This is a genomic window from uncultured Aggregatibacter sp., from assembly GCF_938046485.1.
GTDB lineage: Bacteria > Pseudomonadota > Gammaproteobacteria > Enterobacterales > Pasteurellaceae > Aggregatibacter.
Genome location: NZ_CALIWN010000067.1, coordinates 1 through 54,356, shown reverse-complemented (window position 1 = coordinate 54,356; position 54,356 = coordinate 1). Strand labels below are relative to the sequence as shown.

The 54,356-nt window shown below is 43.2% G+C and carries 44 protein-coding genes and 1 pseudogene; 33 read left to right on the top strand and 12 right to left on the bottom strand.

From position 1 onward, the window contains the following. The first annotated feature begins 75 nt into the window (after window positions 1–75). From Q0203_RS08615 to Q0203_RS08605, 3 genes are read left to right on the top strand one after another with little or no spacing between them, the layout of a single operon-like run. Window positions 76–2,976 carry a DNA methyltransferase gene (locus Q0203_RS08615; RefSeq protein WP_297931528.1) on the top strand — a complete coding sequence of 967 codons (2,901 nt, stop codon included), beginning with the start codon at window positions 76–78 and terminating at the stop codon, window positions 2,974–2,976. 5 nt (window positions 2,977–2,981) lie between these two features. After that, window positions 2,982–6,230: a DEAD/DEAH box helicase family protein gene (locus Q0203_RS08610; RefSeq protein WP_297931526.1), complete on the top strand. Its 3,249-nt coding sequence runs from the start codon at window positions 2,982–2,984 to the stop codon at window positions 6,228–6,230. A gap of 12 nt (window positions 6,231–6,242) precedes the next feature. Further along, window positions 6,243–9,110 carry an SNF2-related protein gene (locus Q0203_RS08605; protein WP_297931524.1) on the top strand — a complete coding sequence of 956 codons (2,868 nt, stop codon included), beginning with the start codon at window positions 6,243–6,245 and terminating at the stop codon, window positions 9,108–9,110. Between the two features lie 255 nt (window positions 9,111–9,365). Here the strand turns inward: Q0203_RS08605 and dusA are convergent, their stop codons facing one another. After that, complete coding sequence (dusA, locus tag Q0203_RS08600; RefSeq protein WP_297931521.1) at window positions 9,366–10,349, bottom strand: tRNA dihydrouridine(20/20a) synthase DusA; 984 nt, start codon at window positions 10,347–10,349, stop codon at window positions 9,366–9,368. Window positions 10,350–10,351: 2 nt separating this feature from the next. Continuing rightward, window positions 10,352–11,740, bottom strand: a complete 1,389-nt coding sequence (locus Q0203_RS08595; protein ID WP_297931518.1) for a chloride channel protein — start codon at window positions 11,738–11,740, stop codon at window positions 10,352–10,354. A 260-nt stretch (window positions 11,741–12,000) separates the two neighbouring features. On the opposite strand from Q0203_RS08595, the gene Q0203_RS08590 reads away from it, so the two are divergent. The 4 genes from Q0203_RS08590 to Q0203_RS08575 all read left to right on the top strand — a co-directional run bounded on the left by Q0203_RS08590 (window position 12,001) and on the right by Q0203_RS08575 (window position 16,166). Further along, entirely contained in the window at window positions 12,001–13,005 is a 1,005-nt protein-coding gene (locus tag Q0203_RS08590) for an ornithine carbamoyltransferase (protein WP_297931515.1), read from the top strand. Window positions 13,006–13,015: 10 nt separating this feature from the next. Next, window positions 13,016–13,948, top strand: coding sequence for a carbamate kinase (arcC, locus tag Q0203_RS08585; protein ID WP_297931512.1), 933 nt, complete (start codon window positions 13,016–13,018; stop codon window positions 13,946–13,948). 109 nt (window positions 13,949–14,057) lie between these two features. Further along, window positions 14,058–15,587 (top strand): YfcC family protein, encoded by a 1,530-nt coding sequence (locus Q0203_RS08580; RefSeq protein ID WP_297931510.1) that lies wholly within the window; start codon window positions 14,058–14,060, stop codon window positions 15,585–15,587. Window positions 15,588–15,698: 111 nt separating this feature from the next. Further along, window positions 15,699–16,166 (top strand): Lrp/AsnC family transcriptional regulator, encoded by a 468-nt coding sequence (locus Q0203_RS08575; protein WP_295974040.1) that lies wholly within the window; start codon window positions 15,699–15,701, stop codon window positions 16,164–16,166. A gap of 79 nt (window positions 16,167–16,245) precedes the next feature. On the opposite strand, the gene lysS is transcribed toward Q0203_RS08575, so the two are convergent. Next, complete coding sequence (gene lysS / locus Q0203_RS08570; RefSeq protein WP_297931507.1) at window positions 16,246–17,754, bottom strand: lysine--tRNA ligase; 1,509 nt, start codon at window positions 17,752–17,754, stop codon at window positions 16,246–16,248. Window positions 17,755–17,803: 49 nt separating this feature from the next. Continuing rightward, window positions 17,804–18,902, bottom strand: a protein-coding gene (prfB, locus tag Q0203_RS08565; RefSeq protein WP_297931504.1) for a peptide chain release factor 2 whose coding sequence is annotated in 2 segments (ribosomal slippage) — window positions 17,804–18,826 and window positions 18,828–18,902 — 1,098 coding nt in all. Because the reading frame shifts where the segments join, the coding sequence is not laid out codon by codon here. Between the two features lie 177 nt (window positions 18,903–19,079). Here prfB and dsbC point away from each other — a divergent pair. The 13 genes from dsbC to Q0203_RS08500 all read left to right on the top strand — a co-directional run bounded on the left by dsbC (window position 19,080) and on the right by Q0203_RS08500 (window position 29,728). Next, complete coding sequence (dsbC, locus tag Q0203_RS08560) at window positions 19,080–19,763, top strand: bifunctional protein-disulfide isomerase/oxidoreductase DsbC (RefSeq protein ID WP_297931502.1); 684 nt, start codon at window positions 19,080–19,082, stop codon at window positions 19,761–19,763. A 13-nt stretch (window positions 19,764–19,776) separates the two neighbouring features. Then, window positions 19,777–21,510: a single-stranded-DNA-specific exonuclease RecJ gene (recJ, locus tag Q0203_RS08555; RefSeq protein WP_297931499.1), complete on the top strand. Its 1,734-nt coding sequence runs from the start codon at window positions 19,777–19,779 to the stop codon at window positions 21,508–21,510. A gap of 7 nt (window positions 21,511–21,517) precedes the next feature. Beyond that, entirely contained in the window at window positions 21,518–22,177 is a 660-nt protein-coding gene (locus tag Q0203_RS08550) for a thiol:disulfide interchange protein DsbA/DsbL (RefSeq protein WP_295974052.1), read from the top strand. Window positions 22,178–22,199: 22 nt separating this feature from the next. Continuing rightward, window positions 22,200–22,892 (top strand): 5'-methylthioadenosine/adenosylhomocysteine nucleosidase, encoded by a 693-nt coding sequence (locus Q0203_RS08545; RefSeq protein WP_297931496.1) that lies wholly within the window; start codon window positions 22,200–22,202, stop codon window positions 22,890–22,892. 152 nt (window positions 22,893–23,044) lie between these two features. Continuing rightward, a complete protein-coding gene (locus Q0203_RS08540) occupies window positions 23,045–23,740 on the top strand; it encodes a DUF4198 domain-containing protein (RefSeq protein ID WP_297931494.1) in 696 nt (231 codons plus the stop codon). A gap of 4 nt (window positions 23,741–23,744) precedes the next feature. After that, window positions 23,745–24,245 carry a carboxypeptidase regulatory-like domain-containing protein gene (locus Q0203_RS08535; protein WP_297931491.1) on the top strand — a complete coding sequence of 167 codons (501 nt, stop codon included), beginning with the start codon at window positions 23,745–23,747 and terminating at the stop codon, window positions 24,243–24,245. 2 nt (window positions 24,246–24,247) lie between these two features. Continuing rightward, window positions 24,248–24,898, top strand: coding sequence for a cobalt transporter CbiM (gene cbiM / locus Q0203_RS08530; RefSeq protein WP_297931488.1), 651 nt, complete (start codon window positions 24,248–24,250; stop codon window positions 24,896–24,898). Further along, complete coding sequence (locus Q0203_RS08525; RefSeq protein ID WP_297931485.1) at window positions 24,895–25,560, top strand: energy-coupling factor transporter transmembrane protein EcfT; 666 nt, start codon at window positions 24,895–24,897, stop codon at window positions 25,558–25,560. Before cbiM ends, Q0203_RS08525 begins: the two co-directional genes overlap by 4 nt. Then, entirely contained in the window at window positions 25,557–26,180 is a 624-nt protein-coding gene (locus tag Q0203_RS08520) for an energy-coupling factor ABC transporter ATP-binding protein (RefSeq protein WP_297931482.1), read from the top strand. The genes Q0203_RS08525 and Q0203_RS08520 overlap by 4 nt, the downstream gene beginning before the upstream one ends. Before the next feature lie 78 nt (window positions 26,181–26,258). Then, window positions 26,259–27,065 (top strand): hydrogenase nickel incorporation protein HypB, encoded by an 807-nt coding sequence (gene hypB / locus Q0203_RS08515; protein WP_297931479.1) that lies wholly within the window; start codon window positions 26,259–26,261, stop codon window positions 27,063–27,065. Between the two features lie 15 nt (window positions 27,066–27,080). After that, window positions 27,081–28,193, top strand: a complete 1,113-nt coding sequence (gene hypD / locus Q0203_RS08510; RefSeq protein ID WP_297931477.1) for a hydrogenase formation protein HypD — start codon at window positions 27,081–27,083, stop codon at window positions 28,191–28,193. Then, window positions 28,193–29,206, top strand: a complete 1,014-nt coding sequence (gene hypE, locus Q0203_RS08505) for a hydrogenase expression/formation protein HypE (RefSeq protein WP_297931474.1) — start codon at window positions 28,193–28,195, stop codon at window positions 29,204–29,206. The genes hypD and hypE overlap by 1 nt, the downstream gene beginning before the upstream one ends. A gap of 222 nt (window positions 29,207–29,428) precedes the next feature. Next, complete coding sequence (locus tag Q0203_RS08500; RefSeq protein ID WP_230622357.1) at window positions 29,429–29,728, top strand: helix-hairpin-helix domain-containing protein; 300 nt, start codon at window positions 29,429–29,431, stop codon at window positions 29,726–29,728. A gap of 75 nt (window positions 29,729–29,803) precedes the next feature. Here Q0203_RS08500 and Q0203_RS08495 read toward each other — a convergent pair whose 3' ends face one another. The 3 genes from Q0203_RS08495 to Q0203_RS08485 all read right to left on the bottom strand — a co-directional run bounded on the left by Q0203_RS08495 (window position 29,804) and on the right by Q0203_RS08485 (window position 34,012). Then, window positions 29,804–30,406 (bottom strand): hypothetical protein, encoded by a 603-nt coding sequence (locus tag Q0203_RS08495; protein ID WP_297931469.1) that lies wholly within the window; start codon window positions 30,404–30,406, stop codon window positions 29,804–29,806. A 163-nt stretch (window positions 30,407–30,569) separates the two neighbouring features. After that, window positions 30,570–31,385 (bottom strand): shikimate 5-dehydrogenase, encoded by an 816-nt coding sequence (locus tag Q0203_RS08490; protein ID WP_297931466.1) that lies wholly within the window; start codon window positions 31,383–31,385, stop codon window positions 30,570–30,572. 260 nt (window positions 31,386–31,645) lie between these two features. Continuing rightward, a complete protein-coding gene (locus tag Q0203_RS08485) occupies window positions 31,646–34,012 on the bottom strand; it encodes a carbamoyltransferase HypF (protein WP_297931463.1) in 2,367 nt (788 codons plus the stop codon). Between the two features lie 253 nt (window positions 34,013–34,265). On the opposite strand from Q0203_RS08485, the gene queA reads away from it, so the two are divergent. The 4 genes from queA to Q0203_RS08465 all read left to right on the top strand — a co-directional run bounded on the left by queA (window position 34,266) and on the right by Q0203_RS08465 (window position 37,695). Further along, window positions 34,266–35,357, top strand: coding sequence for a tRNA preQ1(34) S-adenosylmethionine ribosyltransferase-isomerase QueA (gene queA, locus Q0203_RS08480; RefSeq protein ID WP_297931461.1), 1,092 nt, complete (start codon window positions 34,266–34,268; stop codon window positions 35,355–35,357). 343 nt (window positions 35,358–35,700) lie between these two features. Then, a complete protein-coding gene (gene tgt, locus Q0203_RS08475; RefSeq protein ID WP_297931459.1) occupies window positions 35,701–36,852 on the top strand; it encodes a tRNA guanosine(34) transglycosylase Tgt in 1,152 nt (383 codons plus the stop codon). An 83-nt stretch (window positions 36,853–36,935) separates the two neighbouring features. Continuing rightward, window positions 36,936–37,454 (top strand): hemerythrin domain-containing protein, encoded by a 519-nt coding sequence (locus Q0203_RS08470; protein ID WP_297931457.1) that lies wholly within the window; start codon window positions 36,936–36,938, stop codon window positions 37,452–37,454. A gap of 19 nt (window positions 37,455–37,473) precedes the next feature. Then, window positions 37,474–37,695 carry a sulfurtransferase TusA family protein gene (locus tag Q0203_RS08465; RefSeq protein WP_297931454.1) on the top strand — a complete coding sequence of 74 codons (222 nt, stop codon included), beginning with the start codon at window positions 37,474–37,476 and terminating at the stop codon, window positions 37,693–37,695. A 178-nt stretch (window positions 37,696–37,873) separates the two neighbouring features. Here Q0203_RS08465 and yegQ read toward each other — a convergent pair whose 3' ends face one another. After that, on the bottom strand, window positions 37,874–39,262 hold the full coding sequence (gene yegQ, locus Q0203_RS08460) for a tRNA 5-hydroxyuridine modification protein YegQ (protein WP_297931451.1): 1,389 nt from the start codon (window positions 39,260–39,262) through the stop codon (window positions 37,874–37,876). 227 nt (window positions 39,263–39,489) lie between these two features. Between yegQ and lrp the strand changes: the two genes are divergently transcribed. Both lrp and Q0203_RS08450 read left to right on the top strand, forming a co-directional pair. Further along, a complete protein-coding gene (gene lrp / locus Q0203_RS08455; RefSeq protein WP_033002642.1) occupies window positions 39,490–39,975 on the top strand; it encodes a leucine-responsive transcriptional regulator Lrp in 486 nt (161 codons plus the stop codon). Window positions 39,976–39,986: 11 nt separating this feature from the next. Further along, window positions 39,987–42,749 (top strand): DNA translocase FtsK, encoded by a 2,763-nt coding sequence (locus Q0203_RS08450; protein ID WP_297931449.1) that lies wholly within the window; start codon window positions 39,987–39,989, stop codon window positions 42,747–42,749. A gap of 450 nt (window positions 42,750–43,199) precedes the next feature. Here Q0203_RS08450 and Q0203_RS08445 read toward each other — a convergent pair whose 3' ends face one another. From Q0203_RS08445 to lptF, 3 genes are all read right to left on the bottom strand, one after another. Then, complete coding sequence (locus tag Q0203_RS08445) at window positions 43,200–44,996, bottom strand: TadE/TadG family type IV pilus assembly protein (RefSeq protein WP_297931445.1); 1,797 nt, start codon at window positions 44,994–44,996, stop codon at window positions 43,200–43,202. 177 nt (window positions 44,997–45,173) lie between these two features. Continuing rightward, window positions 45,174–46,241 carry an LPS export ABC transporter permease LptG gene (gene lptG / locus Q0203_RS08440; protein WP_297931534.1) on the bottom strand — a complete coding sequence of 356 codons (1,068 nt, stop codon included), beginning with the start codon at window positions 46,239–46,241 and terminating at the stop codon, window positions 45,174–45,176. A 5-nt stretch (window positions 46,242–46,246) separates the two neighbouring features. Further along, a complete protein-coding gene (lptF, locus tag Q0203_RS08435; protein WP_290521458.1) occupies window positions 46,247–47,350 on the bottom strand; it encodes an LPS export ABC transporter permease LptF in 1,104 nt (367 codons plus the stop codon). A 149-nt stretch (window positions 47,351–47,499) separates the two neighbouring features. On the opposite strand from lptF, the gene Q0203_RS08430 reads away from it, so the two are divergent. From Q0203_RS08430 to accC, 7 genes and pseudogenes are all read left to right on the top strand, one after another. Beyond that, window positions 47,500–48,993, top strand: coding sequence for a leucyl aminopeptidase (locus tag Q0203_RS08430; protein ID WP_297931443.1), 1,494 nt, complete (start codon window positions 47,500–47,502; stop codon window positions 48,991–48,993). A 46-nt stretch (window positions 48,994–49,039) separates the two neighbouring features. Then, entirely contained in the window at window positions 49,040–49,840 is an 801-nt protein-coding gene (locus Q0203_RS08425) for a class I SAM-dependent methyltransferase (RefSeq protein WP_297931440.1), read from the top strand. A gap of 62 nt (window positions 49,841–49,902) precedes the next feature. Then, window positions 49,903–50,193, top strand: a pseudogene (locus tag Q0203_RS08420) (nucleotidyltransferase domain-containing protein); the annotation flags it as partial. A 21-nt stretch (window positions 50,194–50,214) separates the two neighbouring features. Continuing rightward, the gene (menC, locus tag Q0203_RS08415) at window positions 50,215–51,216 is read left to right on the top strand and encodes an o-succinylbenzoate synthase (protein WP_297931531.1); all 1,002 of its coding nucleotides are present in this window, start codon (window positions 50,215–50,217) and stop codon (window positions 51,214–51,216) included. Between the two features lie 105 nt (window positions 51,217–51,321). After that, entirely contained in the window at window positions 51,322–51,771 is a 450-nt protein-coding gene (gene aroQ / locus Q0203_RS08410; protein WP_297931437.1) for a type II 3-dehydroquinate dehydratase, read from the top strand. Window positions 51,772–51,919: 148 nt separating this feature from the next. Continuing rightward, window positions 51,920–52,381, top strand: coding sequence for an acetyl-CoA carboxylase biotin carboxyl carrier protein (accB, locus tag Q0203_RS08405; RefSeq protein ID WP_297931434.1), 462 nt, complete (start codon window positions 51,920–51,922; stop codon window positions 52,379–52,381). Window positions 52,382–52,422: 41 nt separating this feature from the next. Further along, complete coding sequence (gene accC, locus Q0203_RS08400; RefSeq protein ID WP_297931431.1) at window positions 52,423–53,769, top strand: acetyl-CoA carboxylase biotin carboxylase subunit; 1,347 nt, start codon at window positions 52,423–52,425, stop codon at window positions 53,767–53,769. A 151-nt stretch (window positions 53,770–53,920) separates the two neighbouring features. Here the strand turns inward: accC and Q0203_RS08395 are convergent, their stop codons facing one another. Beyond that, entirely contained in the window at window positions 53,921–54,211 is a 291-nt protein-coding gene (locus Q0203_RS08395; RefSeq protein WP_297931428.1) for a YfcZ/YiiS family protein, read from the bottom strand. Between the last annotated feature and the right edge of the window lie 145 nt (window positions 54,212–54,356).

Here is a 54,356-nt window from a genome sequence, read left to right as displayed (position 1 = left end):
ACAGCACAGCACAGCACAGCACAGCACAGCACAGCACAGCACAGCACAGCACAGCTTGCTCAACTTATCGCTAAATTGCAAGAAATTTTTCAAATAAATCAGCCTGATTTAGATTTCGGTATTTATCGCATTCTTAATTCACGCCAAACGCAAATCAACGAATTCCTACAAAAAACGTTACCAAATAAAATTAATACCGCATTTAATGGCAATTTTGAACAAGCAAACAACGTTTACAACCATCTCTACACTTTCTTCTCACGCTATTACGATCAAGGCGATTTTATCAGCCAACGCCGCTATAAAGGCGATACTTATGCCATTCCCTATGCCGGCGAAGAAGTGATGTTGCACTGGGCAAATAAAGACCAGTATTACACCAAATCAGGCGAAAGTTTCAGTAATTATGCGTTTACATTAGAAAACGGCAAAAAAGTACAATTCCGCCTAGTGGAAGCGGACACCGCAAAAGATAACCGTAAAGATAACGATCAAGCTCGAGTATTTGCCTTAATTGAACCACAAATTAAAACCGAAACGGATGAAAACGGCGATGAAATCCAAACAGATATTTTGCCGTTTGATATCCAAGGCAATTTACTTACCCTTCGTTTTGAATACAAAGCGGTAAACGGAACAGAAAAACAAAGAACAAAATTACAAAAGGAATACATTTTACAAGCAGTAGAAAAAATAAAAACTTTTGCAATTTCAGATGATTTTCAAGAAATTTTTACATTAAAGCCAACTGATACGAATAAAACACGTACGCTGCTTGAAAAATATCTCACCGACTACACCGCTAAAAATACTGCCGATTATTTTATTCACAAAAACCTCGGTAAATTTTTAAATCAAGAGTTGGATTTTTATATCAAAAATGAAGTGATGAACTTGGATAATATTCAAGAAAGCACGGATTTTTCACATATTGAGCAAAACTTCCAGGCAATTAAAACGCTAAAAACAGTAGCAAAAGAAATTATCGCCTTTCTTGCTCAATTAGAAGATTTCCAAAAAAAATTGTGGCTGAAAAAGAAATTTGTCGCAGGCTGCCATTATTTGATTACGCTTGATCATTTAAATGAAGCTCAAGTGCAAGCTGCATTAGATAACCCAAAACAAACCGCCCAATGGCAAGCCTTATTTAATGTGAATACAAGCGGTCTAAATGCGGAAGAATTTTGCAAAAACTATCCGCACTTGGTGGTGGATACTGCGTTATTTAAACCGACATTCCAAGCCGATGTGTTAAATCATCTGCAAGATTTAGATAAGAAAACGAATGGCTTACTAATCCATTCCGATAATTTCCAAGCACTCAATTTATTGCAGGAAAGATATAAAGAACAGGTAAAATGTATTTATATTGATCCACCATATAACGCCAGCTCTTCAGAAATTTTGTATAAGAATACTTTCAAACATTCTGCTTGGTTATCACTTATGAGCAATAGGATGGAATTGGGCAAAACTCTCTTAGCAAGAGAATCGTCTCAAGCTGTTGCCATTGATGAAATTGAACAAGAATTATTAGGGCAACTATTAAGTCTAACTTTTACAGATTGGACAAAAGTTGCACTACCAATAGTTCATAACCCAAGAGGGCAGCAAGGCAAAAACATATCATATGTTCATGAGTATTTTTATTTAATGTATCCAACAGACAGTGAGAAATATATTAGTGATGTAAAAAGATCTGAAATTGATTCTAGAAATTTACGAGATAGTGGTACTGAATCAGATAGAACTGATGCAAAAAATTGTTTTTATCCGTTTTATATTAAAGATGGAAAAATTATTGAAATCGGTGATATCCCTGATGATGATTTTCACCCTGAAACCGCAAACATTCAATTAGATGATGGAGTAATAGCAGTTTATCCATTAAATGAAGATGGAATTGAAAAAAAATGGCGATATGCACGACAATCGGTTGAAAAAATTTTAGATAAATTGGAGGCAAAATCTGGTAGAAGTAGCATTCAAATTATTTTCAATAAAGATACTGGCGTAATGAGAAGCCTTTGGATTGACCCTAAATATGATGCAAGTGAATATGGAACAAAAGTTCTTCAAGCTATTTTAGGGGTTGAGAATGCAAAAAATTTCTCTTACCCAAAATCTATACATACAGTTAAAGAAATTATTTCTGCTCAATTAGGTAGCAATGAAGATAATTTTGTTCTTGACTACTTCGCAGGCTCTGGCACAACGGCCCACGCCGTAATCAATCTTAACCGAGAAGACAATGGTGAGCGCAAATATATCTTGGTGGAGCAAGGCGAGTATTTTGATACGGTATTAAAACCACGGGTGCAAAAAGTGATTTTCGCTAAAGAATGGAAAGATGGTAAACCGCAAGCCGATAACGGGGTGTTTGGTGGTGTGTCACAAATTGTCAAAGTACTAAAACTGGAAAGCTACGAAGACACGCTCAACAATTTGGAATTGCGTAAACCTGCACAAGATTTGGCGGATATGGGCTTATCGGAGACGGTGCAAAACGACTATTTATTGCACTATATGCTAGACGTAGAAAGTCGTGATTCTCTACTTAATACACAGCATTTTACCAAACCGTTTGACTATCAACTCAACATCGCCACCACTTCTTCGGGCGCATATGAGGCGAAAACCATTGATTTGGTAGAAACCTTTAACTATTTAATTGGTTTGCGAGTAAGTGAAATCAATGACAAGCGTGAAAATGGCTTAGTCATGGTGCAAGGCATAAATACTAGCGGTGAAAAAACGTTAGTGATTTGGCGTGATTGTGAAAAATATGATTACGACAGACTTAATGATTATTTAAACCGCCACAAAATCAATCCGCAAGAAAGCGAATTTGACGTAGTTTATATCAATGGTGACCATAATGTGGTAACCGCTTGGGAAGATTCTGATGGCGATCTTAAAACGTTAAAAGTGCGGTCGATTGAAAGCGAATTTTTAGCAAGAATGTTTGGGGAATAATTGTAATGGCGAAAAAAACAAAACCACAAATCAAAATTACGTTTCATGACCATTTAGTGCTGAACCGTTATTTTTTGTCGCTTTTTAATGCAGAGAAATTGCAAGAACTGAAAGCTCGTTTGGGTGATGATGGGCAGATTGAAAACGGTCAAACGCATTTTTTTGATGCATTAGTGCATAACCAATTATTCCATACAGACCACATTCGCGAAATTGATTTATTGCGTTATGACAGAAACATTGTTCGTCATTGGAAAAAAATTACTGAAAAGCGGAATAATGCGAGCGGGCATGTTCTACAGATGAAATATTTTCAGTATTTATCGTTATTGTTTACTGAAATTTATTTGGATTTTTATTTTAATCGCCAGGCAGAATTTCAATCAGCCTTAAATGAGCAGTTGGAAAAATACCAAACTGAATTTGGTGATAAAAATGCAGAAAAACGCGCGCCATACACCGCAAGTGATTTAAACACGATTGCCTTTTGGAATGCCACAGGCAGTGGAAAAACCTTACTGATGCACGTGAACATTCTGCAATATTTGGATTATTGCCCTGAAAAAATCGACAAAATTATCGTATTAACACCAAGAGAAGGTCTGAGTAATCAGCATATTATAGAGCTAGAAGAATCTGGTTTTTCGGCAAGTTTGTTTGATAAGAACCGTATTTCACCAAATTTAACCCTGAATTTTACTTCGTCTGATACGGTATCGGTAGAAGTGATCGATATAAATAAACTAGGAGAAAAATCAGGTGATAAAACTGTTGCTGTGGCAGAGTTATCTGGGCATAACCTTGTGTTAGTCGATGAAGGACATAGCGGTTCAAGTGCGGAAGATGGTGCGTGGCAAAAACGTCGTGAAGCCTTAATTTCAGACGGCTTCGCTTTTGAGTATTCTGCAACACTTGGTCAAGCGGTGAGCGATAAAAAGAATACTTTACGTGAAAAATACGCTAAATGTATTTTATTTGATTACTCTTACAAGTATTTTTATGCCGATGGTTATGGCAAAGAAAGTTTGATTTTGAATCTGAAAAATGACTATTTTGCCGAACATGAAAAGCTCTATTTTACCGCTTGTTTGTTGTCGTTTTATCAGCAAATGTATCTGTTTGAAAAATTTTCAGACAAATTGACCACTTGGAATATTGAAAAGCCATTGATGGTATTTGTTGGAAAAAGCGTTGCTGACAAAACAAGTTCAAGTGAAACAGCAGATCAAAAACAAGAAAAATCCGACGTACAGAAAATTTTGGACTTTTTAGCGTTTTTCCTTAATGAGGCTGAATTAGCAAAAAGTTATTTGGCGGATTTGGTCGCCGATAAAGCCCGCCTTTTAGATAATGCCGATAACAATATTTTCTTACAACGATTTACTGCATTAATGGACTTTGTCGGGCGTGAAGATGATTTGTATGCAGATATGCTCAAACGTTTATTTAATGCAGATAGCCAAGCTCGATTGCAGCTTAAATTGTTGAAAAAAGCATCTGGTGAATTATCGCTTGCAGTGGGGAGTTATCCTGCTTTTGGGGTAATCAATATCGGTAGTGCGGCAGATTTTGCTAAAAGTGCAGAAAATAACCCTGCATTTGATACGGAAAATGATGAATTTCGTGAAGGTTTATTTGAAACTATCAACCAAAAATCAAGTTCAATTAATGTACTGATTGGAGCAAAAAAATTTACTGAAGGTTGGTCTAGTTGGCGAGTTTCTACAATGGGATTGCTCAATATGGGCAAAAAAGAAGGTAGTCAAATCATTCAAATGTTTGGGCGCGGTGTGCGCTTAAAAGGACGTGATTTTTCTTTGAAACGTAGTGTGAGTGGAGAACGCCCTAAAGGTGTGCATTTAGAAAAATTAGAAACGCTCAATATTTTTGGCATCAATGCTAACTACATGGATCAATTCCGAAAATACTTGGCAGAAGAAGGCGTAAATCTTGATGAAATTATTACTATTGATTTTAAAGTGCAACCGAATTTACCTAAAGGGATAAAACTTAAGACACTTAAATTAGACGAAGAATATAAAGGTAATCGTCAAAAGAGCTTTAAACGTACAGAAAATGTTTATTTGTTTGAAATTCCTGAAAAATGGCAAGGTAAAGTAAAAGAACCGATAGCTATTCTTGACTGCTATCCTCGTTTGGAGGCTGTTGTAAGTAAAGAGAATCAAATCAAGCAAAGTTTAGATAAGCAAAAGAAAGAAGGTCTTTTAGACAGTCGGCTATTTAATTTATTTGATTGGGATAAAATTTATCTCACGTTACAAAAAAGTAAAATGTTGCAATCATTAAATAATCTGCGATTGGATAGAGAGCGATTAAAAAAATTTGCCTACCGAAATGATTGGTACAAGCTCTATATTCCACCAACAGAATTGGCAGTAACGGATTTTTCTTCAGTGCAGAAACAAGAAGGGTTGATGTTAGAACTGTTGACTGATTATCTAGAGGCATTCTACAAAGCGATGAAAGGGGCATATGAAGGGCAATTTTATCGTGAAATAGTTGTAGACGAAGAAAATGGTTCAATGGTAGAGAACTATGAATTTACTGTCAATTTGGAAGCAGATGGAAGAGATTATCAAGCCAAATTGGAAGATTTGAAAACACGAGTAGAATCGGGGGAACTAGCGAAAGTTTTGGGTTGGAAAGCACCAAACATAGAAGCGATTTGCTTTAATCCGCATTTGTTCTATCCACTTATGACCATAGAAAATCAAGCAGCTTTACCTTTTACAATGAAGCCACTTACAATGAAGGAAGAAAGTGAAATTCAGTTTGTAGAAGGTTTAAAAAATGCACATGCAGCTGGTTTACTTAGTGAGTGGACAGGTGGTAAAGAGTTGTATTTACTACGCAATGCAGCAAATAAAGCTAAAGGTTTAGGTTTTGCACTTGCGGGCAATTTCTATCCTGATTTTTTACTTTGGTTGGTGGATAAAGAAAACGGCAGACAATGGCTGACTTTTGTTGACCCCAAAGGCATTCGCAATATGACATGGGAACACCCTAAATTTAGCTTGTTTGAATCGGTTAAAACCTTGGAAAAAGAATTAAAACTCGGTTTAACACTTAATAGTTTTATCTTATCTATTACACCATATTCAAGCTTACTTGAGGAAGCTGCAGCTTTGTACGATAAAACCGAAGAAGAATTTACCGATAAGCATATTCTGTTTATGGATAAAGCTAATTATCTGCAACAAATGTTTACGATGATTTTGGCTGAGCCTGTTTAGAAAGAGGAAAATATGGTAACACCTTATCACGCTCGTTATTTTGCTAATGAAATCACGTGCCGCCGAACAGATGATAACCGTTTATCGCAATCATTATTTGATGCCAAGGTAGATTTAAATCCCCATCAAATTGATGCGGCATTGTTTGCACTTAAAAATCCGCTACAAGAAGGCGTGATGCTTGCCGATGAAGTCGGTTTAGGAAAAACCATTGAAGCGGGTTTAGTGCTTTGTCAAAAATGGGCAGAACGTAAGCGGAATTTGTTGATTGTTTGCCCTGCCATTTTGCGTAAACAATGGGCGACTGAGTTGACTGAAAAGTTTGGTTTGCCAACAATGGTGGTGGATAAAATGGTTGTCAATCAAGCAATGAAAAAGACAAACGGTGGAAAACTGTTTAATTTTTGCAAAAATCAAATTGGTAATAATGTGTTGATTGTTTCGCATCAATTTGCCAGCAAAGAACAAGCAACGTTTAAGCAATTTGATTGGGATTTGGTGGTTATTGATGAAGCCCACAAGATGCGTAATGCCCACAAAGCCGATAACAAAATGGGGCAAGCAATGCGCAATGCCTTTGGGGGCAAGAAAAAACTATTGCTCACGGCAACACCTTTGCAAAATTCGTTGATGGAACTGTATGGCTTATCTACTTTACTTGATGATCATATTTTTGGCGATCGTAAATTTTTCCAAAAAGAATTTGTTCGCCGTGGCAATGTAGCTGAGCTCAAAGAGCGAATGGCAAGTTTTGTTAAACGTACGCTACGCAAGAATGTGTTGGAATATGTGCGTTATACCGAACGTAAGACGATCACTCAAGAATTTATGCCAACGGCAGCAGAATTTGCCCTTTATGAGCAAATCTCAGAATTTTTACGTAAAGAAAGCAGCTACGCGTTGCCAAAGCGACATAAACATTTAACAGCTTTAATTCTGCGAAAATTATTAGCTTCAAGTCCGCAAGCCGTTTTGGGAACATTAAAAGCCATTTTGCTAAGGCTTCAAAATTTACAGCAGCTAGAACAGAATCAAGATGAACCATTAAGTGAAATTGAAGCATTATTTGATGGTGAAGAATTAACGACAGAAGATGTAGAAACCGATGAACTGGAGGCGGAAGAGATAGAAGTTTCTGTTAGCGATCAATTAAATCAAGCAGCATTACAGGCAGAAATCTCTGAAATTGAAGGCTTTATTCGTTTGGCAGAAGGCTTGCAACACGACAGCAAAATTCTCGCTTTATTGACCGCACTTCAAACCGGTTTTGCGGAAATGGCTAAACTGGGAGCAAATCAAAAAGCGATTATTTTTACCGAATCGGTACGCACACAGAAATACCTTTTTGATTTTTTAACGCAAAATGGTTATGCGGATAATGTGGTGCTATTTAGTGGCACGAATAACGATCCAAATTCTGTGACGATTTATCAAGATTGGCTTATTCGCCATCAAGGCACAGAAAAGATTACAGGCTCGGCAGAAGTGGATAAGCGTTCAGCATTGATTGAGCATTTTAAAGAAAAGGCTCAAATTATGATTGCAACAGAAGCTGCCAGTGAAGGGGTAAACCTGCAATTTTGTTCATTGCTGATTAACTATGATTTACCGTGGAATCCGCAGAGAGTGGAACAACGCATCGGGCGTTGCCATCGTTATGGGCAAAAATTTGATGTGGTAGTAATCAATTTCTTAAACAAACGAAATCTTGCTGATCAGCGTGTTTTAGAGTTACTCACAGAAAAATTTAAATTGTTTCAAGGCGTATTGGGTGCTTCTGATGAAGTGTTAGGGCGAATTGAATCCGGGGTGGATATTGAAAATCAAATTGCGAATATTTATGCCACGTGCCGTACTGAAAACGAAATTCAGACAGCCTTTGATCAGTTACAAGCCCAATTTGCCGATGAAATTGAAGGAAGAGTACAAGAAACTAAAAATGCATTGGTCTCAAGCTTTGATCAGTCAGTGCTAGAACGCCTTAAAGTGATGACGGAAGACCGTCTAAACGCAATGGAACAGTGGTTTTGGGGCGTTACGCAATTTGCACTAAACGGTAAAGCTCAGTTTAATCAAACAGATTGGTATTTTTTACTCGAAAATGCACCACTAGGCGGTATACCTCTTGGACGATACCTATTGCCACGTAAAGAGCGAACAGCAACGTTGCAAGGTTATGAATATCGCTTAAATCAACCGCTTGGACAATGGTGTATCAATGAAGCATTAAATGCTGATACACCAAATGCAACATTAGTTTTTGATTATTCAAATTATCCTGAAAAAATTAGTTTGATCGAACAATATCAAGGTAAATCGGGTTGGTTGCGTTTGAATAAAATCAGTGTAGAGTCGAATGCAGAAAGCCAAGAATCGTTAGTATTTACCGTGTGTGATGAGCAAGGTAATTTGCTAGATAAAGAATTTGCACAAAAGCTATTTCTACTTCCTGCAGATTTACAAGCTACTGTTAAGAATCCACCGCTTGTTTTTGAACATTTAGTGAGAGAACAAATTGATTTGGAAAAAGCTCGTATTAAGGCAGAAAATGATGCCTTGTTAAAAGTGGAAAATGTTCGTCTTAACGCTTGGGCAAAAGATCAAATGCAAGCTGCTGAAGATTTAATTAGCGAACTCAAAGAGGCAATGCGTGGTAAAGAAAAGGAATTGGTGCTAGCAGATAATATTGAACTACAAATTCAGTTACAAGAAGAGGTAACAAAACTGCGTAAACAGCTTCGTAAGGCTCGCGATGAATTAGATGAGGTGCAAGATGAAATTGCCAAACAGGAATTACAGCTATTGAAAGAACTGAAAGAAAAACTGCATCAAACAATACAGGAAAGTATTGAGTTTGAGATTTTCTGGATGATCAGATGAACAGACATAAAGTACGATAACGATATGTTTGTAATGACTTCTTGAGATTAGTCATGAGCGCGAGAATGTTAAAATTTTACAAAATTTCTGTAGCAGTCTGTAGTAGATAGCGACTTGCTAAAAGCTAAATAAACGCCCTTAGCCTTGATCTTAAGGTTAAGGGCATAAAAATTTTGCTGTGGTTAAAATGGCATTTCAGGTTTATATATTGACTACATAATTAATGCCGAAACATTTCCCAATCCCACCGCACTTTTATTCTTCCACAAACCCTAATGCGGTTTCGACCACGTCAATGCCGGCGCCGGCTTTGTAGGCGTTTTCGCTTAAATAACGTCGCCATTGGCGTGCGCCTTTGCAGTTTTGGAAGGCACCAAGCATGTGGCGCACGATATGATTCAGATAGACGCCTTGGCTGAGTTGCTTTTCGATGTACGGAAACATGTTTTCCACCGCTTGGCGTGGGGTGATAATCGGGGCATTTGCGTCAAACAATGCGTGGTCGATATGACCGAGCAGCGCGGGGTTTTGATAAGCTTCTCGCCCCACCATGACACCATCCACATACTTCAAGTGCTGTTGCATTTCTTCAAGGGTTTTAATGCCTCCGTTAATGCTGATGAGCAAATGGGGGAAATCCTGTTTTAGTTGATACACACGTTCGTAATTTAGCGGTGGAATTTCACGATTTTGTTTCGGGCTTAAACCGGATAACCACGCTTTACGGGCATGCACGATAAATTCCTGACAGCCGGCTTGCTGCACTTTTTGGACAAAATCACACAGGAAATCATAGCTGTCAAAATCATCAATGCCGATGCGGGTTTTTACGGTGACGGGAATGTGTACCGCACTTTGCATTTGTTGTACGCACTCTGCAACCAGTTCCGCTTTTGCCATTAAACATGCACCGAACATACCGTTTTGTACACGATCGGATGGGCAGCCGACATTCAAATTAATTTCTTGGTAGCCGCGCTGTTGTGCCAGCTGTGCACAATGTTTGAGTTGTTCCGGATCGCTGCCGCCCAGTTGTAACGCCACCGGGTTTTCTGCCGCATCAAAATCAAGATGATCATATTTAGCGTGAATAATGGCTTGGGTGGTCACCATTTCCGTATAAAGCAAGGCGTGACGGGAAAATTGGCGGTGGAAATAACGGCAATGGCGCGTTGTCCAATCCAGCATGGGCGCGACGGCAAAGCGGCCACGGTAAAAGTGCGGTTGATTTTGGGACATTTTTATGGGTTTTCCTTCATGTCTTTTTGCGTTTCTTCTTTTATCCGCTGGCGGAAACGCCCTGCCGCCATGTGATAAAACGGCTTCGGATTAAATTGGCGTGAAATAATGGAGGAAATCAGGCAGCAAATCAATAGCCAAATCAATACGGGTTGGCAGCCGGTCATTTCCATCACGATAACGCTGGCAGTGACTGGGGATTGAGTAGCGCCCGCAAGAAATGCTGCCATACATAACAACACCAGCAGGCGTTGGTCGACTGAACCGTCAGTAAAGGCAGCCACTTGCACGCCAAGCCCGGCACCGATGGTGAGTGAAGGGGTGAAAATACCGCCTGCAATGCCCGTCCAATATGTGCCTACTGTGGCAAGCAGTTTCATGATGCCAATGTCGCTTTGTACCGCTTGTCCATCGAGCGCTTGGGTGACGACTTGGTAACCTGTGCCGTAAGTTTGGCCGTTGGTGTAAACGCCAAGTGCGGTCAATATTAATCCTAAAATAATGGCGGTGAAAATAGGGTGCTTGCGTATCCAATGGCGACAGAAAGGGAGGGTTCCGGCTGCGCCTTTGATTAACAAACGGCCGAAAATTCCTCCGCTGATACCACTTACCGCACCACAAACTAAAACCCATAAACATAAATAAGGCATATCGGTGACACCACGATATGTGGGGAAATAGGGGTTGTTGCCTTCAATCGCCACCAAAATAAAACCGGCCGCGAGTACGCCTAACAATACGCGTCGTTCCCAGCGCAATAGCACACCACGTCCCAATTCCTCTATGGCAAAAATAACGCCGGCTAAAGGCGCATTAAATGCAGCGGCGAGACCACCGGCTGCACCGGTTGCCATTAGTTCATTAGCACTCAATCCATTAAATGCCACACCGTATTTTCGGCATAAGTTACCCCACCATAACATCACTGCTGCACCGACTTGCACGGAAGGACCTTCCCGTCCTACGGAGGCGCCGATAAGCATCGCTAAAAACGTGAGTGGAATTTTCCATAGAGTTTGTCCAAAGGCGACTAAACGGTTTTTATTGGCTTGATGGGGCAGGCTAAGCGAGGCAATCACTTGTGGGATGCCACTGCCACCGACATAAGGTGTGTATTTGGCGACGAACCAGGTTAATAACGCCAAACCGCCGGGCAAAATAAACCAGACGGCAATCGGATATTGTTGTGTCCAATGGGCGTTCCATTCCAAGCCCAAATCCGCAAGTTTGGCAAAGCCAAGGGAAAACAACGAAACCAAGCTGGCGCCGATCAGCAAACAGGTAAATTCGAGGGTTTTGTGTGAAATTCGATAGGTTTGACGTAATTTCTTGTGTAAAACATACCGCACTTTAATGGCGTTATGACGTAAAAAAAGAAGCACAGTGTTCATGATGAGGTTAATGTTGGGTGATGAGGTTAAAATTTTTTCGCATAGAAAATTTTTTGTTCGAATTTTATACCAATAAAAAGCCTTTTGTTAGAAATTTGTTCAAAATCTTTACATTAGGAGCCGAAATTCGACACGATATTCACTTGCCTTTCTTTTAAAATGAAGACGTTCGCAAGGAGTAGGTTGTATGTCGAATAAATAGTTTGTGAATAGCTTGGCTATTCGGATGAAGTCAATAAACAAAAATCAAGGAGATTATTATGGCTTTCAATCTTAAAAACAGACACTTATTAAGTCTTGTTAATCACTCAGAACGTGAAATCAAATATTTATTAGATTTATCCCGAGACTTAAAAAGAGCAAAATATGCCGGTACCGAACAGCAAAAATTAAAAGGCAAAAATATTGCGCTAATTTTTGAAAAAACCTCTACCCGTACCCGTTGCGCTTTCGAAGTTGCGGCTTATGACCAAGGCGCCCAAGTCACTTACATCGATCCAAACTCCTCTCAAATTGGCCACAAAGAAAGTATGAAAGACACTGCCCGCGTATTAGGCAGAATGTATGACGCCATTGAATATCGTGGTTTCAAACAAGAAATTGTGGACGAATTGGCCGAATATGCCGGTGTGCCGGTGTTCAACGGTTTAACCGATGAATTCCACCCAACACAAATGTTGGCGGACGTGTTAACCATGATTGAAAATTGCGATAAACCATTAAGTGAAATCAAATATGTGTATATCGGTGATGCGCGCAACAACATGGGTAACTCCTTGTTATTAATTGGTGCTAAATTGGGTATGGATGTCCGTATTTGCGGACCAAAAGCGCTATTACCGGATCCAGAGCTAGTTGACATGTGCGAAAAATTTGCAAAACAAAGTGGCGCACGCATTACGGTAACTGATGATATTGATAAAGCCGTGAAAGGCGTTGATTTCGTACATACTGATGTATGGGTTTCCATGGGTGAACCATTAGAAACCTGGGGCGAACGCATTAAATTATTATTACCGTATCAAGTTACCCCTGAATTGATGAAACGCACCGGCAATCCGCGTGTGAAATTCATGCACTGCTTACCGGCATTCCACAACAGCGAAACCAAAGTGGGTCGCCAAATTGCGGAAAAATACCCTGAATTAGCCAATGGTATTGAAGTGACCGAAGATGTTTTTGAATCGCCAATGAATGTGGCATTCGAACAAGCAGAAAACCGTATGCACACTATTAAAGCTGTACTTTATTCCAGCTTAATTTAAGAGGTGGCGTATGAGAATTGTTATTGCCTTGGGCGGAAATGCCCTATTGCGCCGCGGCGAACCGCTCACCGCGGAAAATCAGCGATTAAATGTGCGTATTGCGTGTGAACAAATCGCCAAAATTTACCCTAATAATGAATTGGTCATTGCGCACGGCAACGGCCCACAAGTAGGTCTGTTAGCGCTACAAGGGGCAGCTTATAAAGATGTTCCGACCTATCCGTTAGATGTATTAGGCGCAGAATCCGTAGGCATGATTGGTTATATGATTCAACAAGAATTAGGAAATCTCGTGCCGTTTGAAGTGCCGTTCGCCACATTACTTTCACAAGTGGAAGTGGATATTAACGACCCAGCCTTTAAAAATCCGACCAAACCCATCGGCCCGGTCTATTCCAAAGAAGAGGCGGAACGTTTGGCGAAAGAGAAAAACTGGAGCATTGCACAAGACGGTGATAAATATCGCCGCGTGGTGCCAAGTCCGTTGCCAAAACGCATTTTTGAAATCAAACCGGTGAAATGGTTGTTAGAAAAAGGCAGCATCGTAATTTGTGCCGGGGGAGGCGGTATTCCGACTTACTACGATGAGCAACACAATCTACGTGGTGTAGAAGCCGTTATCGATAAAGATTTGTGTTCAGCGCTATTAGCCGAAAATTTGGACGCCGATTTATTCATCATTGCAACAGATGTGTCTGCCACCTTTGTGGATTGGGGCAAACCAACGCAAAAAGCTATCGCACTAGCACCACCGGATGAAATTGAAAAAATGGGCTTTGCTGCCGGTTCTATGGGACCGAAAGTACAGGCTGCCGTGAATTTCGCACGCAATACCGGCAAAGACGCCGTCATCGGTTCGCTTTCCGATATTGTGGATATCGTCAAAGGTAAAGCCGGTACGCGCATCACAAATAAAGTGAAAGAAATTTCTTATTATTCATAATAATCAAAGTGCTTTGAGTATTTTAGCTGTTCAAAGGAGAAAGTGCGGTCGGCATAATGAATAAAAATAATTATGCCGATCCGCCGCTGTCATTGACAAGGAGTCTGCTATGGAAGCGTCTAGTAAAAAAAAGGTCTTTAATTTCCCATCCGCGTTCACGATTTTATTCTTTATTTTAATTCTCGCCGTGGGATTGACCTGGGTTATTCCCTCCGGTTCCTATTCTAAGTTGACCTATAATACGACCGACAAGGTCTTTGTGGTTAAAACCTATGGGGAACAAGATAAAACCTACCCTGCAACGGAAGAAACTCTCAATAATCTTAATATTAAAATTAAACTGTCCAATTTCACCGAAGGGGTGATCAAAAAACCGATTGCCATTCCTGGCACCTATCAACGGATCACACAACATTATAAAGGCATCAAAGATATTCCTATCAGCATGGTGGAAGGGACTATTGAAGCAGTAGATGTCATGGTCTTTATCTTTGTACTGGGCGGTATGATCGGTGTGATTAACCGAACAGGATCGTTTAATGCCGGGCTTATGGCACTCGCCAGACGCACCAAAGGCAACGAATTCTTGATTGTGTTTAGCGTCTCCATATTAATGGTGCTTGGCGGTACCACTTGTGGTATCGAAGAAGAAGCCGTTGCGTTTTACCCGATTTTGGTGCCGGTATTTTTAGCGCTGGGCTATGATGCTATTGTCTGTGTTGGGGCAATTTTCTTGGCCTCCTCCATGGGAACGGCATTTTCCACGATTAACCCGTTCTCAGTGGTTATCGCGTCTAATGCAGCCGGTATTCAATTTACCGAAGGGATTGGTTTCCGTGCGCTAGGTCTTGTATTAGGAGCAACTTGCGTGATTGCTTACTTATATTGGTATGGTAAGAAAGTCAAAGCGGATCCGAGTTTTTCCTATACTTATGAAGATAGAGAAGAGTTTTATCATCGTTATATGAAAAACTTTGACCCAAATACCGTGCTTGAATTTACCTTAAGAAGAAAACTGATCTTAATCCTCTTCTGTATTGCTTTCCCAATGATGATTTGGGGGGTAATGGCAGGCGGTTGGTGGTTCCCTCAAATGGCGGCGTCCTTCTTATCCATCACCATTATCATCATGTTTATCAGTGGCTTGAAAGAAAAAGATATCGTGGAATCCTTTACCGAAGGGGCTTCCGAATTGGTTGGCGTCTCTTTGATTATCGGTTTGGCACGTGGTGTAAACTTAGTGCTTGAACAAGGCATGATTTCCGACACCATTTTGGACTACATGTCTAACCTTGTAAGTGGTATGCCGGGTAGCGTCTTTATCCTCGGTCAATTAGTGGTCTTCATCTTCTTAGGTCTTATCGTGCCATCTTCTTCCGGTTTGGCAGTGCTTTCCATGCCAATTATGGCACCGCTTGCGGACGCAGTGGGTATTCCGCGTGACATCGTGGTTTCTGCCTATAACTGGGGTCAATACGCCATGTTATTCTTGGCACCGACCGGTTTGGTGTTGGTAACATTACAAATGTTACATATTCCATTCAATAAATGGGTGAAATTTGTGATGCCGATGATTGGTTGCTTATTGGTCATCGGGGCAATCTTACTGGTTGTTCAAGTCTCCTTATATAGCGTTTAACATCTACAGTGTTTAACATCAATTTTAATAAAGGCCACCTATATCACAGTTTTTCATAGGTGGCCTTGTTATAATGCGCTCGCTGTTTCTTTTCTAAAAAAGGATTTTTTTATGTTGAAGAAATTATTCGATAACATTGATACGCGCATTTTAAAAGCTTTACAACGCAACGGACGCTTACAAAATAATGAACTTGCCAATGAAATCGGGCTATCAAATTCAGCTTGTTTACGCCGAGTCAATCATCTTGAAGAAAATGGCGTAATTGATAGTTATGTGGCGTTATTAAACCCCAAGAAAGTCAATTGTCATTTAATCGTTTATGTTCAAGGCACTTTTTTTGAAGAAGATTCGGAACTCAAAGAGCGGTTCATTTTTGAGATAAAATTAATTCCGCAAGTTTTGGAATGCCACTTAATGGCAGGGAGTTACGATTTTTTACTCAAAATGTGCGTTGCCGATTTAGATCAATTCAATAGCATCAAAAATACCTATCTCACTAAAAATATTGGCATCAAAACCCTCAAATCTGAAGTCGCCTTAAAAACGGTAAAATCCACCACCGAGTTGCCATTATAAATATCAATTAATGCTCATAAAAAAACGGATTTCGATATCACACCGAAATCCGTTAATTTTTCCGTTTTACTTCATGCCATTATTTCTGACGCATTGCTGGGAATAAAATCACATCGCGGATGGATGGGGCGTTGGCGTAAAGCATGGCGAGACGATCGATACCCAACCCTTCGCCGGCTGTTGGTGGTAAACCGTGTTCAAGGGCGACAACGAAATCTTCGTCTTTGAACATCGCTTCATCATCACCGGCTTCTTTGGCCGCCACTTGAGCGTCAAATCGTTCATTTTGATCTTCCGCATCGTTTAGCTCGGAGAAACCGTTACCGATTTCGCGTCCACCGATGAAGAGTTCAAAGCGATCGGTGACTTCCGGATTTTCATCGTTACGACGCGCCAACGGAGAAATTTCCGCCGGATGTGCCATTAAGAAAGTCGGTTGAATTAAATGATGCTCTGCCACTTCTTCAAAAATCGCGTTGACAATACTGCCTAAGCCCCAAGATTTTTGTACTTCGATACCCAAGCGAGCGGCAACCGCTTTCGCGCGATCAATATCGTATAAATCTTCTTTTACGATACCTTTGTCTGCACCATATTTAATAGTAGCGTCGTGTAAGGTGATACGCTCGAATGGTTTGCCGAAGTCGAATTCGTATTCGCCGTATTTCACAATGGTGGTGCCTAAAATGTCGATGGCAAGTTTGCGTAACAATTCTTCGGTGTTATCCATTAAATCGTGGTAGTCGGCATAGGCTTGGTAGTATTCAAGCATGGTAAATTCCGGATTGTGACGAACGGAAACGCCTTCGTTACGGAAGTTACGGTTCAATTCAAATACGCGTTCAAAGCCACCGACCACCAAGCGTTTTAAGTAAAGCTCAGGGGCAATACGCAAGTACATATCTACGTCTAATGCATTATGGTGTGTCACGAAAGGACGTGCTGAAGCACCGCCCGGAATGACTTGTAACATCGGAGTTTCTACTTCCATAAAGCCTTTGGAAATAAAGTAGTCACGAATACCGGCAACCACTTTTGAACGAATGATAAAAGTGCGGCGAGATTCTTCGTTAGAAATTAAATCCAAGTAACGTTGACGGTAGCGCACTTCTTGGTCAGTTAAGCCATGGAATTTATCCGGTAACGGACGCAATGCTTTGGTCAGCAATTGTACTTCGGTGGCTTTAACGGTGAGTTCGTTGGTTTTGGTTTTGAATAATGATCCTTTTACGCCCACGATATCGCCTAAATCCCAGTGGCCGACATCATCGGCATACACGCCTTCAGGTAGATTGTCGCGTGCAACATAAAGCTGGATTTTGCCGCTCATATCTTGGATGGTGATAAACGTGGCTTTACCCATAGCACGACGAGTCATGATACGACCGGCAACCGCAACTTCAACGTGCTGTTCTTTTAATGCTTCGCCTTCTTCAGAATCATACTTATCATGTAAATCTTGAGCAAGTGCATCACGACGGAATTGGTTTGGAAACGCATTACCTTTCGCGCGCAGGGCGGCTAATTTTTCACGACGGACTAACATTTCGCCGTTTAAATCTAATTCTTTGACTTCTTGTTCTGACATTTTTGTTTACCTTTAATTTTAAAAAACGTGTTTAAAAACGACCGCACTTTTAGAGTCCGGCCTTGAGACTGGCTTCAATAAACCGATCCAAATCACCGTCTAATACGGCTTGTGTATTGCGGTTTTCTACACCGGTACGTAAATCTTTAATACGAGAATCATCTAACACATAAGAACGAATTTGGCTGCCCCAGCCGATGTCGGATTTGTTGTCTTCCATGGCTTGTTTGTCGGCATTTTTCTTTTGCAATTCCAATTCGTACAACTTCGCTTTCAGTTGCTTCATTGCCTGATCTTTATTCTTGTGTTGGGAACGATCGTTCTGACATTGCACCACAATGCCGCTTGGCATATGCGTAATTCGCACCGCACTTTCGGTTTTGTTCACGTGCTGGCCACCTGCACCGGAGGCACGATACACATCGATACGCAAATCGGCAGGATTGATTTCGATATCAATATCATCGTCAATTTCAGGATAGACGAAAACTGCACTGAATGAGGTATGACGACGGTTATTGGAATCAAACGGGCTTTTACGCACCAAACGGTGAATACCGGTTTCTGTGCGTAGCCAGCCGAAAGCATATTCGCCGCTAACACGAATGGTAGCAGATTTAACACCTGCCACATCGCCATCGGAGACTTCCATTAATTCGGTTTTGAATCCTTTGCTTTCCGCCCAGCGCAAATACATGCGAAGTAACATTTCCGTCCAGTCTTGCGCTTCGGTACCGCCGGAGCCGGCTTGCAAATCCACATAGCAATCACAGGCATCGTGTTCGCCGCTGAACATGCGGCGAAATTCCAGTTTGGCGAGTTGTTGTTCCAGTTCGTCTAATTCGGCAACGGCTTCGTTGAAAGTGTCTTCGTCTTCCGCTTCTACGGCCAGTTCCAACAAGCCGTCCACATCTTCTAAGCCTTGCTCTAAATTTTTAATGGTGTTGACCACCTGTTCTAAAGAAACGCGCTCCTTGCCGAGTGCTTGCGCTTTCTCTGCGTCGTTCCATACATCAGGCTGTTCCAATTCGGCGTTGACTTCTTCTAAACGCTCGGTTTTGGCGTCGAAGTCAAAGATACCCCCGAAGCACTGAAGTGCGGTCGGTTAAATCGGTGATTTTATTTTTGATAGGATTGATTTCAAACATGATGATTAACTGTGTTTAAAGACTAAATTAAGTGCAGAATTATAAGGGATTTTCCATAGATTTGGTAGGGCGAAAGGGGATTCATCATGAAAATTGAATCGGGCTTTTGCATAAGCCGCCAATTACTTTTATAATTCGCACTTCTTTTTTAACTATTTCATAATTTAGGAACAAAAAATGAAAAAAATAATAACCGCACTTTCCCTTTTGGCAATGTCTGCCAGCGCTATGGCAGATGATGCTGCGCTAAAAAATAAGCTAGAAAAATTGGGGGTAAAAGACATTGAAATTCAATCCTCTCCGATTAAAGGATTACGCACTGTGATTAGTGATCAAGGTGTTTTTTATGCTGAAGAGGGCGGGGAGTATTTACTGCAAGGTAATATTTACAAGTTGAGTGATAAAGGCATTAGCAATATTTCCAACAATGTATTAATGGACAAATTAAATGCCTTAACAAGTGAAATGATTGTCTATCCGGCGAAAAATGAAAAACACGTTGTCACCGTTTTCATGGACATCACTTGCCATTACTGCCATTTATTGCATCAACAAATCAAAGAATATAACGATTTAGGCATCACGGTGCGTTATTTGGCGTTCCCGCGTGGTGGTGTGGAGACGAAAACAGCGAGTCAAATGGAAGCGATTTTCACTGCGAAAGATCCGGCATTTGCGCTAAATGAAGCAGAAAACGGCAATTTACCAAAAGAATTGAAAACACCGAATATTGTCAAAAAACACTATAATCTTGGCATACAATTTGGCGTGAATGGTACTCCGACCATTGTTACCTCTAAAGGGGAAATTATCGGTGGCTATTTAAAACCACGTGAATTATTAGCCGAGTTAGAAGGCTAATCTAGGTTTCCTTGTGCAAAAACGTATCTTACGCCGCGATGTGCCGGCTGGCGATAAACTCTGTGACGATCCCTTGTTGGATCGTCTTTATCGTTCGCGCCACATTAAAAACGCCAACCAATTAGACCGCACTTTAAGTGCCATGCACCATCCGAACCTTATGTCGGGCATGGATAGCGCGGTAACCTTTCTTCTTGAAGCTTATCAAAAACAACAGAAAATCGTTATTGTAGGCGATTTCGATGCCGATGGCGCAACCAGTACCGCATTGGCGGTGCTTGCGCTACGTCAGTTGGGCTTTGCCAATGTCACCTATTTAGTGCCGAATCGTTTCGAGCAAGGTTACGGATTAAGTGTTGCCGTGGCACAAGAGGCCTTGGCTTTAGGCGTTGAGTTGTTAATGACCGTAGATAACGGTGTTTCTTCCCATGAGGGTGTGGCATTTTTAAAGGCGCAGGGGGTGAAAGTGATCGTGACCGATCACCACTTGCCACCGGAAACGCTGCCGAATGCCGACGCCATTGTGAATCCGAATTTGGCGCATTGTGGTTTCCCGTCAAAAAATTTGTCCGGTGTGGGCGTTACTTTTTATCTTATGCTTGCCTTGCGGGCAAAATTCCGCGAAGTTGGTCTATTTGATGCCAAAAATCAGCCGAATTTCACGGAATTGTTAGATTTGGTGGCGTTAGGCACGGTATCCGATGTGGTGCCATTAGATCAAAATAACCGCATTTTAGTTTATCAAGGTATTGCCCGTATTCGCGCCGAGCGTTGTCGTTGCGGTATTCGTGCATTGGCGGAAGTGGCGAAGCGGGATGTGACCCGTTTTGTGGCGGCGGATTTAGGGTTTTCCATTGGACCTCGTTTAAATGCGGCGGGACGGTTGGATAATATGTCCGTGGGCGTAGAGCTTTTGTTAGCCGAAAACATGGAAACGGCTCGCGCGTTGGCATTAGAGCTGGATGGGTTAAATCAAGCGCGCAAAGAAATTGAGCAAGGCATGAAGTTAGAAGCCTTAACGATCTGCCAAAATTTGTTTGCAAATGCCACCGCACTTGAAACAGAAATCCCCTACGCTATCGTGTTATATCAATCGGATTGGCACCAAGGTGTGCTTGGCATTCTTGCATCACGCATTAAAGATCAATTCCATCGCCCGGTAATTGCATTTGCTCAAGATCAAGCAGGCATCTTAAAAGGTTCTGCCCGCTCCATCCCCGGGTTACATATTCGCGATGTGTTGGAGCGGGTTTATTCACAGCATCCAGATTTGATCCTGAAGTTTGGCGGGCATGCCATGGCGGCAGGATTGAGTATTCAAGAAAGCCGCTTTGACGATTTTCGTCAGATTTTTAACCAGACAGTCAGTGAATTATTGGTGGAAGACCAATTACAAGGCACGATTTGGACTGACGGCGAATTAAATGCGAACTTGTTAAACTTGGCGACGGCAGAAACGTTGCGTCAAGGCGGGCCTTGGGGACAGGCATTCCCCGAACCTTTGTTCGACGGCGAATTTAAAATTCTGCAACAACGCTTAGTGGGCGAAAAACACTTAAAAATGATGGTGGAACCCAAACTGGGCGGACCTTTGTTAGATGCTATCGCCTTTAACGTGGATACACGCTATTATCCTGATTTATCTGTAAAAACGGCAAGATTCGTCTATAAACTTGACATTAATGAGTTTCGTGGCAATCGCGATGTTCAGCTGTTGGTGGATTATATTGAACCCTTGGAAAGTTAGGCACATGATGTCAAGGCTTAGATTACTCATCGTTTTATTCTTTATCAGCGGATTTGCCGTTGCGCAAGAAAGCGTGTCTCATCTGCCTGCGCTAGATGAAGCCAGCCGCCTGTTTGAAGAAGGCAAAGACTATTTTTCTTACCAAGAACCGATCACGCTGCCGCCTCGAAAAGATCATCGCATTCCGATTCAATTCTTTTTTGATTACGATTGTCGTGTTTGCTCTTCTGCCCAAGACATTCTTGAACTTTATAGTCAAATTAACCGCGATCGCGTGGTATTAACCGAATATCCAGTAGCAACCGCGAAAACGCGTTTTTCTGCAACGGTTTTTTATAGTTTGCAAGCGTTAAATGCCGATAACTTGTCTTCCGCCTTGCTGTTTGAAACCGCTGAAAAAAGCCAATATACGAAACTCTCTCAAATAGACAATCTGTTGGCGTGGCTTGGGCGACAAGGCATTGAGCGCAACCGTTTTTTACAAACCTATACTTCGGAACAGATTAAACAACAGGTAGATGAGGCAATACGTTTAACCGAAGATTACGGCGTGTTTACCTTTCCTTATGTCATTATTGACGGCAAATATGTGTTGACTGCCAGTACCTTATATAACGACGATTATGCCCTCGCGGTATTAGATTTTTTAATTAACAAAAAACAATAGCAAACCAGTACAAAGGATAGTTATGAAAATCGGGATTGTTGGCGCGATGGCGCAAGAAGTAGAAATTTTAGTCAATTTAATGACGGATAAGATCGTCACAAAATTAGCTTCCGGCACGATTTATGAAGGCAACATTCAAGGAAAACAGGTTGCCTTATTGCAATCCGGTATCGGCAAAGTTGCCGCCGCCATGGGAACAACGGCGTTATTGCAATTAGCCAAACCGGATCTTGTAATTAACACCGGTTCTGCCGGTGGCGTAGCGGAAGGTTTAAACATTGGTGATGTGATTGTTTCCACTGAAACGCAATATCATGATGCGGATGTGACGGCTTTCGGTTATGCCAAGGGGCAATTGCCCGCATGCCCGGTCAGTTTTGTGTCTGATACTAAACTTGTTGAGTTGGTAGATCGCGTTGCAACCCAATTAGGACAACACGTGAAACGTGGGTTAATTTGTTCCGGCGACAGTTTTATCCAAGGCGGTGAACGCTTGGCACAAATTAAACAAGATTTCCCGAAGGTGATTGCCGTGGAAATGGAAGCCACCGCGATTGCGCAGGTGTGCCATGCGTTTAACGTACCTTTTGTGGTCGTTCGTGCGATTTCTGATGCGGGGGATGGCAAAGCGAATATGTCCTTTGAAGAATTCCTTCCGTTGGCGGCGAAACAATCTTCTGACATGATCGTTGCCATGTTGGCTGAATTGAATTAATCCCTTCTCTCCGCGTACGGTGTATCGTACGCGGACGACATCTTCTAACCTATCTCTCTCATTTTTCATCTATTTTTCTAAAAAAACGCTTGATTCTGGAGTTGCTCTATATTTTATCATGAGCCAAACTTAACGATAAAAGGAGACATCAAATGAAATTTCTAAAAACAAGCGTAATTTGTACCGCACTTTTCGCGGCATCACTTGCTAACGCGCATAACGTTTGGTTAGAGCCCGTTAAAGACGCCAATGCTACAGGGCAATATGTGGTGAAATTTGGTCACGAACAGACAGAAGCTTACCCTGAACAAAAATTGAAAGCGGTTAAGTTGCTGGATAATAAAGGCAATGTTACTAACGCAACCTATCAATTTAAAGAAGGTGAAGCTTATCTTAATGCGGAGAAAGCCTCACAAGTGTTTATTCGTTTTGATAACGGTGTTTGGTCTAAATTGCCAAGCGGTAAATATGTAGAAAAAACGAAACAACAAGAACCGACAGCCGAACTTTCTGTGAATCCGGTGAAATTCGGTAAAGCCGTATTACAGTGGGACGATCAAGCGATGAAAGCGCACGGCATGGAATACGAATTGGTGCCTCAAGCACAACCAAAAGCCGGAAAACCATTGTCGATTTTAGTGTTACACAAAGGCAAACCGGTGAAAGACATTAAAGTGGGACTAGGCGAAGATGCGCCGTTCAATTTAACCAACGACAAAGGTATCGCTGAATTTACCCCACAAGCCGGTTACAACAAAGTTTGGGCTGAATTTGAGGAAAACGTCAAAGGCAATCCGGATTACGATAGCCGTTCTATTGAATACATGTTGACCTTTGATGCTGAGTAATCGCATGAAAAAAACGTTGCGTATTCTGACCGCACTTTTTCCCTTGTTGTTTGCCCCTCATGCTTTCGCGCACGCGCTTTATGTGTTCGCCCAGTATGATGGGCAAACCGTGACGGGAAAATCCTATTATTCCGATATGACCCCTGCTGCGGAAACCTATGTGGAAGTATTACGTCATGGAGAAAATCAGCCATTAATGACGGGCAAAACCGATAACCGTGGTTATTTTCACTTTCCGTTGGTGGTTAAACCGAAAGTCGCCTTAAAAGTGGTTGTCGAAGGGGAAGAAGGGCATCGGGCGGCGGTAGTGGCAGATCGCATCACCGCAACGCCAAATACGCCAACTCAAGCGAGCGATGAAAGCTTGTTGTTACTGCGTGGTGATATTGCGCAGTTACGCGACAAAATTTACCTGCACGATATTTTAGGTGGCATTGGCTACATCGTTGGCATTGCGGGCATTGCCGCTTGGTTAAGTGCCCGCAAATTAAGAAAAGGGCGTTAATAATGCATTTGTCAGAAGGCGTGCTGCATACGCCGGTATTGTTAGCGGGCGTTGTTTTCGCGGTGATTGGGGTGGCTGTCGGATTACGCCGTTTAGAGAGTGAACGTTTGCCTTTAACGGCGTTGTTTGCTGCGGCATTTTTTGTTGCCGGCACTATTCATGTGCCCGTGGGCATTGGCAGCGTTCACTTGATTTTAAATGGCATGGCAGGTTTATTTCTTGGCTGGGCAGTCTTCCCGGCCTTTCTTATTGCCTTACTGTTGCAAGTGCTGTTCTTTTCCTTTGGTGGCTTTGCCGTGTTAGGCGTAAATTTGTGTGTGATGGCATTGCCGGCAGTAGCAGCACATTATTTATTACGTGGCTATTTACAGCCTGACATGGGGCTCATGGCGAAACTGTTCACCGGTATAGGTGCCGGCGTCATTGGCGTAGGCGGAGCGGGGGCGTTAGCCTCTCTTGTCTTGTCGTTGGACGGTGGCAAACATTATCAGGATTTAATCGCCTTATTGCTGTTGTCACATTTACCGGTATTCGTGTTAGACGGCATTATCAGCTACGGCGTGATTTCTCTCCTCAGCAAAATGTACCCGAGTGCATTACAATCTATTGGCATGTCATTGAACGTTGACGATACCAAACGGTGCGCACAATGAGCCCCGTTTTTCAGCATTTTTTTCCACCGCACTTTTTTGCACCTCGTTGGCGTCTGATTTACCTATTCCTTTGGGGCTTGGTGATCAGCGCCTTGTCTCAACCTTCTTTGTTGCTATGGTTGAACGGCATCACTTTAATTTTATTAGCGATCTTGATTTATCATGGTCATGAGCCTTATTTTTCCTATCTAAAACGTTGGCTGGTCTTCAACGGATTTACCTTATTACTTTGGGCAACCTTAAGTTGGCGTATTGGCAGCGAAGGCATTGAACTTAATCCCGAGGGCATGGAGACCGCGTTATTAATTAGCTTACGCATGAACCTCCTGCTATTTTCCTTATGGTTATTGCTGTGGAAAATGAATGACGCCGTATTGGTGCAAGCCATCGGGAAATTGCCCTTGCCGCCAAAATTAATTTGGCTTTTTGTCCTCACGGTGCGTTATATTGCACTGTTAGGTGAGTTGCAAGAAAAAATGGATTTGGCGATGCGTGCGCGAGGGTATCATGCCGGTTTGAATCGCCGAACGTTGTATGTCACCGCACAACGGGTTGCGCTTTTACTGGTGCATGCTTTACTCAAAGCGGAAACGGCACAAATCGCGCTCAAATGTCGTGGCTTCCGTTTTGGTGAAAAGACAAATTTAAGTGGGGAAAAATGACAGTTTTACAAGTCAACGGATTGCAAATTACACGAGGTGAACGACGGATTATCGACAATCTGTCTTTTCAAATTGAAGCAGGTCAGCGCTTTTTTGTGCAGGGCGAAATCGGCACAGGCAAAACCACTTTATTGCTGGCTTTGTTAGGCTTTGTGCCTGTTGCTCGCGGCGAGATTCGTCTATTCGGACAGTTGTGTCGAGAAGAAAAAGATTTTGCGCCTTTTCGTGGTACCGTGGGGCTTTGTTTTCAGCACGCCGATGACCAACTGTTCGGACCAACCGTATTAGACGATGTTGCCTTCGGGCCGTTAAATCAAGGCTTGTCTCACCAACAGGCGTATGCGGTGGCTTTACAGCAACTGGAACGCTTAGGTATTGCCCATTTGCAGGATCGCACCGTACATACCTTATCCGGCGGGGAAAAGAATTTTACTGCGTTGGCAGGCGTGTTGGCGATGCAACCGAAAATGTTACTGTTAGACGAGCCGACTAACGGATTGGATCGCAAAAATACTGAAAAACTGACCGCACTTTTGCGCGACTTGTCGTTGCCTATGCTGGTGGCGTCTCATCATCAAGGATTTACGGCTGAATTGGCCGATGATGTTCTGACTTTATGATCTCAATCAACCCGTAAAATCAAAGGTTGTGCTACCCTAGCGAGGTTTTTTGTAACCAGATCGTTAAGGGGCAATATTATGTGTACAACTTGTGGTTGTGGACATCCTGAACAAGTCAGAATCGGTGAGGTAGCACATTCTCATCATGACCATGACGGCACGCAAAGTGCGGTCAAAAATCCGAACTTTTCTCATTTCAAATTTCACTCGGTAGAATCGGCTTCTGAAGCCAGTGAAACGCAAAAACGCCTGTTAAAAGTAGAGCAGGACGTGTTAGGTAAAAATAATCAAATTGCGGCGCACAACCATTTTCTTTTCCAACAACAGCATATTCTTGCACTGAATTTGGTGTCCAGCCCGGGTTCCGGCAAAACCACTTTGCTCACCACGACGTTAAACGCACTGAAAAATGACCGCACTTGTTATGTCATTGAAGGCGATCAACAAACAGAAAATGATGCGGATCGTATTCGAGCCACCGGTGTTGCCGCCATTCAAGTCAATACCGGCAAAGGGTGCCATTTGGATGCCCAAATGATCAATGATGCGTTGTTCAAACTTGAGCCGAAACAAGACAGCCTACTGTTTATTGAAAACGTAGGTAACTTGGTTTGCCCGTCAGAATTTGATTTAGGCGAAAAAGCCAAAGTGGTGATTTTGTCCGTGACTGAAGGCGAAGACAAACCGTTGAAATATCCACACATGTTTGCTGCTTCTAAGTTAATGATTTTAAACAAAGTCGACTTATTGCCATACCTTAATTTTGATGTGGAAAAATGTATCGCTTACGCCAAACAAGTGAATCCGCAAATTGAAGTGATTCAACTTTCTGCGACTACCGGTGAGGGCTTAAAAGCCTGGTTGGATTGGTTACAGGCTCAATAAGGATGTAGAAACAAAATGCAGTTTATTGATGAGTTTCGTGATCCCAAATTAGCGAAAAGTTTAGTCAACCGCCTGAATGAATTAATGGCGAAATTGCCGCAATATACGGCAGAAAATCCGCTCTATCTAATGGAAGTTTGCGGTGGGCATACGCATACCATTTTTAAATTTGGTTTAGATCGCCTGTTGCCGAAAAGCATTGAATTTATCCATGGCCCCGGTTGCCCTGTATGTGTCTTGCCGATGGGACGTATTGACGTGTGCATTGACATTGCGCAGAAACCGGATGTCATTTTCTGTACTTTTGGCGATGCTATGCGGGTGAAAGGGCGTCGAGGTTCCTTGTTGGAAGCCAAAGCGAAAGGCGCTGATGTGCGCATCGTGTATTCACCGTTGGATGCGATGAATATTGCGGTGAACAATCCGGACAAAAAAGTGGTGTTCTTCTCTCTTGGTTTTGAAACCACCATGCCGAGCGCCGCAGTGACTTTGCAGCAGGCGAATAAGCTAAATATTCAAAATTTCTGGGTGGTGTGCCAAAACATTACCATCATTCCAACGCTACATAGTTTGCTTTCACAAGATTATGTAAAAATTGACGGCTTCCTTGCGCCAGGGCATGTGAGCATGGTGATCGGCACGTCGCCTTATCAATCCATCGTGGATAAATATCACAAACCTTTCGTCATCACGGGCTTTGAGCCGTTAGACATTTTGCAAGCCATTGTGATGTTGGTGCAGCAATTTGTGGATGGGCGTTGCGAAATTGAAAATCAATATAAACGTATCGTGCATTCCGAAGGTAACCTGCTGGCACAACAAGCCATGTGTGAAGTGTTCCAACTGAAAAAATCCAGCGAATGGCGGGGCTTAGGTGAAATTGAAGAGTCAGGAGTAGAGCTGACTGACGCTTATAAACGTTTTGATGCGGAAGTGTATTTCCACAGCCAACCGCAACAAGTGGCAGATGACCCGAATTCTCGTTGCGGCGACGTGCTCACCGGCAAATGTAAACCTTCAGATTGTCCGTTATTTGGCACGCAATGTAACCCGGACAATGCCTATGGCGCTTTAATGGTGTCCTCAGAAGGAGCGTGCGCCGCCTACTATCAATATCGGAGAGAATAATGACAGATTTCATCACCATGGCACACGGCAACGGCGGCGGCGCCATGCAAAAACTCATTCAGGATTATTTCGTCGAAGCTTTTGACAATCCCATTCTTGCGCAAGGGGAAGACCAAGCCCGCTTGCCCTTAGCAGAGCTCATGGCTCAAGGGGAACAGCTTTCTTTTAGTACCGACAGTTTCGTTATCGACCCGATTTTCTTTCCCGGTGGCAATATCGGTAAACTTGCCGTGTGTGGCACATTAAACGATGTGGCAGTGTGTGGCGCCGTGCCGAAATATCTCTCTTGCGGTTTTATTTTAGAAGAAGGCTTGCCCTTAGCAGAACTCAAAGAAATCATTCAAGCCATGGCAAAAGCTTGCCAAGCTGCCGGTGTGCAAGTGGTGACGGGCGATACCAAAGTGGTGCAAAAAGGCGCGGTGGATAAAATCTTTATTAACACCAGTGGCATTGGTGTTATCCCGCAAGGCATCGATTGGGGTATGCACCGTATTGAAGCGGGCGATAAGATTATCGTCAGCGGCACTATCGGCGAACACGGCGCGACCATTCTCAACTTGCGTGAAAGCCTAGGGATTCAAACGGATCTCAAAAGCGACTGCGCGGTTCTTGCGCCACTCATCGATTTATTGCGCCCGATTGAGGGCGTAAAAGCGGTACGTGATGCTACTCGTGGCGGCGTAAATGCGGTGTTACACGAATTTGCTGCCGCCCAACAATTAGGCATGCAAATCAACGAAGACGATTTACCCATCCGTTCTGAAGTGCGTGGCATTTGTGAATTGCTCGGCTTAGAAGCCTTAAATTTTGCTAACGAAGGCAAATTGGTGATTATTGCTTCCCCCGAAAAAACACCTGAAATTCTGACCGCACTTCATTCCCATGAATTAGGCAAAAATGCCACCGTGATTGGCGAAGTGACGACGGATAAAAAAGTCAGATTATTAGGCAGTTTCGGGCAGTCACGGTTGTTGGATTTACCGATGAATGAGCCGTTGCCGAGGATTTGTTAGGGATCTTACTTTCTTTTGCTTGCACAAAAGAAAGTAAGCAAAGAAAAGTGCGGTGGGATTTTAGATTGTTTTTTGCGGTGAAAAACATTTGGGATTTCAACCGCACTTTTGTTCTTTAAATTCCCCAAAGGGGAATGACTATGCTTAACCTAGGGTAACTTGTTACCCTAGGCAAAAATGGCCAAAGTGTCCACTCTTAGATCAAAACAGGAGCCATAAAACATGAACCCATCCAAAGTCCAACGGGATAAATTGCACCAACTAACGGATTTACCGAATGTAGGAAAGGCAGTTGCGGAAGATTTGCGGAAACTAGGGATTAACACGCCGCAGGATTTGTTGGGGCATGATGCCTATGCCATGTATTACACACTTTGTGAGTTAACCGGTATGCAGCATGATCCTTGTATGATAGATGTCTTTTTATCTTTAACTGATTTTATGCAAGGAAACGAGCCGAAGCCTTGGTGGGCATTTACCGCACAGCGTAAGGCTTATTTATCGCAATTAAACAGACAATAACGGTATTTGTTTTGATGCGATTATCTTTTGTTGACGTGTGTCCTGTGTTTTTGTTCTGCCGTATCTCCGCTAGAGTTATATAACTTTTTGAAACCAATTATCCAAGAAAGCCAATTGTTCTTCCGTATGAAACCAATGTTCCCCATTATTCATAACAGTCATACTTGCGTCGATATGATTTGCAAAATTTCGCATTGTTTCTAAGGAAGTGATATTGTCATTGCCTGCGTAAAGAATATGGCTTGGTATATTCCAAGTTATCGGATGGTTTCTGGCATAAGAAAAATACTCCCAAGATAAGCTTTCATTTAAGGATGTTGTAATTATTTTATCTTTGTATAGCTGTTCTTCCGATATGTTTAACCTCGCCATCATGTTTAAAATTAATTTTTCCATATCCACTATTGGGGAAATAAACATCGCTTTTTTAATGGGTTTATTGGCTAAAGAGAGCAGAGAATAATACGCACCAATACTATTTGCGATTAAAGAAATTTCACGATATTTAGGGACTAGAGAATCGAAGAATTTTGGAAATTCGACTTTAGCCTCCCAAGGTAATTCCGATTTATAATCAAACCCGATAACGTCATATTCATCACTGAAAAATTTTTTATAGTAGTAAGCTTCATTTGCATTTCCGCCTTTACCATGTATGTATATCACAGCATTTTTCATTCTAGCTCCCAGGCCGACTCCGATAGCGCACGCTTCCTGGTGTGCCCCCACGATGGCGCGCGTCTCCTGACGCGTGCCTTATTTCTTGTTTTCAGCACGCGTCAGGAGACGCGCGCTATCGATAAAGTCTAAATGATAAAACACGTTCAAAACCCACCGCACTTTAGGCATTTTTTCTTGCATAATCTGCCGCTTCGGCAATAAGTGCTTCGCTTGGTCTTTTGCCGGTATAGAGTTCGAATTGTTCAACGGCTTGTAACACAATCACTTCCGCGCCGGAGATGGTTTGTTTACTTAAGAATTGGGCGGTTTTGATTAATGGCGTGTCGGCAGGTTGGGCAACCACATCAAATGCGGTTTTCGCTTGACGGATCATGGCTTCAGGGAACGAAAGATCGAAAGCTTCTTTTCCGCCTTTCATGCCGATTGGCGTGACGTTAACGAGAATCTCGGCAGTTTGGTTGTCGAGGGATGAAAGGTAATCGTAGCCATAAAGTGCGGCTAAATAGCTGCCTGTTTTTTCGTTACGGGCGAAGACGTTGAGTTTTTCAAAGCCTGAATGCTTAAACGCCGCCACGACCGCTTTTGCCATGCCACCGCTACCATGCACGATCACGCGGTCGTTCTTATTTAATTGGTATTTCTCGATAAGCTTAACAATGGCAATGTAGTCGGTGTTGTAGGCGCGTAAAACACCGTTGTCATTGACGATTGTATTCACCGATTCAATGGCTTGTGCGGAGGGTGAGATCTCGTCTAAAAACGGCATGCAACTTTCTTTGAACGGCATAGACACCGCACTTCCACGAATACCTAAGGCACGAATGCCTTTTACGGCGTGTTCGATGTCATCGGTGGTGAAGGCTTTGTAAATGAAATTCAAACCAAGTTTTTGATAAAGATAATTGTGAAATGTGGTGCCGAAGTTGCCGGGACGACCGGACAGAGACATACAGAGTTGGGTATCTTTGTTAAGCATAAGAAGTATTCCTTTTATAGATAAAGAAATGATGTCACGAGTATAGCAGATGCCTGCTAAAACGTTTGGAAAACCGACCGCACTTTTACGAATTATGCACAAATAAGACGATTAGGCCCCATCTGAGCCGCCTGAGCGATTTGCAATTTTTAGGAAATTTTCGCTTGTTCGAGCGTAGCGAGTTCGAAAATTATCCCCTATAGATGGCGCGCGTCTCCTGACGCGTGCCCTTTACTGGCTTACTTCGCGATACGTGTCAGTTATGCGGTTTCTATCTCATTGAATTGACTTGCGATGACCGCTTGCCCCAAACTCAATCCGCCATCTCCCATCGGAAACTGATGCGCACTCAATACCTTAAATTCAACTAACTGTTCTTTTATCAATCGACGCAATAATTGGTTATGCCATACGCCACCGGAAAGCACGATGGTTTTGCACGGGTGGCGTTCCGCCTGTTGGCTAGCCAAATGGGCGAAGCCTTCTGCTAACGCATAGTGAAAAATAAAGGCTTTGTCGGCGTTGGAAGAATCGAGCGCAATCCAGGCTTGCCAGAAATGGGCAAGATCCAATTTATTTTCAGTGTTAAGTGGCATTAAGATTGGAATCTCTCTTTTATCAAATGGCAAACTGGCGAGTGCCGATTGCGAGGCGAGCACTTCTAATTGGCAAGCGGCTTCGCCTTCCCAACTCAGTTGTGGTTGCGTGATGCCTAAGCCAAATGCCACCGCGTCAAATAAGCGACCTGCAGAGGAAATTCGTGGGCTATTCAGATTACGTTCAATGGCCTTAGCGAGCAGTTGCCAGTCATAGTTGGCGCAGGTTTGAGCGGCGATTTCTTGCCAATTTGGCACGAATCGATGCAAATGCGCTAACCAGTTGCGCCAAGGTTGTTTGGCGGCAAGATCGCCCCCCGGCAACGCCACCGCAGGTAAACCACCTAAATAACGACAGTGTTTTTCATCGACCAACAAACATTCTCCACCCCAAAGTTGCCCGTTTTCCCCCATGCCGATACCGTCCAACGCAAGCCCAATAACCTGCTCATGGCAATGATGTTCTGCCATCACACTGACAATGTGGGCGTGGTGGTGGAGCACTTCCACATAAGGGATTTTATGTTGTGCAGCCAAGCGTTTACCCACTTCATGGGTGAAATAACCTGCGTGAGTGTCAATGGCGATAAGCTCTGGTTTGAATTGGTAGATTTGGCAAAATAGCGCAATATTCGCTTCTAATTGCGACCGCACTTTTTCGTTCGAGGTGTCGCCAATGTGTTGGCTGACGATGGCTTTATTTTGGCGCAATAAACAGAAGGTATTTTTTAAATCAGACCCCAGCGCCAGCACATTGTGGGTGCTGTGGTGATCCAACAGGGTTTCGTCCGGTACATAGCCGCGGGCGCGGCGCAGGGTTTCTACGCCATCGAAAGCAGCGCGCACTAAGGAATCGTCGGCGCGTTGCAAAATGTCGCGGTTGTGGCAGAGAAAATAATCCGCCAAATCACTTAAACATTTATTCATAAGCTCACTCGTTCGCTTATTCACCCCTTCGGGGCCGTTGGCATAGCCAACGTTCAAAAAACGTTGTTTTTTGTCAACCGCACTTGGGTTTTCCAATACCGGCGGTTGTCCGCTAGGGTTGGCAGAGGTCATCACTAATGGGCGATTCACTTCTCTCAATAATAAATGCTGTAACGGGTTGCTTGGTAACATCACGCCGATTTCATTGAGTTGTGGTGCAATCTGTTCCGTTAATGAGGGGACTTTGTGTTTTGCCAATAATACAATGGGCGCCGCGGTGCTGGTGAGTAATCTGATTTCAGCTTCAGTGAGATCCTTTAAAAAAGACACATCCGGCACCATCACCGCCAAGGGTTTACTTGGGCGGTGTTTGCGTTCGCGCAGTAATTGCACGACATGGGTCTGGGTTGCATCACAGGCAAGATGAAAACCGCCAATGCCTTTTACTGCAACTATCTTGCCTTGTTGTAAGAAAAGTGCGGTGGTTTTTATCGGTGTTTTTTCATCAATAATCGCGTCTTGCTGATCGCTTAACCAAACATGAGGGCCACACACGGCACAGGCGTTCGGCTGCGCATGAAAACGACGGTCGGCAGGATTTTTATATTCTTCTGCGCAATCGGGGCAGAGAGGAAAATCAGCCATCGAGGTGTTTTTACGATCGTAAGGAATGGCTTTAATGATGGTAAAGCGCGGACCGCAGTGGGTGCAGTTCGTAAAAGGGTAGTGATAGCGCCGATTGGTCGGGTCAAATAAATCCTTCAAACAGGCGGGGCAAGTGGCGGCATCAGGCACGATTTGGGTATCCATGGCGTTGTTTTCGCTTTCACGGATTTCAAAGCCTTCAAAGTGCGGTGGATTTTCCCACTGTTTTTCATACTGTTGAATATCGGTAATCAGCGCAAGTGGGGGCAGCTTCATTTGCAAATCATGCAAGAATTGTTGTAGTTGTTGCTCTGTTGGTTCAAGCAGGCGGATGAGTACGCCTTGCCCGTCGTTGTTGACATCACCGCGTAGCCCGTATTGATTCGCCAATAACCAGACGAAGGGACGAAATCCCACGCCTTGTACCTTGCCTTTTATACGTAATTCAATGCCCTGCATATGTTTCCTGTTACTGTCACATCATCGCCACATGATGAAATGTGGCTATTTAAAGTGGCGCTATTTTAGCGTGCTTATTGCTTTATGATGAGGGGCATTTCTAAAAAATGTAAAAACGATGATCTTCATCAAGAATCTTATGTCGTGATGCGATGATAGTGAGGGTCTAGGCAGGTTTGCGCCAGTTTCCCCTTGAGATTCTCCCCGATTCGCACTAGACTACCGCCCTCTTTTTCAAACCAGATTTTCCATTATGCGTGTTGCTGATTTTTATTTTGATTTACCTGATGAGTTGATTGCCCGTTACCCTAAAACAGAGCGAACTGCCAGCCGTTTATTGCAGTTAAATGGCGAAAACGGGGACATTTTCCACCGCACTTTTGCCGATGTGTTGGAATTGATTCATCCGGGCGATTTGATGATCTTCAATAATACCCGTGTTATTCCTGCGCGGATGTTCGGGCGCAAAATCAGTGGCGGAAAAATAGAAGTGTTGGTGGAGCGCGTATTAAGCGAATCCCGTTTTCTTGCCCATGTTCGCGCTTCTAAAGCGCCGAAAGAAGGCACGGAGCTGATTTTAGGGGAAGATAAATTAGGCAAAGGCAACGGTGTAAAAGCCTTGATGGTTGGTCGCCAAGGCAGTTTATTTGAAATTGAAATCGCCGAAAAACAGACCGCACTTTTTGATGTTTTACAACAAATCGGGCATATGCCTTTGCCGCCTTATATTGATCGTCCTGACGAAGACGCGGATCAAGAGCGTTATCAAACCGTTTATAACAAAGTGCCGGGGGCGGTTGCCGCACCGACAGCTGGTTTGCATTTTGATGATGAACTTCTAGCCAAACTCAAAGAGAAAGGCGTCAATTTCGCTTTTGTCACCTTGCATGTGGGCGCGGGAACCTTCCAACCGGTGCGTGTCGAAAATATTGAAGATCATGTCATGCATGCTGAATATGTGGAAGTGCCACAAGAGGTTTGCGATGCCATTTTCGCCACCAAGAAAGCCGGCAAACGCGTGATTGCCGTGGGAACGACTTCCGTGCGTTCCATTGAAAGTGCAGCATTAGCGGCGGAAGAAAAACAACGTGATGTGTTAATTGAGCCGTATTTTTCCGATACCTCTATTTTCATTTATCCGGGCAAAAAATTCCGCGTGGTGGATTGTTTAATTACTAACTTCCATTTGCCGGAAAGCACGTTGATTATGCTGGTTTCTGCATTTGCCGGATTTCGCCATACGATGAATGCGTATAAAAGTGCGGTGGAAAATCGCTATCGTTTTTTCAGTTATGGCGATGCCATGTTTATCAGCAAAAATCCGAATGTGAAGGGAATGGAATAGAAATTGACTTATTTTAAGTCAACGCCTACAATAAAAAACAAGGAATGGCGGGAACCATTCCTTGCGGCATCAACTACTATGAGCCAGTGCTACTTTTCAATAACAGGCAAAGTAGAATAATGATGACCAACTTAATGATAAATGTAGTCATATTTTTATCCTTATGATTACAAACAAGGATCTACTAATCTAGCCCGACAGCGGCAACTGGCGGACTATCATTAGTAGAGTCCGCCTCTGTTCCTAAGAACATTGCAAAAATTATATCATGAAGCCTGTATATTTAAACAGGCTTTTTTATTGACTAAAAACCTTCGAACTGTTTATTCGTTGAGGAAATGAAATGAAATATGAATTAGATAAAACCAGTGGCAACGCCCGTCGTGGGCGCTTGGTATTTGAACGCCCACAAGGCACCTTTACCGTAGAAACCCCCGCGTTTATGCCGGTGGGCACTTATGGCACGGTAAAAGGCATGACACCGGAAGAAGTTCGTGCGACCGGCGCAGAAATTCTCCTTGGTAATACCTTCCATTTATGGCTTCGCCCTGGGCAAGAAGTGATGCGTAAACACGGCGATTTGCACGATTTTATGCAATGGCATCGTCCGATCCTCACCGATTCCGGTGGCTTCCAAGTGTTCAGCTTGGGCAAATTGCGCAAAATTACTGAAGAAGGCGTGAAATTCCAAAATCCAATTAACGGCGAACGCATTTTCTTATCACCGGAAAAATCCATGGAAATCCAATATGATTTGGGCTCTGACATTGTGATGATTTTCGATGAATGCACACCCTACCCTGCAACGTTTGACTACGCCAAAAAATCCATGGAAATGTCTTTACGTTGGGCACAACGTAGCCGTAACCGTTTTGATGAATTGGGCAATAAAAACGCCCTATTCGGCATTATTCAAGGCGGCACTTTTGAAGAATTACGCAAAGTGTCCCTGGAAGGCTTGGTGAACATTGGCTTCGATGGCTATGCCGTGGGCGGTCTGGCAGTGGGCGAACCGAAAGAAGATATGCACCGCATTTTGGAATACATTTGCCCGCAAATCCCTGCCGACAAACCACGCTATTTAATGGGCGTGGGCAAACCTGAAGACTTAGTGGAAGGCGTACGCCGCGGCATCGATATGTTCGACTGTGTCATGCCAACCCGTAATGCACGTAACGGTCATTTATTCGTCACCGACGGCATCGTGAAAATCCGCAATGCCAAATACAAAGACGACACCAGCCCGTTAGATCCACACTGTGATTGCTATACTTGTAAGCATTACACTAAAGCCTATTTGTATCATTTGGATAAATGCGGCGAAATCCTCGGGGCGCGCCTAAACACCATCCACAACTTGCGTTATTACCAACGTTTAATGGCGGAAATCCGCCAAGCCATTGAAGAAGATCGCTTCGATGATTTTGTGATGGAATTTTATGCGAGAATCGGCAAGCCTGTTCCACCGTTACAACTTGCAGAAACAGAAAAATAATCAGTTAAAAATCATCCGTAAAAAGTGCGGTGAAAAATTGACGTGTTTTTTCCACCGCACTTTTATCTCTCACAGGAGGCCCTATGCAAATCCTTGAACCTCAAAAATTCGCCAGTTGGAATGAACCCATTGAAATGTTGTATGCCTGCCATAGCAAAGTGAAACGCTTTTGTCGGCAATTAACGATTTTGCCTGATTATTTGGCAAAAAACGGTTGTAATCAGGCGGTGAAAAATGACGTTCAGCAAATTCTCAATTATTTCAATCAGTCAGCCCCTCTGCACCATGATGATGAGGAAAAAGATTTTTTCCCACTTTTGGTGAAATATGTGCCGGAAGCGCAAAAAGACATTGATGAATTAGAAAGACAGCACGTCACGCTACATGGCAGCTGGACGAAATTATCTGAACAGTTGCAAGCCTTGTTGGCGGGCGAGCGAGAGAATGTCGATGTGGCATTGATCAATCATTTTGTGTCAGGTTACGACAAACATATCGCCTTGGAAGAACCGTTATTTGAGCTGGGCAAACAACATTTGTCGGAATCGGAATTACGCGAAATCGGCGACATTATGAGTGCTCGCCGTCGCGTACAATCCTAAGCCATCGTTGATTTAAACCATGGAATATCAACTTGATACGCGTGAATATCGTTGTCCTCTGCCGTTATTAATGACGAAAAATGCCGTCAAAACATTAGCCCCAAATGATGTCTTGACGGTGTGGCTTGCTGCGGAAAGTGATATAGAAGATTTTCGTTTATTTTGCGAAGCACAGCAGTTGTTTATTGATGTTGTAGATCAGGCGCAACGCATATTGAAAATTAAGAAGAAATGTGAATAACTGATTAAAAGGCCGCGAAAATGCGGCCATTTTTTTACTTAATTTTAAACAAGGGAAAGAAAAAAGCCCTTTCAAAGGGGGGAAGTAAGGGCTTCTTAATAAGTTTGGAGTCATTTTGTTAGGACGCGCTTATACTACAACATGAAATTAACAAGATCAACAAATAATTAACAAAATATTAACTTTTCTTTTCGTGCGGGTTGCGCGTGTTGGTATCAACCAAATTTCGCATGAGCAACGCATAGTCTAAATGAATGTCTTGCGGCACGTCTAAGAAGACAAAATGCCCATCGCCCAAAGCGGCATCGACTTTCGCATTTTTGCGGTTGAGCATTTTGTTGATTTTAAACACGATGTTGCCTTGCGGTGTCATCATTTCCACTTCATCACCAAGCAAGAATTTGTTCTTCACTGCCACTTCCGCCATGCCCTGCTCATTACGTTTGCCGGTGAATTCGCCGACAAATTGTTGGCGATCGGAAATGGAGTAGCCGTAGTCGTAATTTTGGTATTCATCATGGGTGTGGCGACGTAGGAAACCTTCGGTATAACCACGGTGGGCAAGGGATTCTAAGGTGTCCATCAAGCTTTCATCAAACGGTTTGCCGGCAGCCGCATCATCAATGGCTTTGCGATACACTTGGGCGGTACGGGCGCAGTAATAGAAGGATTTAGTACGTCCTTCGATTTTTAAGGAATGCACGCCAAGTGCGGTGAGTTTTTCCACATGTTGCACTGCGCGTAAATCTTTCGAGTTCATGAAGTAAGTGCCGTGTTCGTCTTCAAAGGCGGTCATTTGCTCATTAGGATTTTGCGCTTCAGTGTAGAGGAAGACTTTATCGGTCACGGCGCCTTCGCCCAAGGTTGGGGCAACATTTTTCACCTCAATCTGTTGGCTCGGGTCGAATTTCGGCACGATATTGCCCACATCATCCACTTTGCCTTCTTCCATTTTATATTCCCAGCGACAGGCGTTCGTGCAGGTGCCTTGGTTTGGGTCGCGTTTGTTGATATAGCCGGAAAGGAGGCAGCGGCCGGAATACGCCATGCAAAGTGCGCCATGTACGAAAATTTCCAGTTCAATATCCGGCACTTGTTGGCGGATTTCGGCGATTTCATCAAGGGAAAGCTCACGCGATAAAATCACGCGGGTCAACCCCATTTGTTTCCAGAATTTCACAGTTGCCCAGTTCACCGCATTGGCTTGCACGGAAAGGTGAATATCAATGTTAGGGAAGTGTTCGCGTACCAGCATAATCAAACCAGGATCGGACATGATCAGCGCATCCGGCCCCATGTTGATAACCGGTTGTAAATCCTTAATAAAAGTTTTGAGCTTGGAATTGTGCGGCGCAATGTTCACCACGACATAGAACTTTTTGCCGAGCGCATGGGCTTCATCGATGCCGATTTTTAAATTAGCGTGATTAAATTCATTATTGCGTACACGCAAGCTGTAACGCGGTTGTCCGGCATACACGGCGTCTGCGCCATAAGCAAAGGCATAACGCATATTTTTTAAGGAGCCGGCAGGAGAAAGTAATTCAGGTTTAAATGGGGTTGTCATAAACGTCTCTTCTTATCTGATTTCAAGTCAGGAATTTGCACAAGGCAAATCGTAAAAACGGGTATTGTAGGCAGATTTTGAGGTTTGTAAAGCATAAGTGCGGTGGCAAAATTTACCGTTTATACGCAACAAACCCATGTTTTTTAAATGACGCGATTTTCTTACTGAAATTTCCTGCCGGCTACGCTAAAATCATCCTCTTTCTCGTTAATCGCAATCAGTCAGCCATGGAAAAAAAACTCACAAAAGCATTTGATGCCATCGATATCAAAATCCTAAATGAATTACAGCGCAATGGAAAAATCTCTAATATTGATTTGTCCAAAAAGGTTGGATTATCACCAACACCTTGCTTAGAGCGTGTAAAACGTTTAGAAAAACAAGGTGTTATTATGGGTTACCGTGCGCTGCTGAATCCGGAACTATTGGATTCGCCTTTATTGGTGATCGTTGAAATTACCTTAGTTCGAGGCAAGCCGGATGTGTTTGAAGAGTTTAATTTAGCTGTTCAACAACTGGAAGAAATTCAAGAATGCCACTTAGTTTCCGGAGATTTTGATTATTTGTTAAAAACGCGCGTGGCAGATATGGCGGCTTACCGCAAATTGCTGGGAACAACGTTGCTGCGCTTACCGGGCGTGAACGATACCCGTACTTATGTGGTCATGGAAGAAGTCAAACAGACGAATTTTTTACAATTAAAACAAAAGTAAAACCCTCACTTATGATAAAAAAACACACATTAGCGCATTTTTCTTTGAAAACCTACTTAGGCAATTTACTGCTCGGATTGACCGCACTTTTCGGGCTTTATTTAATTATTGCTTGGTCAGGCTATACCCCATTAGACAACTCATGGGCAACCTCCAGTTTTTCATCAGAAACCATCAACAAGGCCGGCGCACTGGGTGCATGGTTTGTGGATTTATTTTTCGTTTTTTTCGGTTATATCGGCAATCTTATTCCGTTTAGCTTATGTTTTATTCCCCTGTATTTACTTCGCACCCAACGCCTCAATCACCTAACCGGAACGAAAGTCGCATTGCGCTCTTTCGGTTTTATTTTACTCTTATGTGGCTTAACAGTGATTTGCACGTTATCGCTCAGCAATACCGCCAGTTACCTTGCCGGTGGCGTGTTGGGCGGAAGCTTAACGTTAAACTTATATCCGAGTTTGGGTAAATTCGGCTTGCTTTGCCTTGCGGTGGTATTTGCCGTGATAGGGTTTATCTTCTGTTCAGGCGCCTCTTTTATTCGCCTGATCGTGCGTTTTTATCAGTGGCTTACCATGCAAAATTCACCGGAAACGCCCCCGACTATGCACGAACACGTGATGCCACAAACCGAGGTTACAGCGGAAATGCCGGCTGCAGCGTCTTCTTCAGAAATCCCGCAGGTGCCGCTCGCCAAAGAAAATCAAACAACGGCACCGATTACTATTCATGGATTACAAACGGTTGCCCAATCTGCGGATAACAACACGACGCCACTAACAACAGCGCCGCCACAAACAGAAGCAAAAACCTTTACTATCACAGATTTTGAGCCAACCGAACCGTTGCCTCATGTGAGTATTGCGCAACAACAAAACAACATGCAGCCTCAGGCAACACCGGTTTCTACGTGCTCAATGACTGAGATAAACCGCCAACCAGAGACACAAAGTGCGGTCGATTTTACATCAGATTTTTACACGCCTAATTTTAGCGAAGATGATGTGATTCCGTCAGTTTCGTTAGTTTATCCTAGAGAAGAGTCACCTTCACATGGAGAACAGGCACCTGAAAATCCATTAGCTCACCAACTTATTGCGCAGGAACAACAACGCTCACAAGAAATGGAACAGCGTACACAAACTATGAGTACGCAAGAGGCCTCTCCGCAAATGGTGCAAGAACCTGAATTACCGACCACGACGCCGGAAAGCGTAGCCTATAAACCTTATGGCAATTCATTGGTGCATCCTGCCTTTCAACAACACAGTAGTCGTTTGGAAAAACCCTCTACCCCATTGCCTAGCTTGGATTTATTAGAGCATCATCATTCACAAGCACAAAATATAACCCAAGAAGAAATTGTGGAAACTTCACAACGCATTGAGCAGCAATTACGTAATTTTAACGTCAAAGCTAAAGTGAAGGATGTCTTAATCGGCCCGGTGGTAACACGGTATGAACTGGAGTTAGATCCCGGTGTGAAAGCCTCCAAAGTCACCGGTTTGGATACGGATTTGGCGCGCGCATTGATGTTTCGTTCCATTCGTGTGGCGGAAGTGATTCCCGGTAAACCTTATATCGGCATTGAAACGCCAAACGATCACCGCCAAATGGTGCCGCTGCGGGATGTTTTAGACAGCGATGAATTCCGCCATTCCAAAGCCTTGCTTTCGATGGCGTTAGGGAAAGACATTAGCGGCAAACCGGTCGTTGTGGATTTAGCCAAAATGCCACACTTGTTGGTCGCAGGGACTACCGGTTCCGGGAAATCCGTTGGGGTTAATACCATGATTTTGAGTTTGTTGTACCGTGTAAAACCGGAAGAAGTGAAATTCATCATGATCGACCCAAAAGTGGTGGAGCTTTCTATTTACAACGACATTCCACACCTATTGACCCCGGTAGTCACGGACATGAAAAAAGCCGCGAATGCTTTACGCTGGTGCGTAGATGAAATGGAACGCCGTTATCAATTATTGTCGGCTTTGCGCGTGCGCAATATTGAAGGATTCAATGAAAAAATCGATGAATATAATGCCTTAAATATGCCGATCCCGAATCCGTTATGGCGTCCGGGGGATTCCATGGATTCACTCGCACCGCCGTTAGAAAAACTCAGTTACATCGTGGTAATTGTGGATGAATTTGCTGATTTAATGATGGTTGCCGGTAAGCAAGTGGAAGAGCTTATCGCCCGGTTAGCCCAAAAGGCGCGTGCCATCGGTATTCACCTGATTCTAGCCACTCAACGTCCATCTGTTGATGTGATTACCGGCTTAATCAAAGCTAACGTGCCAAGCCGTATTGCATTTACCGTGGCAACGAAAATCGACTCTCGCACGATTTTAGATGCGGTTGGTGCTGAATCCTTGTTAGGCAAAGGCGATATGCTCTATTCTCCGCAAGGTTCTACTGAATTAATCCGAATTCACGGTGCCTTCATGAGTGATGATGAGGTCGTGCGTGTCGTGGACGATTGGAAAGCGCGCGGCAAACCCAATTACATTGATGGTATTTTAGATGGTAACGATGAAAATGAAAGCGACAGTGAGCGTAATCTCGATCGTTCCGATGAAATTGATGAGCTCTTTGACGAAGTGGTAGATTTTGTTGTCAGCACCGGTACGACCTCAATTTCCGCTATTCAGCGCCGTTTCCGTGTAGGTTTCAACCGTGCCGCCAATATTATGGAGCAGCTGGAAGAACAAGGCATCGTTTCCGCCGCTCAAAATGGAAAACGTGAGGTTTTAGCACGTAGCTCGGAATACTAACGACACTTACATATTAAACCGCACTTTATTTTATCTCCCTTGTAGCGTGCAACTTGTTGCACGAAATGATGAATCGTTGATGTGAAGAATGACGTTCGGAGTTACATTGGGTCAATCCGCGAATGGCACGGTATTCGATAAATCCGTGGGCAACATCGTGTGCGGTGGGGAATTCATCGTGCATCAAGATGCACGCTACCATGTCTTCATATATTACTCCCCCCCCAAAAAAAGTGCGGTGGATTTCAACAACGTTTAAAACGTCAGAAAAATCCACCGCACTTTATTTCATGCATCCCCGTAGCGTGCAACTTGTTGCACGAAATTAAAAATCCTCGACATAAGGGAAATGGCATTCGGTGTGAAATCGGTCGTGCATCAAGATGCACGCTACAAAAAATGCCGATCGGTGTTCACTGATCGGCATTGTATTTGGAGGGTATTATCGCATTATTTGCGTTTTATTTTTTGTGAAGAGGATGTTCCCAACTCTTCTTGAAGACCTAAAATTTCATTAAAGGCATCAAGTAATTGTTGTTTGCTTTTAACAACGTAGTAGTAATCATCAACACATTTTTTCCATGCATTATAGTTCTGCATATTATTATTTGTTGTAGCATTTGCAGTTCCTTTTCTTGGGTCATAAGAAATGGCAATAAAACCGATTCTTGTATCTTCCTTACTATATTTTGGATTTTGTAAAGAATTTAATTTATCCTTAATTTTTTGACACATTCCATTATTTTGGAATTCCACAAAAGATCCCCAATATGGAAAGTTATCTATCCCATCAGAAACAACTACCATTACCCTTCTAGCATTTTTTCCTATTTTATCTAATTTTGCTTGATAAGCAGTATCTTTAGCAGACATGATATTAGTTGCTGTTATCATACCTGATGAAGCATTTGTTTGATGGTTAGGTTCAATGGAGCTAAATGTTTTTACGAGGTCTTTTTGTTCCTTACCATTACTAAACCAAGCCTGACTTGTTGGTTGACCATTATTCTCAGGGCAGGTTTCATTAATCTTATGTACAGGCACATCAAGGATAATGGAATATTTTTGCGGAGAACCATCAAAATGATCAATTTGTTCCACTGTTTTTTTGATATTTATGTACTCTTTAATCAATTTCTCAGAGTTTATATCATCTTCTTCAACAATGGCCATTTTTATTGCCTCTTCTCTTGAATCTGTAGCTTCACATTCCAAAGTCGTATAATTCTTATCCGTTGGCTTCCCTGAACCTTTTCCTGGTAGTTGGCAATTGCTGAAATAATCCACTTTCTTACCATGTTTTTTAGCGACTCGCTTTGTCAATTCATCTGCAGTTTCGTTAAATCCATTGCCTAACTGAATATTATATTTAATTGACTCAGTGTCTTTTCCTGCAATAGGGAAAATAGGCAATGTACAATTTTTCTTATCATTCCATTGTCGAACTGCTGTATTAAAGGTCACAAATCCCACTCGATTATGTCCATCTACCGTACCTTGGGGTAATAAAATCTGTGTTACTTCATCAACAACTTCTCTTAACACCTCAATCTTGCTCTGTACTCCCGAAGGTAATGGCTTATTGTTGTTATTTAAATCTTGGTTCATTGAGCCCGAAAAGTCAGCAACCAACATCACTTCCATTGGTACACCACCACTTTGCTTCACGGCATAAGACGCGCCTGAATTGACCGGTAGGCGACCATCCGGGCTTTTTACCCATTCATTAATTATATTAAAACCATTTTTACGGCGGACATCTCCTTGCACGGTGCAAGTTACACCGTCTTCACCTTTACCGGACTGACTGAGCGGTTCACAAAAGGCGGTAAAATCTTTTGTAATGGTAATTGGTGCGTTTGCGCCTTCACCATAAGAGCGCAAATACAACTTCACCGTGTCTTGTACTAATTCTTGATTACGTTTTGCCACTCTTGTACTAAATTGTTTGTCTGCCGGGAGTGCTTTTTCTTGCGCTGTTAAATTTTGGCGCATGAGATCACTGTGATCCTTTTTGGCACGAAATTCGTTATTCTCCGCTGTCAACAATAAGGCGGCTTGGTCGGTAGCTTGTGATAAACGAGTTTTATCAAGCAAAATACCGGTGGTTTCTACGGTAAATGCCACGAGGATGATCAACGGCAATAACAACAGTGCCGTCATGACACCATATACCCCTTGTTGATCGAGGTAAAATGCTTTTATTTTTTGCGATAAACGTGAAAGAAAGCTTTCGGTTACGCTCATAACATGAACTCCAAAGTTAATTTAAATACTGAATTAGCACACTTATTCATTGAAACTTTTCTCATTAAAGATCAGAATCCATACAGACTTGTACAGATTCTACACTATTTGGAACTCAGAGGGGAAGATTTACACAAATTTTACATTGTTTTTTGCTTTATATTCTATCGGTAGCCATTAGCTCCGTTTACGTGCCAGTAGCCACCATGTAATCGCTAAGAATAACATACTCGGCATCAGCGCACCGATTAACGGAGTGGTGTTGTAAACCAAGCTGAATTTGCCGAACAGTTCATTCACTACATAAAACAAGAAGCCAAAACAAATCCCGATGAGAATGCGTGCACCGGCAGTGACGCTACGCAATGGGCCGAAAATAAAGGACAGCGCTAACATCATCATCACGCCCACAGAAATAGGTTGAAACAACTTGCGCCAATAGGTGAGCTCGAAGTTTTTTGAATCCTGCCCCGTTTCTTTTAAGAAGGTGATGTAATTAGATAATCCCGAAATGGACAACGATGTGGGTCTTAAAGATGCCACGCCCAGTTTGTCTGGGGTTAAATTGGTTTGCCATTCTTCATTTAAGCGGTTGACCGTGTTGACTCCCTCTGGTTGAATGATGGATTCATTGACTTGTTGTAACATCCACTTGCCGTCATTAAATATGGCCTGATTAGCGTGCTTGAGTTTTTCCAAGCGGCGTTGTTCATTAAAGGTGTAAATATAAATATCGTGTAATTCTATGTCATCGGAGATGCTGCGAACATACACGAAATTATTGCCATCTTTCGCCCAAATGCCGTTTTTTACCGATAACATCGACCCGCCGGAAATGGCTTTGGAACGCATATCACGGGCAAATTGTTCGGTTTGCGGAATACCCCATTCGCCAATCATCATGGTCAATAAAACTAACGGAATGGTGGTTTTCATCACCGCAAGACCGATTCGCATACGGGAAAAACCGGAAGACTGCATGACGACCAATTCACTCCGGCTGGCAAGGTTGCCTAAGGCGATTAATGCGCCCAATAAGGCTGCCATGGGGAAAAACGTTTCCACATCTTTTGGCATGGTCAATACGGTGTAAGCAATCGCTTGCCAAATATCGTAAGTGCCTTTACCGACGCTACGAAATTGCTCCACAAATTTAATGATCGCAGACAAGCCTACCAACATGAATAACGTGGCAAAAATCGTGCCTAAAATGCTTTTACCGATATAGCGTTCTAATGTATTCATCATGTTTATCCTTGTTTTGCCGTCTTGCCGAAGGAATAACGAATGCGATACATAAACGCACTATGCCAACTATTCAAGAAAATCGCAAAAGCGAAAAAGGCGATATTCACTAACGGCATGAACAACGAGGCATCTAATTTGCCTGCGCTGCCGGCAGACTTCAGCGAGCTTTGTAATAGGAAGTAAATCAAATATAACAACAACGCCGGCAATACTTTGGCAAAGCGGCCTTGACGTGGATTCACACGGCTTAACGGCACTGCCAGCAATGCCATAATCGGCACCGCGAGAATCAAGGTTAGACGCCAATGAAACTCGGTTTTCATCGCCGGCGTATTGGCATTCCACAATTGCATAATGTCCATTTCACCGGCTTCATCGGCATCCTCTGCCACGGTTTTATGGCCTAAATAAGCTTGATATTCGTCAAAATGCGTAATGCGAAAATCAGGCAAAATTGCGGTACCTTCAAAACGATCACTATTTTGCAAATTTAAGATCTGATCACCGTTTGGCAAGGCTTTTAATTCGCCTTTTTCCGCCACAATCACGGAAGGCTTGCTCTGCCCTTTTGGCTGGGTTTGGAAGACATAAACGTTATTGATTTGGTTATCTTGAATGTTATCAATAAACAACACGAAATCGCTGCTATTTGCCGTCATAAATTGACCGGCAGACAATGCCCCCATATTCGGATTGGCTTTCGCTTCTTCTACAATTTCCGTTTGCTTATGAATCGCCCACGGCGTCAACCATAAGGCATTGTAAGCCGCCACCGCAGCAGTAAACAAAGACAGGATCAAGACGACTTTAATCAAAATGCCTTGACCAATACCGCAAGCGCGCATGACGGTAATTTCACTTTCGGCATAGAGCCGCCCAAGGGTCAACAAAATCGCGATGAATAAACAAAGCGGCAACATTAATTGCGCCATGGTTGGCATCCCTAACCCGAGCAAGGAAAACACCAAATCGGCAGGCACTTGTCCATTCGCGGCAGAACCCAACACGCGCACCAACTGTTGACAGAAAAAAATCAGCAGCAAAATGAACAAAATCGCTATTTGGCTTTTAAAAACTTCTTTCGTTAAATATCTGGTTAAAATCACTTTTTTTGCCTATTTTTTCTTGCTATTTCAGCAAAAGAGATTAAATTCGTTGCATTTGACACGGGCAAATTAAGTGCAAGCCCGAAATAATAAGTGGCGTATAATACCTTAAATTTGACATTGAAAACAGAAAAATAAGCGAGGAAAACATGAACTACAGCGCGCAACAAGTCGCCATAAACACATCTGCCGATTGCCTGATTGTCGGCGTTTTTGAAGAGAAAACCCTATCACCAAGTGCGGCTAAAATTAACGACATTTCACAAAATTACCTCAGCCGATTGGTAGAAAGTGGCGAAGTCAGCGGCAAGTTAGGCGAGACGACATTATTACGCCATCTTCCCAATATTGCCGCCGAACGTGTGTTACTGGTGGGTTGTGGCAAAGCAGGCGAACTACTAAATGAACGTCAATATAAACAGCTTATCCAAAAAACCGTCCAAGCCCTAAAAACTACCCAAGCTAAAAGTGCGGTCAGTTTTTTAACTGAAATTCCACTTAATCAACGGGCGCTTTACTGGAACATCCGCTTTGCTATTGAAACCATCGAACAGGATTTATATCAATTCACTCAATTCAAGAGTCAAAAAATAGCAGAAAAATCCACCGCACTTTCAGGGGTGATTTTTAACGTTGGCGCAGATGAGCTGGCATCCGCCGAACAAGCGATTCAGCATGCCTCTGCAATCACCCTCGGCGTACGCCATGCTAAAGATGTGGCGAACTGCCCACCGAATGTGTGCAACCCAACTTATCTAGCGAACAAAGCCTTGCACTTAGCCGAAACCTCACCACTGATAAAAACCACTATTGTAGGTGAAGCCGAGATGGAAAAACTGGGTATGGGTGCCTATCTTGCAGTATCTCGCGGGGCGCACAACGAAGCAAAATTAGCCATTATGGAATACCGTAATGCCCTGAACCCGAACGCAAAACCGATTGTGTTAGTAGGTAAAGGCCTAACCTTTGATGCCGGCGGTATTTCCCTAAAACCGGCTGCGGATATGGATGAAATGAAATACGACATGTGCGGCGCAGCCTCCGTTTACGGCGTGATGAATGCATTAGCACAGCTACAACTACCGTTAAATGTGATCGGTGTGATGGCAGGCTGTGAAAATCTCCCGGACGGCAACGCTTATCGCCCGGGCGATATTCTCACTACTATGAACGGCTTAACCGTGGAAGTGTTAAATACTGACGCAGAGGGCCGCCTCGTCTTATGCGATACCCTCACTTATGTAGAACGTTTCGATCCTGAACTGGTCATCGACATTGCCACCTTAACAGGTGCTTGCGTCGTCGCATTAGGGCAACACAACAGTGGTTTAGTCTCTACCCATGACGACATTGCAGCCGCGCTTGAACAAGCGGCACAACAAAGTGCCGACAAGGCATGGCGTTTACCGTTAAGCGAAGAATACCAAGAACAGTTAAAATCCAACTTTGCCGATTTAGCCAATATTGGCGGACGTTGGGGCGGTGCGATCACAGCAGGGGCGTTCCTCGCCAATTTCACCAAGAAATACCCATGGGCGCACCTCGACATTGCCGGAACCGCATGGCTACAAGGCGCAAACAAAGGCGCAACCGGCAGACCGGTTTCCTTGCTCGTACAATTCCTGTTAAATCAAGTGAAATAAAAATACGACCCAAAACGACCGCACTTAGAATGCCTGAGGATGACTTATGACAATCGACGACATAGATTTTAATGCGCTTTATAAGCAACATCTTATCGCCTGTAATCATTCTCATTTGCCGCCGAACAAATGGGATAAAAAAGCGCCCAAAATGGCTGAAAATTTGGTGGGTAAGCCAAGTTGCTATAACGCGCAGTTAATGGCGGCAATGCAAATGCAGCCGGATGAAACCCTCTTGGATATCGGCTGCGGTCCGGGTACATTTGCCGTACCTTTGGCGCAACATTGTCGTCAGGTTTACGCATTGGATTACAGCACGGGCATGTTGGCGGCACTGGCTGAGTTCAAACACGCCCTACAACTGGATAATTTACACTTACTCCATAAATCTTGGGCGGATAACTGGGATGATGTGCCGGCGGCAGATGTGGTACTTGCCTCCCGCTCTACCTTGGTCGATGACTTAGATGATATGATCGCGAAGATCTGCGCCAAAGCCAAAAAACGGGTGTATCTCACTTCGGTGACGCAACGCCATTTTTTAGATGAAGGCGTGTTTTCTGCGATTGGGCGTAATGATGTGGGTTTCCCCACCTATATTTACCTGCTCAATCGGCTTTATCAAAAAGGCATTCAAGCGAATCTGAATTTCATTGAAACGGAATCCGGTCGCTTTATGGGCGAAACCTACGAAGACTTACTGGCTTCCGTAGAATTTTCACTTGGTCCGTTGAACGACAAAGAAAAACAAGGCTTATCCGCATTTTATCGTCAAAAACAACAGAACAATGAAGCCATCGAACACGGGCAACGCAAATGGGCGTTAATTTGGTGGGATGTCGCTTAAATGCAGCGAAAATCCCCTGCTTTCATCACGCATTTTATTCATCATAGACGGAGTAACAGACAATGGATTTCGGTTTAACAGAAACAATCATTAAAAATATCGGTTGGCATTTGCGCCATTTCCCCAATGTTGAAACAGCGATTTTGTTTGGCTCGCGCGGGAAAGGGAATTTTCGAGAAGACTCGGACATTGATTTAGCCTTAAAAGGCGATGGCATTACCGATGACATGTTGCACGACATTCAGCAAACCCTATCGCAAACTACCATTCCGTATAAATTCGATTTAGTCATTTATGACAAGATTACCGATCCGGTTTTACTGGAACATATTCAACGGGTTGGCAAAATTTTCTATGAAAAGAAAAATTGCGCCATTCAACATCGTCGTTACCAACTTTTCCGTTATTCCATTCCGGTAGATTCGCAACTGATTTTGCGCAATCGCTTTTTGAAAAAGCGTGAAGGCCTTTTGGTAAAAGTGTGCTGTGGGCAAAATGAAGGTTGGGGTGAAATTGCACCATTGCCGGAGTTTAGTCATGAAACCTTAGACCAAGCCCAAGCCCAAGCCATCGAATGGCTGGAAAAATGGGATCAATCCCGCAGTTGTAATGTGAAATTGGATTTAACGGCGGATTTATATCCTTCCGTGGCGTTCGGGCTCAGTTGTGCCTTGATGGAAATGAAAGGTCGCTTGGACGATGAAGGCAATTATCAAACGGCACCTTTATGTTATGGCGATCCGGATGAGCTTTATGAACCGCTGGATCAAATGCAGGGTGAAAAAGTGGCGAAAGTGAAAGTGGGCATGTATGAAGCCAATCGTGATGGCCTGATTGCCGATATGCTGTTAGAAGCCATTCCGGACTTGCAATTACGGCTAGATGCTAACCGCAGTTGGACGCCGGCTAAAGCGCAAATGTTTGCCAAATATGTGAAACCGGAACACCGTGCGCGCATTCAATTTATTGAAGAACCTTGCAAAACCCGTGAGGAAAGTCGTCAATTTGCGGCAGAGACCGGCATTAGCATTGCCTGGGATGAAAGTGTACGCGAGCCTGATTTTCGTGTGGAAAAAGAACCGCACTTGGCGGCGATTGTGATTAAACCGACGTTGGTGGGCTCTATTGAACGTTGTGCTGAGTTGATTGAACAGGCGCACGCGTTAGGTATGAAAGCGGTTATCAGTTCCAGCATTGAAAGTAGCTTTGGTTTAACCCAACTGGCGCGTATGGCAAAACAATATACGCCAAATGTCACGCCGGGGTTAGACACACTGGATTTAATGGATTATCAAGTCGTCAGAACCTGGCCGGGGTCGGAATTACCTGTCGTTGGCTTGGATTCGGAATTCATCACCGAAGTCATTTTAGATTAAAAGTGCGGTCATTTTTTCGGTTATTTTTTATAGTGCGGTTTTTACAGATTAGACCAGCCGAAAGCGAAAAATCATTATAATGCGCGCAATAAAAAGGAATGTGATATGTCATCAAAATACAACATTTTACTGTTAAATGGCCCGAATTTGAATATGTTGGGTGTGCGTGAACCGGGTCATTACGGGCATTTATCCTTAGCGGAAATTGAACAGCATTTGCAACAACAAGCAGTAAAACAGCAAGTGGCACTGGATTGTTTTCAAGCCAATAGCGAAGAAAAATTGATTGAGAAAATTCACCAAAGCTTTCAAAAAGTGGATTTTATTATCATCAATCCCGCGGCCTATACCCACACCAGTGTAGCCTTGCGTGATGCGTTACTTGCCGTTGGCATTCCTTTCGTTGAAGTGCATTTATCCAATATTCATAAACGAGAACCGTTTCGTCATCATTCCTATTTTAGCGATGTGGCGGAAGGGGTGGTTTGTGGCTGCGGTGCGCAAGGGTATGATTTTGCGTTGCAGTTTGCCGTAAATTATCTTTCAAAAAAGTAAAATTTGACGAAATTTAACGAAAATCACAGAATTTTATCGCCAAAATGATGATTTTGCGGTAATCTCTCGGGCGAAAATTTATCTTAATCCACACCGCGCTTTTTTTCTAAAAAGTGCGGTTTAAATTTAATATGTTTTAGGGAAAACTATGGACATTCGTAAAATTAAAAAACTGATTGAATTAGTAGAAGAATCCGGCATTACGGAACTTGAGGTTTCAGAAGAAGAGGGCTCTGTACGCATTAGTCGTGCTACAGTTGCTGCACCGGCAAATGTTCAATATTCCATTCCAGCAGCGGCACCAACACCGGTTGCGGCACCTGCTGCACCTGCCGCAGCACCAGCAGCACTTGCTGCCGCACCTGAGGAAATTGCCGGTCATAAGATCCGCTCTCCGATGGTCGGCACATTCTATCGTAGCCCAAGCCCAGAAGCGAAAGCCTTTGTTGAAGTCGGTCAAACCGTAAAAGTAGGTGATGCACTTTGCATCGTTGAAGCGATGAAAATGATGAACCGTATTGAAGCGGATAAAGCAGGTGTAGTAAAAGCTATTTTGGTAAATGATGGTGAGCCTGTCGAATTTGATGAGCCGTTGATTATTATCGAATAATTAACATAGCACACCATAATTTAAACAAGAATGGATTTATTATGTTAGAAAAAGTTGTTATCGCAAATCGCGGCGAAATTGCTCTGCGAATTTTGCGCGCCTGTAAAGAATTGGGCATTAAAACCGTTGCGGTACATTCTACGGCAGACCGTGAGTTAAAACACGTTCTGCTTGCAGATGAAACCGTGTGTATCGGCCCTGCTCAATCTGCAAAAAGTTATTTAAATATTCCGGCAATTATTGCTGCCGCTGAAGTGACCGGTGCTGACGCTATTCACCCGGGCTATGGCTTTCTTTCTGAAAATGCGGATTTTGCCGAACAAGTAGAAAGTTCCGGTTTTATCTTCATCGGCCCAACCGCTGACGTGATTCGTTTAATGGGCGATAAAGTGTCCGCCATTAACGCCATGAAAAAAGCCGGTGTACCTTGCGTACCGGGTTCTGATGGCCCATTAACTTCTGACATCGCAAGAAATAAAGAAATTGCGAAACGTATCGGCTACCCGATCATTATCAAAGCCTCGGGCGGCGGCGGCGGTCGTGGTATGCGCGTAGTGCGTAGCGAAGAGGCGTTGGAAGAGTCTATTGCCATGACGAAAGCCGAAGCGAAAGCGGCTTTCAACAACGACATGGTTTACATGGAAAAATATTTGGAAAATCCACGTCACGTGGAAATTCAAGTATTAGCGGACACCCACGGCAATGCGGTTTACTTGGCAGAGCGTGATTGTTCTATGCAACGTCGCCACCAAAAAGTGGTGGAAGAAGCGCCTGCACCGGGTATCACAGAAGAAGTTCGTCGTGATATCGGTTCCCGCTGTGCGAAGGCTTGTGTAGAAATCGGTTATCGCGGTGCAGGTACATTCGAATTCTTATATGAAAACGGTGAGTTCTATTTCATTGAAATGAATACCCGTATTCAAGTGGAACATCCGGTGACGGAAATGATTACCGGTGTGGACTTGGTGAAAGAGCAATTGCGCATTGCTTCCGGCTTGCCGATTTCTTTCAAACAAGAAGACATTAAAGTCAAAGGCCATGCGATAGAATGTCGTATCAACGCGGAAGATCCAAAAACCTTCTTGCCATCACCGGGCAAAGTTGATCATTTGCATTCTCCGGGTGGTTTAGGTGTGCGTTGGGATTCTCACATTTACGCAGGTTATACGGTTCCTCCGCATTATGATTCCATGATTGCGAAATTGATTACTTACGGCGATACCCGTGAAGTGGCGATCCGTCGTATGCAAAATGCGTTATCAGAAACCATCATTGACGGCATTAAAACCAATATTCCGTTGCATGAACTGATTCTTGAAGATAAAAACTTCCAAAAAGGTGGCACCAATATCCACTATTTGGAGAAAAAATTAGGCATGCACGAATAATAGATTCGTGCTCGGTAAGTGCGGTAAAAATTTAACCTATTTTTACCGCCTTTTTATTATGTCGATCTGAAATCACTCGGGATGCGCCAAATCATCTATAAAAAAAGCTTAAGTTCTCACACTTAAGCTTTTTTCTTTTTTACACCCGAAATTAGCGCGTAGAAAGTTGGAAAATCATGGATTCCGCTTGGCAGCAAAATTCAAAGGTGGCTTTCAATTTAACGCCATTTTCCACCGCACTTATTTCGCTGTTAATCTTGCACGGATCGCTTTCTGCCGCTCTCGCTTTTTCAGTTAAATAGGCTAATGCTTCTTTTGCCTGCGCTTCCGTGGCATACACCTGCTCAAAATCGATGGTGCAATCGGAACCATCAATGACGGTGCCGACATCAACACAGCAACACACTTTCGCTTCTTCAGCTTGGCATTTTAACGAACTCATGTTCTCTCCTTTATAAAATCAGTTGATACTTTCAACTAGTTTAGCAATTATTAAAATACAATACAAAATTTGACCGCACTTTGATCTGCCCCCAAAAGTTGGACAGGTTAGTTAACTTAAATATTGAGCTCGGTATTGCACTGGG

Coding starts and splice junctions, on each gene's coding strand:
- Q0203_RS08485 (WP_297931463.1), bottom strand. CDS start 34,012: ATGCAGGGCATTGAATTACGTATAAAAGGCAAGGTACAAGGCGTGGGA.
- Q0203_RS08540 (WP_297931494.1), top strand. CDS start 23,045: ATGAAATTTCTAAAAACAAGCGTAATTTGTACCGCACTTTTCGCGGCA.
- Q0203_RS08445 (WP_297931445.1), bottom strand. CDS start 44,996: ATGAGCGTAACCGAAAGCTTTCTTTCACGTTTATCGCAAAAAATAAAA.
- hypE (WP_297931474.1), top strand. CDS start 28,193: ATGACAGATTTCATCACCATGGCACACGGCAACGGCGGCGGCGCCATG.
- Q0203_RS08545 (WP_297931496.1), top strand. CDS start 22,200: ATGAAAATCGGGATTGTTGGCGCGATGGCGCAAGAAGTAGAAATTTTA.
- cbiM (WP_297931488.1), top strand. CDS start 24,248: ATGCATTTGTCAGAAGGCGTGCTGCATACGCCGGTATTGTTAGCGGGC.
- Q0203_RS08580 (WP_297931510.1), top strand. CDS start 14,058: ATGGAAGCGTCTAGTAAAAAAAAGGTCTTTAATTTCCCATCCGCGTTC.
- Q0203_RS08590 (WP_297931515.1), top strand. CDS start 12,001: ATGGCTTTCAATCTTAAAAACAGACACTTATTAAGTCTTGTTAATCAC.
- accB (WP_297931434.1), top strand. CDS start 51,920: ATGGACATTCGTAAAATTAAAAAACTGATTGAATTAGTAGAAGAATCC.
- accC (WP_297931431.1), top strand. CDS start 52,423: ATGTTAGAAAAAGTTGTTATCGCAAATCGCGGCGAAATTGCTCTGCGA.
- Q0203_RS08610 (WP_297931526.1), top strand. CDS start 2,982: ATGGCGAAAAAAACAAAACCACAAATCAAAATTACGTTTCATGACCAT.
- aroQ (WP_297931437.1), top strand. CDS start 51,322: ATGTCATCAAAATACAACATTTTACTGTTAAATGGCCCGAATTTGAAT.
- lrp (WP_033002642.1), top strand. CDS start 39,490: ATGGAAAAAAAACTCACAAAAGCATTTGATGCCATCGATATCAAAATC.
- Q0203_RS08425 (WP_297931440.1), top strand. CDS start 49,040: ATGACAATCGACGACATAGATTTTAATGCGCTTTATAAGCAACATCTT.
- tgt (WP_297931459.1), top strand. CDS start 35,701: ATGAAATATGAATTAGATAAAACCAGTGGCAACGCCCGTCGTGGGCGC.
- yegQ (WP_297931451.1), bottom strand. CDS start 39,262: ATGACAACCCCATTTAAACCTGAATTACTTTCTCCTGCCGGCTCCTTA.
- Q0203_RS08450 (WP_297931449.1), top strand. CDS start 39,987: ATGATAAAAAAACACACATTAGCGCATTTTTCTTTGAAAACCTACTTA.
- Q0203_RS08575 (WP_295974040.1), top strand. CDS start 15,699: ATGTTGAAGAAATTATTCGATAACATTGATACGCGCATTTTAAAAGCT.
- Q0203_RS08430 (WP_297931443.1), top strand. CDS start 47,500: ATGAACTACAGCGCGCAACAAGTCGCCATAAACACATCTGCCGATTGC.
- Q0203_RS08495 (WP_297931469.1), bottom strand. CDS start 30,406: ATGAAAAATGCTGTGATATACATACATGGTAAAGGCGGAAATGCAAAT.
- Q0203_RS08395 (WP_297931428.1), bottom strand. CDS start 54,211: ATGAGTTCGTTAAAATGCCAAGCTGAAGAAGCGAAAGTGTGTTGCTGT.
- Q0203_RS08525 (WP_297931485.1), top strand. CDS start 24,895: ATGAGCCCCGTTTTTCAGCATTTTTTTCCACCGCACTTTTTTGCACCT.
- lptG (WP_297931534.1), bottom strand. CDS start 46,241: ATGAATACATTAGAACGCTATATCGGTAAAAGCATTTTAGGCACGATT.
- Q0203_RS08470 (WP_297931457.1), top strand. CDS start 36,936: ATGCAAATCCTTGAACCTCAAAAATTCGCCAGTTGGAATGAACCCATT.
- Q0203_RS08605 (WP_297931524.1), top strand. CDS start 6,243: ATGGTAACACCTTATCACGCTCGTTATTTTGCTAATGAAATCACGTGC.
- Q0203_RS08465 (WP_297931454.1), top strand. CDS start 37,474: ATGGAATATCAACTTGATACGCGTGAATATCGTTGTCCTCTGCCGTTA.
- hypB (WP_297931479.1), top strand. CDS start 26,259: ATGTGTACAACTTGTGGTTGTGGACATCCTGAACAAGTCAGAATCGGT.
- Q0203_RS08490 (WP_297931466.1), bottom strand. CDS start 31,385: ATGCTTAACAAAGATACCCAACTCTGTATGTCTCTGTCCGGTCGTCCC.
- dusA (WP_297931521.1), bottom strand. CDS start 10,349: ATGTCCCAAAATCAACCGCACTTTTACCGTGGCCGCTTTGCCGTCGCG.
- queA (WP_297931461.1), top strand. CDS start 34,266: ATGCGTGTTGCTGATTTTTATTTTGATTTACCTGATGAGTTGATTGCC.
- hypD (WP_297931477.1), top strand. CDS start 27,081: ATGCAGTTTATTGATGAGTTTCGTGATCCCAAATTAGCGAAAAGTTTA.
- arcC (WP_297931512.1), top strand. CDS start 13,016: ATGAGAATTGTTATTGCCTTGGGCGGAAATGCCCTATTGCGCCGCGGC.
- Q0203_RS08550 (WP_295974052.1), top strand. CDS start 21,518: ATGTCAAGGCTTAGATTACTCATCGTTTTATTCTTTATCAGCGGATTT.
- Q0203_RS08535 (WP_297931491.1), top strand. CDS start 23,745: ATGAAAAAAACGTTGCGTATTCTGACCGCACTTTTTCCCTTGTTGTTT.
- dsbC (WP_297931502.1), top strand. CDS start 19,080: ATGAAAAAAATAATAACCGCACTTTCCCTTTTGGCAATGTCTGCCAGC.
- Q0203_RS08595 (WP_297931518.1), bottom strand. CDS start 11,740: ATGAACACTGTGCTTCTTTTTTTACGTCATAACGCCATTAAAGTGCGG.
- Q0203_RS08500 (WP_230622357.1), top strand. CDS start 29,429: ATGAACCCATCCAAAGTCCAACGGGATAAATTGCACCAACTAACGGAT.
- Q0203_RS08520 (WP_297931482.1), top strand. CDS start 25,557: ATGACAGTTTTACAAGTCAACGGATTGCAAATTACACGAGGTGAACGA.
- lysS (WP_297931507.1), bottom strand. CDS start 17,754: ATGTCAGAACAAGAAGTCAAAGAATTAGATTTAAACGGCGAAATGTTA.